At 59.6% G+C, this 57440-nt stretch carries 52 protein-coding genes and 1 pseudogene; 34 read left to right on the forward strand and 19 right to left on the reverse strand.

All coding sequences use genetic code 11. The features are described 5' to 3' along the window. The 6 genes and pseudogenes from AC2FNN_RS08595 to pepN form a co-directional block, all read right to left on the reverse strand. A pseudogene (locus AC2FNN_RS08595) lies at positions 1-171 on the reverse strand (DUF4177 domain-containing protein); the annotation flags it as partial. An 80-nt stretch (positions 172-251) separates the two neighbouring features. Further along, complete coding sequence (pepT, locus tag AC2FNN_RS08600) at positions 252-1508, reverse strand: peptidase T (RefSeq protein ID WP_496757923.1); 1257 nt, start codon at positions 1506-1508, stop codon at positions 252-254. A gap of 147 nt (positions 1509-1655) precedes the next feature. Beyond that, on the reverse strand, positions 1656-3167 hold the full coding sequence (gene gatB / locus AC2FNN_RS08605; RefSeq protein WP_496757925.1) for an Asp-tRNA(Asn)/Glu-tRNA(Gln) amidotransferase subunit GatB: 1512 nt from the start codon (positions 3165-3167) through the stop codon (positions 1656-1658). Between the two features lie 81 nt (positions 3168-3248). Continuing rightward, a complete protein-coding gene (locus AC2FNN_RS08610; RefSeq protein WP_496757927.1) occupies positions 3249-4508 on the reverse strand; it encodes a hypothetical protein in 1260 nt (419 codons plus the stop codon). Between the two features lie 129 nt (positions 4509-4637). Continuing rightward, a complete protein-coding gene (locus AC2FNN_RS08615) occupies positions 4638-5066 on the reverse strand; it encodes a hypothetical protein (protein WP_496757929.1) in 429 nt (142 codons plus the stop codon). Beyond that, positions 5063-7615, reverse strand: a complete 2553-nt coding sequence (gene pepN / locus AC2FNN_RS08620) for an aminopeptidase N (protein WP_496757931.1) — start codon at positions 7613-7615, stop codon at positions 5063-5065. The genes AC2FNN_RS08615 and pepN overlap by 4 nt, the downstream gene beginning before the upstream one ends. 206 nt (positions 7616-7821) lie before the next feature. Here pepN and AC2FNN_RS08625 point away from each other — a divergent pair, with 206 nt between their 5' ends. From AC2FNN_RS08625 to AC2FNN_RS08635, 3 genes are all read left to right on the forward strand, one after another. After that, the gene (locus AC2FNN_RS08625) at positions 7822-9957 is read left to right on the forward strand and encodes a malate synthase G (protein ID WP_496757933.1); all 2136 of its coding nucleotides are present in this window, start codon (positions 7822-7824) and stop codon (positions 9955-9957) included. 71 nt (positions 9958-10028) lie between these two features. After that, positions 10029-10454, forward strand: coding sequence for a GlcG/HbpS family heme-binding protein (locus tag AC2FNN_RS08630; RefSeq protein ID WP_496757934.1), 426 nt, complete (start codon positions 10029-10031; stop codon positions 10452-10454). 218 nt (positions 10455-10672) lie between these two features. After that, positions 10673-11452 carry a gamma-glutamyl-gamma-aminobutyrate hydrolase family protein gene (locus AC2FNN_RS08635; protein WP_171631058.1) on the forward strand — a complete coding sequence of 260 codons (780 nt, stop codon included), beginning with the start codon at positions 10673-10675 and terminating at the stop codon, positions 11450-11452. Positions 11453-11497: 45 nt separating this feature from the next. Here AC2FNN_RS08635 and AC2FNN_RS08640 read toward each other — a convergent pair whose 3' ends face one another. Together AC2FNN_RS08640 and AC2FNN_RS08645 are read right to left on the reverse strand one after the other, a co-directional pair. After that, positions 11498-13738 (reverse strand): xanthine dehydrogenase family protein molybdopterin-binding subunit, encoded by a 2241-nt coding sequence (locus AC2FNN_RS08640; protein WP_496757935.1) that lies wholly within the window; start codon positions 13736-13738, stop codon positions 11498-11500. Positions 13739-13741: 3 nt separating this feature from the next. After that, on the reverse strand, positions 13742-14206 hold the full coding sequence (locus tag AC2FNN_RS08645; protein WP_171114974.1) for a (2Fe-2S)-binding protein: 465 nt from the start codon (positions 14204-14206) through the stop codon (positions 13742-13744). A gap of 99 nt (positions 14207-14305) precedes the next feature. On the opposite strand from AC2FNN_RS08645, the gene AC2FNN_RS08650 reads away from it, so the two are divergent. Further along, a complete protein-coding gene (locus AC2FNN_RS08650; protein ID WP_496757937.1) occupies positions 14306-14884 on the forward strand; it encodes a TetR/AcrR family transcriptional regulator in 579 nt (192 codons plus the stop codon). Here the strand turns inward: AC2FNN_RS08650 and kynU are convergent. Further along, entirely contained in the window at positions 14877-16070 is a 1194-nt protein-coding gene (gene kynU, locus AC2FNN_RS08655) for a kynureninase (RefSeq protein ID WP_496757938.1), read from the reverse strand. The genes AC2FNN_RS08650 and kynU overlap by 8 nt on opposite strands. A gap of 174 nt (positions 16071-16244) precedes the next feature. Between kynU and AC2FNN_RS08660 the strand changes: the two genes are divergently transcribed. From AC2FNN_RS08660 to AC2FNN_RS08685, 6 genes are all read left to right on the forward strand, one after another. Next, a complete protein-coding gene (locus AC2FNN_RS08660) occupies positions 16245-16694 on the forward strand; it encodes a methyltransferase family protein (protein ID WP_496757939.1) in 450 nt (149 codons plus the stop codon). A gap of 129 nt (positions 16695-16823) precedes the next feature. Then, on the forward strand, positions 16824-18395 hold the full coding sequence (locus AC2FNN_RS08665) for a Re/Si-specific NAD(P)(+) transhydrogenase subunit alpha (RefSeq protein WP_496757941.1): 1572 nt from the start codon (positions 16824-16826) through the stop codon (positions 18393-18395). 13 nt (positions 18396-18408) lie between these two features. Continuing rightward, entirely contained in the window at positions 18409-19863 is a 1455-nt protein-coding gene (locus AC2FNN_RS08670; RefSeq protein WP_496757942.1) for an NAD(P)(+) transhydrogenase (Re/Si-specific) subunit beta, read from the forward strand. A gap of 161 nt (positions 19864-20024) precedes the next feature. Beyond that, positions 20025-20381 (forward strand): VOC family protein, encoded by a 357-nt coding sequence (locus tag AC2FNN_RS08675; protein WP_171639134.1) that lies wholly within the window; start codon positions 20025-20027, stop codon positions 20379-20381. Between the two features lie 107 nt (positions 20382-20488). Beyond that, a complete protein-coding gene (locus AC2FNN_RS08680; RefSeq protein ID WP_496757944.1) occupies positions 20489-21766 on the forward strand; it encodes a DUF3422 family protein in 1278 nt (425 codons plus the stop codon). Between the two features lie 68 nt (positions 21767-21834). Beyond that, positions 21835-22971: an MFS transporter gene (locus AC2FNN_RS08685; RefSeq protein WP_496757945.1), complete on the forward strand. Its 1137-nt coding sequence runs from the start codon at positions 21835-21837 to the stop codon at positions 22969-22971. A gap of 7 nt (positions 22972-22978) precedes the next feature. On the opposite strand, the gene AC2FNN_RS08690 is transcribed toward AC2FNN_RS08685, so the two are convergent. The 3 genes from AC2FNN_RS08690 to AC2FNN_RS08700 form a co-directional block, all read right to left on the reverse strand. Beyond that, positions 22979-23959: an ABC transporter permease gene (locus tag AC2FNN_RS08690; RefSeq protein ID WP_496757946.1), complete on the reverse strand. Its 981-nt coding sequence runs from the start codon at positions 23957-23959 to the stop codon at positions 22979-22981. Beyond that, the gene (locus AC2FNN_RS08695; protein ID WP_171114986.1) at positions 23952-24959 is read right to left on the reverse strand and encodes an ABC transporter permease; all 1008 of its coding nucleotides are present in this window, start codon (positions 24957-24959) and stop codon (positions 23952-23954) included. Before AC2FNN_RS08695 ends, AC2FNN_RS08690 begins: the two co-directional genes overlap by 8 nt. A gap of 94 nt (positions 24960-25053) precedes the next feature. Next, positions 25054-26760 carry a peptide ABC transporter substrate-binding protein gene (locus AC2FNN_RS08700; RefSeq protein ID WP_496757949.1) on the reverse strand — a complete coding sequence of 569 codons (1707 nt, stop codon included), beginning with the start codon at positions 26758-26760 and terminating at the stop codon, positions 25054-25056. A gap of 285 nt (positions 26761-27045) precedes the next feature. On the opposite strand from AC2FNN_RS08700, the gene AC2FNN_RS08705 reads away from it, so the two are divergent. From AC2FNN_RS08705 to AC2FNN_RS08725, 5 genes are read left to right on the forward strand one after another with little or no spacing between them, the layout of a single operon-like run. Further along, on the forward strand, positions 27046-28866 hold the full coding sequence (locus AC2FNN_RS08705) for an ABC transporter ATP-binding protein (protein ID WP_496757951.1): 1821 nt from the start codon (positions 27046-27048) through the stop codon (positions 28864-28866). Between the two features lie 5 nt (positions 28867-28871). Next, positions 28872-30041, forward strand: coding sequence for an acetylornithine deacetylase (gene argE / locus AC2FNN_RS08710; protein ID WP_496757953.1), 1170 nt, complete (start codon positions 28872-28874; stop codon positions 30039-30041). Positions 30042-30081: 40 nt separating this feature from the next. Continuing rightward, positions 30082-31248 (forward strand): M20 aminoacylase family protein, encoded by a 1167-nt coding sequence (locus tag AC2FNN_RS08715; protein WP_496757955.1) that lies wholly within the window; start codon positions 30082-30084, stop codon positions 31246-31248. Between the two features lie 15 nt (positions 31249-31263). Further along, positions 31264-32427 carry a M20 aminoacylase family protein gene (locus AC2FNN_RS08720; protein WP_496757956.1) on the forward strand — a complete coding sequence of 388 codons (1164 nt, stop codon included), beginning with the start codon at positions 31264-31266 and terminating at the stop codon, positions 32425-32427. Between the two features lie 23 nt (positions 32428-32450). Next, positions 32451-33614 carry a M20 aminoacylase family protein gene (locus AC2FNN_RS08725; RefSeq protein ID WP_496757957.1) on the forward strand — a complete coding sequence of 388 codons (1164 nt, stop codon included), beginning with the start codon at positions 32451-32453 and terminating at the stop codon, positions 33612-33614. Between the two features lie 71 nt (positions 33615-33685). Here AC2FNN_RS08725 and AC2FNN_RS08730 read toward each other — a convergent pair whose 3' ends face one another. Next, complete coding sequence (locus tag AC2FNN_RS08730; RefSeq protein ID WP_496757959.1) at positions 33686-34984, reverse strand: 3-deoxy-D-manno-octulosonic acid transferase; 1299 nt, start codon at positions 34982-34984, stop codon at positions 33686-33688. Between the two features lies 1 nt (position 34985). Then, the gene (moaA, locus tag AC2FNN_RS08735; protein WP_171231291.1) at positions 34986-35993 is read right to left on the reverse strand and encodes a GTP 3',8-cyclase MoaA; all 1008 of its coding nucleotides are present in this window, start codon (positions 35991-35993) and stop codon (positions 34986-34988) included. A 90-nt stretch (positions 35994-36083) separates the two neighbouring features. Here moaA and AC2FNN_RS08740 point away from each other — a divergent pair, with 90 nt between their 5' ends. Beyond that, entirely contained in the window at positions 36084-36515 is a 432-nt protein-coding gene (locus tag AC2FNN_RS08740; protein WP_496757961.1) for a hypothetical protein, read from the forward strand. On the opposite strand, the gene AC2FNN_RS08745 is transcribed toward AC2FNN_RS08740, so the two are convergent. Genes AC2FNN_RS08745 through glmU form a run of 4 tightly spaced genes read right to left on the reverse strand, consistent with a single transcriptional unit; the run spans position 36503 to position 40920 of the window. Beyond that, entirely contained in the window at positions 36503-37189 is a 687-nt protein-coding gene (locus AC2FNN_RS08745) for a DNA alkylation repair protein (protein WP_496757962.1), read from the reverse strand. The two genes, AC2FNN_RS08740 and AC2FNN_RS08745, sit on opposite strands and share 13 nt — an antisense overlap. Positions 37190-37194: 5 nt before the next feature. Further along, complete coding sequence (locus tag AC2FNN_RS08750; RefSeq protein ID WP_496757964.1) at positions 37195-37737, reverse strand: pyridoxamine 5'-phosphate oxidase family protein; 543 nt, start codon at positions 37735-37737, stop codon at positions 37195-37197. A gap of 3 nt (positions 37738-37740) precedes the next feature. Beyond that, positions 37741-39564, reverse strand: a complete 1824-nt coding sequence (gene glmS / locus AC2FNN_RS08755) for a glutamine--fructose-6-phosphate transaminase (isomerizing) (protein ID WP_496757965.1) — start codon at positions 39562-39564, stop codon at positions 37741-37743. A gap of 3 nt (positions 39565-39567) precedes the next feature. Further along, positions 39568-40920 (reverse strand): bifunctional UDP-N-acetylglucosamine diphosphorylase/glucosamine-1-phosphate N-acetyltransferase GlmU, encoded by a 1353-nt coding sequence (gene glmU / locus AC2FNN_RS08760; protein ID WP_496757967.1) that lies wholly within the window; start codon positions 40918-40920, stop codon positions 39568-39570. 134 nt (positions 40921-41054) lie between these two features. Between glmU and AC2FNN_RS08765 the strand changes: the two genes are divergently transcribed. The 3 genes from AC2FNN_RS08765 to AC2FNN_RS08775 all read left to right on the forward strand — a co-directional run bounded on the left by AC2FNN_RS08765 (position 41055) and on the right by AC2FNN_RS08775 (position 44284). After that, positions 41055-41726, forward strand: coding sequence for an HAD-IA family hydrolase (locus tag AC2FNN_RS08765; protein ID WP_496757968.1), 672 nt, complete (start codon positions 41055-41057; stop codon positions 41724-41726). 39 nt (positions 41727-41765) lie between these two features. After that, positions 41766-42956, forward strand: a complete 1191-nt coding sequence (locus AC2FNN_RS08770) for a DegT/DnrJ/EryC1/StrS family aminotransferase (protein WP_496757969.1) — start codon at positions 41766-41768, stop codon at positions 42954-42956. Between the two features lie 164 nt (positions 42957-43120). Next, a complete protein-coding gene (locus AC2FNN_RS08775) occupies positions 43121-44284 on the forward strand; it encodes an isovaleryl-CoA dehydrogenase (RefSeq protein ID WP_496757971.1) in 1164 nt (387 codons plus the stop codon). A gap of 52 nt (positions 44285-44336) precedes the next feature. Here the strand turns inward: AC2FNN_RS08775 and AC2FNN_RS08780 are convergent, their stop codons facing one another. Beyond that, the gene (locus tag AC2FNN_RS08780; protein WP_496757973.1) at positions 44337-44939 is read right to left on the reverse strand and encodes an OmpW/AlkL family protein; all 603 of its coding nucleotides are present in this window, start codon (positions 44937-44939) and stop codon (positions 44337-44339) included. Positions 44940-45075: 136 nt separating this feature from the next. Between AC2FNN_RS08780 and AC2FNN_RS08785 the strand changes: the two genes are divergently transcribed. The 15 genes from AC2FNN_RS08785 to AC2FNN_RS08855 form a co-directional block, all read left to right on the forward strand. Further along, entirely contained in the window at positions 45076-46602 is a 1527-nt protein-coding gene (locus AC2FNN_RS08785; protein ID WP_496757975.1) for an AMP-binding protein, read from the forward strand. Continuing rightward, on the forward strand, positions 46599-47075 hold the full coding sequence (locus tag AC2FNN_RS08790; protein ID WP_496757977.1) for a hypothetical protein: 477 nt from the start codon (positions 46599-46601) through the stop codon (positions 47073-47075). The genes AC2FNN_RS08785 and AC2FNN_RS08790 overlap by 4 nt, the downstream gene beginning before the upstream one ends. After that, positions 47072-48676, forward strand: a complete 1605-nt coding sequence (locus AC2FNN_RS08795; RefSeq protein WP_496757978.1) for a carboxyl transferase domain-containing protein — start codon at positions 47072-47074, stop codon at positions 48674-48676. The genes AC2FNN_RS08790 and AC2FNN_RS08795 overlap by 4 nt, the downstream gene beginning before the upstream one ends. A gap of 84 nt (positions 48677-48760) precedes the next feature. After that, positions 48761-50695, forward strand: a complete 1935-nt coding sequence (locus AC2FNN_RS08800) for an acetyl/propionyl/methylcrotonyl-CoA carboxylase subunit alpha (RefSeq protein WP_496757979.1) — start codon at positions 48761-48763, stop codon at positions 50693-50695. A gap of 78 nt (positions 50696-50773) precedes the next feature. Beyond that, a complete protein-coding gene (locus tag AC2FNN_RS08805) occupies positions 50774-51625 on the forward strand; it encodes a hydroxymethylglutaryl-CoA lyase (RefSeq protein ID WP_496757980.1) in 852 nt (283 codons plus the stop codon). Position 51626: 1 nt separating this feature from the next. After that, complete coding sequence (locus tag AC2FNN_RS08810) at positions 51627-52409, forward strand: crotonase/enoyl-CoA hydratase family protein (RefSeq protein WP_496757981.1); 783 nt, start codon at positions 51627-51629, stop codon at positions 52407-52409. A 194-nt stretch (positions 52410-52603) separates the two neighbouring features. Beyond that, complete coding sequence (locus AC2FNN_RS08815) at positions 52604-52969, forward strand: NADH-quinone oxidoreductase subunit A (RefSeq protein ID WP_068335558.1); 366 nt, start codon at positions 52604-52606, stop codon at positions 52967-52969. Continuing rightward, complete coding sequence (locus AC2FNN_RS08820) at positions 52960-53493, forward strand: NuoB/complex I 20 kDa subunit family protein (RefSeq protein WP_496757983.1); 534 nt, start codon at positions 52960-52962, stop codon at positions 53491-53493. The genes AC2FNN_RS08815 and AC2FNN_RS08820 overlap by 10 nt, the downstream gene beginning before the upstream one ends. 11 nt (positions 53494-53504) lie before the next feature. Beyond that, on the forward strand, positions 53505-54110 hold the full coding sequence (locus AC2FNN_RS08825) for an NADH-quinone oxidoreductase subunit C (RefSeq protein WP_496757984.1): 606 nt from the start codon (positions 53505-53507) through the stop codon (positions 54108-54110). After that, positions 54110-54283, forward strand: coding sequence for a hypothetical protein (locus AC2FNN_RS08830; RefSeq protein ID WP_496757985.1), 174 nt, complete (start codon positions 54110-54112; stop codon positions 54281-54283). Before AC2FNN_RS08825 ends, AC2FNN_RS08830 begins: the two co-directional genes overlap by 1 nt. Before the next feature lies 1 nt (position 54284). Then, positions 54285-54407 carry a hypothetical protein gene (locus tag AC2FNN_RS08835; RefSeq protein WP_256367742.1) on the forward strand — a complete coding sequence of 41 codons (123 nt, stop codon included), beginning with the start codon at positions 54285-54287 and terminating at the stop codon, positions 54405-54407. Beyond that, positions 54407-55630: an NADH-quinone oxidoreductase subunit D gene (locus tag AC2FNN_RS08840; protein ID WP_496757987.1), complete on the forward strand. Its 1224-nt coding sequence runs from the start codon at positions 54407-54409 to the stop codon at positions 55628-55630. Before AC2FNN_RS08835 ends, AC2FNN_RS08840 begins: the two co-directional genes overlap by 1 nt. Then, on the forward strand, positions 55627-56103 hold the full coding sequence (locus AC2FNN_RS08845; protein ID WP_496757988.1) for a hypothetical protein: 477 nt from the start codon (positions 55627-55629) through the stop codon (positions 56101-56103). The genes AC2FNN_RS08840 and AC2FNN_RS08845 overlap by 4 nt, the downstream gene beginning before the upstream one ends. Further along, the gene (gene nuoE / locus AC2FNN_RS08850) at positions 56103-57215 is read left to right on the forward strand and encodes an NADH-quinone oxidoreductase subunit NuoE (protein WP_496757989.1); all 1113 of its coding nucleotides are present in this window, start codon (positions 56103-56105) and stop codon (positions 57213-57215) included. The genes AC2FNN_RS08845 and nuoE overlap by 1 nt, the downstream gene beginning before the upstream one ends. A 30-nt stretch (positions 57216-57245) precedes the next feature. Continuing rightward, positions 57246-57440: DUF5337 domain-containing protein (locus tag AC2FNN_RS08855; protein WP_496757991.1), on the forward strand; the 195-nt coding region annotated here is incomplete at its 3' end.

A 57440-nucleotide genomic window follows, 5' to 3' on the forward strand; every position in this document is an offset into this window, starting at 1 on the left:
GCGTTCTTCGCTGGGCAGCAGCTCGGCCCGCTGGTATTCCCAGCCATCCTGACCCATCTGATTCAGCAGTTGCTCGACCGAGACGGCAAAGCGGCCCTCGGCCGTTTTCACGCCTTTGGTTTTGACACCTTTTTGCGGGGCGGGGATGACCTTGTATTCGTAGCGCTTCATCTACTGTTCCTAAATGCGTTTGCGCGCCAACTTAACACGCTGCCCCCCGGGTGAAAGGGCTCTTGCCCATCCGGCGGATTTCAGCTCTGACCATTCGCTTCGGCCTGTGCCGCCTTGGCCACAACCGACAGGCACAGTTCCGTCGCCAACGCCATGTCCTGCACTGAAATCCATTCTAACGGGCCGTGAACGCACTGCATCCCGGTGAAGATGTTGGGGCAGGGGGTGCCGAATTCGGTCAGGCGGGATCCGTCCGTGCCGCCCCTGATCGGTACCGACAGCGGTTCAACCCCCAACTCGCGACACGCATCCCGCGCAAGCTCGACCGGAGTCATGTCGTTTTCCAGCCAATACCGCATGTTGCGGTACTGGTGGCTGATGTCGCAGGTGATGGTCGCGCGCGGTTCCGTGGCCTGCACGGCGGCGCAGACCTGCCGCACGATGTCTCGTTGCGCCTCCAGCCCGTCCATCTCGAAATCACGCAGGATCAGCTTGATCTCCATCTCGGATGATCCGCCGTTCATGTCTGTGACATGGATGAAACCTTCGCGCCCGTCCGTGGTTTCCGGCGTCATGGTGGCCTGCGGCAATGTCTGCACGATCTTTGCCGCCAGATGCGTGGCGTTCACCATCTTTTCCTTGGCCAGGCCGGGATGGATCGAAACACCCTCGATCCGGATCACGGCGCGGTCGGCCGAGAAACTTTCATACTCGATCTCACCCACTTGCTGCCCATCCAGCGTATAGGCAAAATCCACGCCCAGATCTGTGGGCAGTTGTTCCGTGACACCCCGGCCAATCTCTTCATCCGGAGTAAACGCGATACGAATCGGGCCATGTGGAATGTCCTGATTTTCGATCAGGTGTCGCGCCATCGTCATCAGGATCGATACACCGGCCTTGTCGTCCGCGCCCAGCAGGGTTGTGCCCGATGCGGTGATCAGGTCGTGGCCGATCTTTTCGGCCAGATAGGGGTTGTCTTCCGGGGAAAGAACCAGATCCGGGCTGTCGGGAAAAGTGATGTCGCCACCGTTATACCCCTTGATCACCCGCGGCTTGACGCCGGTTGCGTTGAACTGAGGGGCCGTATCGACATGGGCCAGAAAGCCCACGGTCGGCCCCGGCGCCGTTCCGGGAATGGTCGCGACGACAACACTGTCACCCGTCATCTCAACATCCTGCGCGCCGATCTGGGTCAACTCGTCGCGCAACAGGTTCAGCATGTCGAACTGGATCTGAGTGCTCGGGGTCGTCGGGGATGTCTCGTCACTTTGACTGTCAATGGCGGCATAGCGCACCAGCCGGTCTTCAAGTTCCTGATCAAATCTGCTTTGCATAATACCTCACCTCTCTGTGGCGGAGGAAAGGGCCCAAACAGCAGGAAGTCAAGCCGATGGCTTGACCACAAGTCTTAAGATTTCGTGAGAAACCGGATTGTACAAACCCGCCAAAGATTGCCGGCAGGCTTGTACAAAACGAAAGGTTTACGAACCCAGCTTTTTGCTGACCAGTTCGTTGACGGCCTTCGGGTTCGCCTTGCCGCCGGTGGCTTTCATGACCTGACCCACGAACCAGCCCGCCAGTTTCGGGTTCACCTGGGCCTTCTCGACCTGCGCAGGATTGGCGGCGATAATCTCGTCCAGTGCAGCCTCGATCGCGCCGGTGTCGGTCACCTGTTTCATGCCGCGATCCTCGACGATCTGCGCCGGGTCACCCCCTTCGGAATAGACGATTTCAAACAGGTCCTTGGCGATCTTGCCCGAGATGGCATCAGACGAAATCAGGTCGATGATCCCACCCAGTTGCGCCGGGGAAACCGGCGAGTCGGTGATGTCGTGGTCTTCTTTTTTCAGACGCCCGAACAGCTCGTTGATCACCCAGTTCGCGGCCAGTTTGCCATTGCGGCCCTGCGCGACCTCTTCGAAATAGGCCGCCGATTCCACTTCGGCGGTCAGCACCGAAGCGTCATAGTCGGTCAAGCCGAACTCATTGATGAAGCGTGCCTTTTTCTCGTCGGGCAGTTCCGGAAGCTTAGCGGCGATGTCATCGATCCACGCTTGTTCGATTTCCAGAGGCAGCAGGTCGGGATCGGGGAAATAGCGGTAATCATGCGCTTCTTCCTTGGACCGCATCGAGCGCGTCTCGCCCTTGTCCGGATCATACAGACGGGTTTCCTGCTCGACCTTGCCACCACCTTCGACAATGGCGATCTGACGGCGGGCTTCGACCTCAATCGCTTGCTGGATAAAGCGCATTGAGTTCATGTTCTTGATCTCGCAGCGGGTACCCAGATGCGAAAAGTCTTGTGTTTCCTGATACTTCTCATAAGCACCCGGCAAACAGATCGAGACGTTCACGTCGGCCCGAAGGTTGCCGTTCTGCATGTTGCCGTCGCAGGTGCCCAGGTAACGCATGATCTGGCGCAGCTTGGCGATATAGGCTGCGGCCTCTTCCGGGCCGCGAATATCAGGGCGGCTGACGATCTCCATTAGGCAGACACCGGTCCGGTTCAGGTCGACAAAGGACATATGCGGGTCCATGTCGTGGATCGACTTGCCCGCGTCCTGCTCCATGTGGATACGCTCGATCCGAACCATGCGCGCAGTGCCGTCTCCCATCTCGACCAGCACTTCGCCTTCACCCACGATCGGGTGGTACAGCTGGGAAATCTGGTACCCTTGCGGCAGGTCGGGGTAGAAATAATTCTTGCGGTCAAAGGCCGATTTCAGATTGATATCAGCCCTCAGGCCCAGCCCCGTCCGCACGGCCTGCTCAACGCAATATTCGTTGATCACCGGCAGCATCCCCGGCATCGCCGCGTCCACAAAGGCCACGTTCGAGTTCGGTTCCGCCCCGAATTGGGTGGATGCACCCGAAAACAGCTTGGCATTGGATGAGACCTGAGCATGCACCTCCATCCCGATGACCAGTTCCCAATCGTGCTTGGCCCCGGCAATGGTTTTGGGTTTGGGCATTTCGTATGTCAGGTCGAGCATGGCGCGCCTCATTTCCGCAGAAGTCTAAGCCTGCGTATTAGGCCCGGCAGGGCCTAGGGGCAAGGGGGAATCCTGACGTGTTCAGTTCTGGGAAAACCGCAGGCCCGAAGGGGTGAATGTCACATCCATGCCGCTGCGCAGTTCTTCCCGGAACAGATCCGAGATGGCGCGCAAGGCATCGCGCTGACCGCGCGCCGCAAATCGTTCGGGCGAGTTTATGCGGACGGAATTGTTGAAACCGTTGGCCGCATGCGCCCAGATCAACGGGTGCAACTCTGTCAGATGATCGCGGATAAGCCGGTTTGCCGTGTCGCGCATCTGCGAACGGACAAGGTCGGCCTGATCGTTCAAGCCAAATCCGTTCTGGACGGTAATCGCGCAGTAGGATGACAGCATGTTGATCATCTGCTGATCGGGCCGCAGACGCACGATATCACGCAGACCTTCAAGGAAATACTCGATATCGACGCGGGCACAGGCCTCTTCGTCCAATGCAATGGCGTCGAACTGAACCCAAGTGTATCCGCCCGCGCCCCAGATATCCTGTGTCCTGGCGGCCGTACGCAAAGCTTGCAGCTCCAGCTCTTCGTAGCTGCCGAACCACCGGGGCAGAAGGTGGCTGCCCATCGCGCGCATGTGGCGCTGATTGCATGGATCCAGCGTAATCAGCCGTTCATATTCTTCGGCCACCCGTGCGTTGGATTTGCGCTGACCAGCCAGCAGCGCACACCCGGTCGCTGCAATCAGGGGGCTGTCGGGGGCATCCTTCCTGCATTTGGGCAGGATTGCTGCGGCCCGGTCGAAATGCGCGGCGCAGCGTGACCGGTGCAAAGGTGGCAGCGTCGCGTCCGAGGCCGTTCCGCGCCATGCCCAAGCCAGATCGATATGGGCAAGGGCAACGACGGTGGCGATCATCGGGTCATCGGGGTTGTCCGCCATCTCGCCTTCAAGTTCCGAGATGCCACCCAACAGGTCGTAATCCGAGATGGCCGCGCCATCCGAGAGCGCATGTTCAGCGGCCAGAACAACGTCCGATCTGGCACCGAACGCCAGCAGATCGGCCACCGGCATACCATCTGCAACGGCGGCGCGATCCTGTTCAGCCACGCGCATTTCCTGCGACAGCTCTGTCCAGCGGTCCTGCCGGGCGAGGTAGCGGCCATGTTCGATCGTGGAATGTCCGATCAGATCATCGCGGTCGGATTTTGCGACGGGAATATTCAGCTGACCCTGCTCGGGCAAGGCGGCCGCAAGCGCGGATTTTGTCGCGCACAGGCCTGCTGAAGCATTTGTAGGAGTAGCTGTGGATGGGGCGAACAGTGCCCTTAGCGACCGAAACATGGCGATACTCAAAACTGTAAAAACGTATAACTGACACCGAAGTCTGGCGGGATATCGGGTTCAAATCAAGTAATTTGCCTATTAATTTCTTCTTTTTGTGTCCAATTCACCCTTCAAGTGTCCAGTGTTTCAGAAAACAGTGAAATGATGCCGTTCTACGCGAAATCCGGCTTGATTCAGAAGGGTTTCCAAATCCCGATGCGCCGGAAGCGACTCATCCGGCAGACGGATTCGTTTGCCGGAATGCAAAACAATCGACACTCGAACCGAGAAATCCCAACGGGTGTCAAACCGGAAATGGTCGATGTTGCGCAGCGCGACCTCTGCCTGCCGGTTTCCCGTGAACCAGCTTAGCGCATTCTGATCCAATTGCATGCCCGCGCTGGTGTTCTGAACCACGTCCCAAAGTGCGGGCAGGGTGGCCAGAGACAGCAGCCCCGCGATCCACCAGGCCGCGTCAAACAGGACAACCAGCGCCAGCAACGCGGCATAAACACCGGCCAGGATGGCCAGCGTTCGCAAATTCCGGTTGCTGCGGGCAAAGCTGTAAGGCGTCATGCGCCGAGGATGCGGGACACCATTTCGGTTGTGTCCCGCGACAGGTTCGGTGTTTCCGCGATGCGGGAAAGCTGCGCACGCATCAGGGTCTGACGATCCGGATCATACCGTTTCCAGGTCTGGAACGCCGAGCACATTCGGGCCGTGGTCTGTGGGTTCACCGGGTCCAGACGGATCAGCCAGTCTGCAAGCAGGGCGTATCCGGCGCCATCCGGCTGGTGGAACCCTGCGTGGTTCATCGCCAAGGCCCCCATGACAGCGCGGAACCTGTTCGGGTTTTTCCAGTTGAAATCGGAATGCTCGGTCAGGGTCGCGGCAATTGCGGGTGTCGCCTCGGGTGCTGCCATCGCGACTTGCAGGCCAAACCATTTGTCCATGACCAGCCGGTCGTGCTGCCATTGTTCGTAGAAGGCATCCAGCTGTGCCTCACCCTTGCGGGCGCGTAAAAGGCAAGACAACGCTGTCAGTTGCAATGTCATGTTGTCGGCTTTGTCATACACCTCAGCCGCCATCGCCCCACCATCCAGGCGAGAGGTCAGCGCCAGCGCGGCGCTGCCAAGTGCCCGTTTGCCGGACTGTTTGGCGTCCGGGCTGTAGGGTTCGTCCACCAAAGCCTCACTGTGCAGGCGGGGCAGTAAATCCTGTACGTTCTGGGCTGTTGCCTGCCGCAGCGTTTCCACTGCAGTCCAGATCGCCATTGGGTCGGGCGTGTGGCCACGGTCGTGCAGGGACGCTGCCAATTCCGATTGTGTCGGCAATCCCAGCATCAACGCACGATAGGCCGGGTCCAGTTCGTCATTGCGCAGCACAGTCAACAATCCGTCAAGGTAATCGGTATCCGGTGCCGCATCCTGAAGGATCATCCGCAACAGGGTGTCCTGCGCCAGATCCCGTCCTGCCTGCCAACGGTTGAACGGGTCCGTATCATGCGCCAGAAGAAATGCGCGTTCCGCGTTCGACTGGTCATGTTCCAGAATAACAGGTGCCGAAAAATCGCGCAGGATCGAGGCTGTGGGTTTCGCCGCCAGGCCAGAGAACGCAAAGCTCTGTTCGGCCTCTGTCAGTTCCAGCACTTCGGTCGCGCGGACCTCATCGCCATTGGCCCCAAGCAGGCCAACTGCAACCGGGATGACCTGAGGCAATTTCTCCTCCTGTCCCGGCGTGGGGTCGGTTCGCTGTTTCAGCGTAAGTGTATAGGTGCCATCGGCCCAGTCTTCCTTAACCCTGACGCGTGGTGTGCCCGACTGGCTGTACCAACGTTTGAATTGTGTCAGATCGCGCCCTGTGGTGTCTTCGAAAACCTTTAGCCAGTCTTCGATCGTGCAGGCCTGACCATCATGGCGTTCAAAATACAGATCAAGCGCCTTGGCATAGGCCTCATCCCCGACCAACCGTTTCAGCATGCCGATGACCTCGGCGCCCTTCTCATAGACGGTGGCGGTGTAGAAGTTGTTGATCTCCTGAAAGCTTTCTGGGCGCACAGGGTGCGACAACGGACCGTTGTCCTCGGGGAACTGCCGGGCACGCAGGTCTATGGCATCGTGGATGCGTTTCACCGGGGCCGAGCGCATGTCCGAGGTAAATTGCGCATCCCGGAATACTGTCAGACCTTCCTTGAGGCACAGCTGGAACCAGTCGCGGCAGGTGATGCGGTTGCCGGTCCAGTTGTGGAAATACTCATGTGCGATGATCGCCTCGATCCGTTCGAAATTGGCGTCGGTCGAGGTTTCAGGACTGGCCAGAACAGCCGACGAGTTGAAGATGTTCAGCCCCTTGTTTTCCATCGCGCCCATGTTGAAGTCATCAACGGCCACGATGTTGAAGACGTCCAGATCGTATTCACGGCCATAGACGTCCTCGTCCCATTTCATCGACTTCTTCAACGCCTCCATGCCAAAGGCGCATTTGCCCTCATCACCGGGTCGAACCCACAGGTTCAATTCCACCTTGCGGCCCGAATTGGTGGTGAACTGACCGGGATGTGCGATCAGGTCGCCTGCAACCAGAGCGAATAGATAGGCGGGTTTGGGCCATGGATCGACCCATTCGGCCCAGCCTTCGCCCTTGCCCGACGGGTTGCCGTTCGACAGCAGAACCGGCAGGTCGCCGTTGATCCGAACGGTGAAGGTGGACATCACGTCCGGCCGGTCGGGATAGAAGGTGATCTTGCGGAATCCCTCGGCCTCGCACTGGGTGCAGTACATGCCGTTCGACATGTACAGACCTTCCAGCGCAGTGTTGTTGCCGGGGTCGATTTCAACCTCGGCTTCCCACGGGAACGGCGCGTCGGGGACATCCGCGGTTAGCCCTTTGTCGGTCACGTCCGGCGTGATCTCGGCCCCGTCAATGGCGGCGCGAATCAATTTCAGTTCTTCCCCGTGCAGAAAAAAGGTGCGGTCAGTGGCATCAGGATTGGGCCGGAACGCAATGCGCGAGGTGACGCGCGTGGCGTGCGCGTCCAGATCAAAGGTCAGGTGCACGCTGTCCACCAGATAGCCAAACGGTGTGTAGTCTTTCAGGTAGATCGTGGTGGGGGCAGCGTCGCGCATCTTGGGCCTCGTATCTGTTCGGGACTGGCGCGACGTTAGGGGCTTCGTTCTGGTGCTGCAACCGGCCCTGCCATTGTCTTGAGGTTTTTGAAACAGCTTCAAGCCGAAGTGAATGCCCCAATTGACGGGATCAAAGTTGCCTATCGGAAACTTTCCGCCTAAGTCACAGTGCATACAATGGCGCACAATCGCAGGAGAGCAGGAATATGACGGACAGACGGACCCTGAGCGGACTGCAAATCGATCCGGTTTTGGCTGAGTTCATCGAGACGCAGGCGCTACCGGGCACGGGCGTCTCTTCGCAGAAGTTCTGGGCCGGCATGGCGCGGATGGTGAACGAACTGGGGCCGAAAAACCGTGAGCTGCTGGCCAAACGGGCCGAGATCCAAAGCCGCATCGATGGGTGGCACATGTCCCGAAAGGGGCAGAACACCAATGCCGCTGAATATGAGGTTTTCCTGAAAGAGATCGGGTATCTGGTCGAAGAAGGCGATGAGTTCGAGATTGAAACGGCCAATGTCGACCCCGAAATCGCCCTGACCCCAGGTCCGCAACTGGTTGTTCCGATTACCAACGCACGCTTTGCCCTGAACGCGGCCAACGCGCGCTGGGGCAGCCTGTATGATGCGCTTTACGGAACGGATGCAATGGGGGATCTGCCGGCAAGCGGTGGTTATGATGCGGCGCGCGGCGCGCGGGTGATCGCATGGGCCAAGGCGTTTCTGGATGATGCTGTGCCTCTGGCGTCGGGATCATGGGCGGATGTCACCGAACTGGGCATCACCAACGGTGCGTTGACCCCTGCGCTGGGCGATTCCGCCCAATTTGCCGGGTTTGGCGGTTCGGCGGACAAGCCTGACTTTGTGCTGTTGAAAAACAACGGTCTGCACATCCAGATCATGATCGACCCCGCAAGCAACATTGGCGCGACCGATCCCGCAGGCATTGCAGATGTCCGACTGGAATCCGCGCTGTCCACCATCATGGATTGCGAAGACTCGGTTGCCTGCGTCGATGCAGCCGACAAGGTCGTGGCCTATGGCAACTGGTTGGGCCTCATGAAAGGCGACCTGACCGAAGAGGTCACCAAGGGCGGTGCCACATTCACTCGAAAACTGGCCGAGGACCTGAGCTTTACCTCTCCGTCGGGTGATCAGGCCAAGCTGAAAGGCCGGTCCTTGATGCTGGTGCGCAACGTGGGTCACCTGATGACCAACCCTGCCGTACTTGACGCAGAAGGGCGCGAGATCGGCGAAGGGTTGATGGATGCTCTGTGCACCACCCTGATTGCCATGCACGACCTGAAGCTAGACGGGGGCAATTCTGTCGAGGGCTCTGTCTATGTGGTGAAGCCCAAGATGCACGGGCCCGAGGAAGTTGCGTTCTCGGTCGAGATTTTCGACATTGTCGAAGACATTCTGGGCCTGCCGCGCAACACTGTGAAGCTGGGCATCATGGATGAGGAACGCCGCACCTCGGTCAACCTCAAAGAGTGCATTCGCGCCGCAAAATCACGCGTCGCCTTTATCAATACGGGTTTCCTGGACCGGACCGGCGATGAAATACACACTTCGATGGAGGCCGGTCCGATGCTGCCCAAGGGCGACATCAAGAATACGCCATGGATTGCGGCCTATGAAGATCGCAATGTCGATATTGGTCTGGCTTGTGGTCTGAAGGGCAAGGCACAGATCGGCAAGGGCATGTGGGCCATGCCGGATCGTATGGGCGATATGCTTGAGGCCAAGATCGGCCACCCGATGGCCGGAGCGACATGTGCCTGGGTGCCGTCGCCCACGGCCGCGACCCTGCACGCAACGCATTACCACAAGGTCGATGTGCTGGCCCGTCAGGACGAGCTGGCCGCAGGCGGTGCACGTGGCACGTTGAAGGATCTGTTGACCATCCCCTTGCTGGCTGGGCGCAATCTGAGTGACGAGGAAATTGCGCGTGAACTTGAAAACAATGCGCAGGGTATTCTGGGCTATGTCGTGCGTTGGGTCGATCAGGGTGTGGGCTGCTCCAAGGTGCCCGACATCAACGATGTCGGCCTGATGGAAGACCGAGCGACGTGCCGGATTTCGTCGCAGGCACTGGCCAACTGGCTGCATCACAGCATTGTGGATGAAGCCCAGGTCATGGCCGCACTGCAAAAAATGGCCGCCGTCGTGGATCGCCAGAATGAAGACGATCCGAATTACACCCCGGTGACGCCGGGATTTGACGGGATCGCCTTTCAGGCCGCATGTGATCTGGTGTTCAAGGGTCGGGTTCAGCCTTCGGGCTATACCGAGCCGGTCCTGCATGCGCGCCGTCTGGAATTGAAAGCCAGCCAAAGATAACACCGACAAAAGCCCACAGAGCAATCGTTTGCGGGCTTTGTCGAACTTCAATCTGACGAGAGGACCTTCAGATGTCAGTTTCCCTACGCAAGGCCCGCACCATCATCCGCAAAACCCTGGAAAAGGGCCAAGAGATGGAGTTGAAGCCGCTCTCAGTCGTGGTTCTGGATGCCGGTGGGCATGTCATTGCGTTCGAGCGCGAAGATGGTGCAGCACCGGGCCGGTTCGGGATCGCACAGGGCAAGGCCTATGGGTCGGTCATGCTGGGAATGGCGGGCACTGCGCAGATGCAGCGCGCTGAAACACAGGCCTATTTCATGGCCTCTGTGAATGGCGTCTATGGTGGTCAGGTCGTGCCTGTTCCGGGTGGCGTGCTGTTGCGTGATCGCAAGGGGGCCGTGATCGGCGCCGTCGGAGTTACCGGCGACACATCAGACAATGATGCGCTGGCCGCAATGGCGGGAATTGAGGCAGCCGGCCTGATCGGTGAGATTTGACAAGAGCGTTGAATTTATGCGTCTTTCCGGCCAAGCGAGGAAATTATCCCTCGCTTGGCTGCTTCTTGGAAAATGTTTCCAATTAATAAGAGCGGATCAGAACGTTCAGTGCGTCTTCGAACACGTCCCTGCGCTTTCATGCAGGGCGTGTATTCTTGCAGGTTAAAACCGCTGCCGCTAGCTTCCTTGACAGGCACAACAACAGCAGGGAAAGCGGAATGTCTCGGCCTGTCGTCGGTATCATCGGCAACTCGTATCTCATGAACGACCAATACCCCACACATGCTGGGGGAACGATGAATTCGGATGCCGTGGCCAACGTGTCAGGATGTCTTCCGTTGTTGATACCCGCAGATCCGCGTTACGTGTCGGTCGATGAGTTGCTGGAAGTCTGCGACGGCTTTCTGCTGACGGGCGGTCGCCCGAACGTGCACCCGGAAGAATACGGGGAACCTGCAACCGATGCGCACGGCGAATTCGACCGGGCACGAGACGCCATAACACTGCCGCTGGTTCGCGCCTGCGTTGAAAGGGGACAGCCGTTTTTGGGCATCTGCCGGGGGTTTCAGGAAGTTAACGTGGCCATGGGCGGAACGCTTTACCCCGAGATACGCGATCTGCCGGGGCGGATGAACCACCGGATGCCGCCCGATGGAACCCTGGAGGAAAAGTTTGCTCTGCGCCATGTGGTGACACTGGAAAACGGCGGTGTTTTCCACAAACTGTTCGGCGCAACCGAGGTCATGACAAACACCTTGCACGGTCAGGGCATCAAAACGATTGGACAGCGCGTGGTCATTGATGGCCATGCACCGGACGGGACGCCCGAGGCGATCTATATCAAGGATGCGCCCGGCTTTACCCTGTCGGTTCAATGGCACCCGGAATGGGACGCGATCAATGACCCGGTCTCGCGCCCCCTGTTCGAAGCCTTCGGCGATGCGGTGCGTGGATGGGCCGCCGGAACGGTTCATCAGGCAGTTCAAAAATCTGCCTGAATGACAGCGGCCCGACGAGGGGGAAATCGGGCCGGTGCCGCGCGGTCAGACCAGCAGGTTGAACTGATTGATCAGCGGAAGGGAACGGGCGCGTTTGCCCGTCAGGTCGAAAAGCGCATTGCCGAGTGCCGGCATCGAAGGCGGTGTTCCGGGCTCGCCCGCACCGCCCATATGCCGATTGGTTTCCAGCACGCGCACCTCGACCTGCGGGGCTGTGTGCATCCGCATCGCGTCATAGTCGGGGAAGTTGAACTGCTCTGCTTCGCCTTCCGCAAAGGTGATCTCGCCGAAACATGCGGCAGACAGGCCGTACATCATGCCGCCGAACATCTGCGCCTTGACGTTTTCCGGGTCCAGCGCCAGCCCCATGTCGCAGGCAATCCAGGCCTTGCTGATGCGGATGGTGCCGTCTTCGTCGACCACTTCGATGACCTGAGCCACCGGGGTGCCGAAGCTGTATGTGAAGGCCACGCCCCGGCCCACACCTTCGATCGTCTGACCCGTCCAGCCTGACATTTCCTTCACGGCTTCCAAACATCCCGCCGACGGCGCGTGTTCGTTCCTCATCAGCTCCAGCCGGAACTCCAGCGGATCACGGCCTGCGGCATGGGCCATCTCATCCATGAATGTCTCATGAAAAAAGCCGTTATGGCTGTTGCCGACCGAGCGCCAGAAGCCCACGGGGACTGCCAAATCAGCAATGTGGCCGCACATGCGGTAATTGGGCACCGCGTAGGGCTGATTGAAGAAACCTTCGACCAGCACTTTGTCGGGTCCTCCGCCGGGGAACCCGGTGTAGCGCTCGACCGCCTGTTGGGTCGGAGATTGGGCCGCGACCTTCCCGTCAAAGAGCACGGCCTTGCCGTCCTGAACCGCGCCGCGCATCCGGGCGATGGCGCCGGGGCGGAAATAGTCGTGACGCATGTCCTCTTCGCGGCTCCAGGTCGTCTGAACCGGTGTGCCGGGCATGGCCATGGCAACCCTGGTTGCGATTTCGCCGAAATCCAGTTCGCCCCGGCGACCAAACCCGCCTCCCAGATAGGTGGTGTGGATTTGGACGGCTTCGGTATCCAGCCCGGCAGTGTTGGCGACGCGGAACTGAATCAGGGTCGGGGCCTGGTTGCCGCACCAAAGTTCCAACGCATTCCCGGTATAGAGCGCAGTGGCATTCATTGGCTCCATCGTTGCATGGGCCAGATAGGGCACGCGATACTCGGCGGTGATTTCAGTGGCGTTTTCCGGGCTTGCGCTGACATCGCCGTCGTCGCGCATGGTCGAGTTCGGTGCGTCTTCAAACGCCTCGGCGATCCTGGCAAAGATGCCTTCGGTTTCCGGCGGATAGGGCGCGTCGCCCCAGTCAACGTCGATGGCCTCGACTGCCTGATTAGCCAACCATGTGTTGCTTGCGATCACGGCCACGCCTGTGCCCAGATCGACAACCTTTTCAACCCCGGGCATGGATCTTGCGGCGCTGTCGTCAAAGCCGTTCATCGCGCCGCCCAGTTTGGGATTCATTCGGACGCTGGCGAATTTCATGCCGGGCAGGCGGACATCGACGCCAAATTCAGCGGTGCCCGTCGCCTTGCCCACCATGTCGAGACGCGGTTGGCTTTGGCCCAGATAGCGCCATTGGGACGGGTCTCGCAACGGCACCTCAACGGGTTCCAGCCCGGCTGCATCCTCGGCAAGCATTGAATAGGCGATCTTGTCGCCGTTGGGGGCAATGACATGGCCTGACGCCGTTTTCAGTTCCGAGGGGTCGACACCCAACCGGTCTGCGGCAGCGCGTTTGAGTGTTTCACGGGCCGAAGCACCGGCTTGCCGCATCCGGTCGAACCCATCTTTCATCGAGGTCGAGCCACCCGTGACTTGCAGGCTGAGCGTCTTGCCCAGAACACCCAGCGCCTCGCCCAGATTGTGCTGGAAATTCGAGATGTCGTACCCCTTGTTCGGCAACCCTTCGCCCACAAGGGCCGAGTTGTAATAGGCCGCCGCAGCGGGACCGTGCAGAACGGTGATCTGATCCAGATCGACATCCAGTTCTTCGGCGATCAGCGCGGCCCATGTGGTTCGGACGCCCTGACCCATTTCCGCGCGGGGCGCGAACAAGGTGACGCCGTTCTGGTCAATCAGCACAAACGGGTTCAGCGCCGCCTCTCCTTCGCGGGGTTTCAAGGGGTTGGCCGCGGGGCGGGTCACGTAATAGGCCCCGAAGGCCACGCCGCCAACGATCGCGGCAGAGCCGATCAGGAACGTACGGCGGAGAATTTTTCCAACGGAAGCCATTGCTTACGCCTCCTTCAGCTTGGATGCCGCGTCATGGATTGCTGCGCGGATAAGGGGATAGGTGCCGCAGCGGCACAGGTTGCCCTGCATCGCTTCGTCGATGTCTGCGTCAGAAGGGTCCGGGTTTTCCGCCAGCAATGCCGCGGCCTGCATGATCTGGCCCGACTGGCAGTATCCGCACTGCGCGACCTGATGATCGATCCAGGCCTGTTGGATCGTGGCCAGCGCGTCCGGCGAGCCGAGCCCTTCGATCGTGGTCACGTCACCCCAGACATCCGAAAGCGCCACCTGGCACGAGCGCACAGCCTCGCCATCGATATGCACGGTGCAGGCCCCGCATGCGGCCACACCGCAGCCGAACTTGGTGCCGGTCAGGCCGACCTCATCCCGCAGAACCCAAAGAAGGGGGACGTCATCAGGCAGATCCACCTGATGTTGCTTGCCGTTGATCTTCAGGGTCGTCGCCATGGCGCACCTCGTGTTGCTGTGGCTGGTTTCTGACATAATTGTAGAAAAGTGTCAGGATGTCAATTGACAAATTGAACAAAAAATGTCAGGGCTTTGAATATGAAAGACAATGGTGACGGCTCAAGGCAACAGGCGATCCTGAACTCGGCGTTTCAGGCCTTTTCCACTTATGGATACCGAAAGACCTCGATGGACGACATCGCGCGCGGCGCGGGGATGTCCCGGCCGGCGGTGTATCTGCACTACAAGAACAAAGAGGCGATCGTCAGCAAGTTGACTGAGCTGTACTATGCCGAAAAAAGCGTTGCGGTGGCCGAAGCGCTGGCGACGCAGGGGGCGGTTCCCGAGGTTCTGACCCGCGCGATCCAAGCGCAGACCGAGGGGATGGCAAAAATTCTGGCCTCGCCCCACGGGCTTGAAATGCTCGACAACACAAAATCCCTGTCTGCGGAAATCATCGCGGCGGGTGAGGCCAAGCTGGCCGCGCTCTATGCGGACTGGCTGACGCAACAGGAAAAGGCGGGCCGGGTTCGCCTGCTGGCTGATGCGGCAGAGACTGGTCGGACGATCACGGCCACGCTCAAGGGGCTGAAGCTGATTGGCGCCGGCGCCGAGGTCTATGAACAGCAGGTCGCACAGGTCGCGGCCCTTTTCGGCGCCGGACTCGAAGTCAGGTAACGCGCTGACGGATCCTGTATTCGGGCGTGTCCCACAGGCGGTTCTGCATGATATCGGCCATTATCCCGACGGCGCGTTCGACATCGCCTTCGTCGATATACAAAGGTGTAAAGCCGAACCGCATTATGTCGGGTGCTCGAAAATCTCCGATCACGCCACGGGCGATCAGGGCCTGCATGGCGGCATACCCGTCCTTGAAACGGAACGAGATCTGGCTGCCACGCTGCTGCGGATCACGGGGGCTGGCCAGTTGCAGATCCGGGCAGGTTGCCTCGACGCGTTCTATGAAAAGCTCGGTCAGTTCAATCGATTTGGCCCGGACGTCGGTCATGTCCGCCAAATCCCAGATGTCCATCGCAGCCGACAAGGCCGTCATCTGGATGATGGGGGGCGTTCCCACCCGCATCCGTTCAATACCGCTGCCGGGGCGGTAGTCGAGATCAAAGGCAAACGGGGCTTCGTGCCCCAGCCATCCGGACAGGGCGGGGCGGGCGTGTTCCGCCAACCTTGGCGCGACATAGATGAAGGCCGGTGCGCCGGGGCCCCCGTTGAGGTATTTGTACGTACACCCGACCGCGAAGTCGGCGTTGCATCCTGAAAGGTCCACAGGGATGGCCCCCGCGGAATGGGCCAGATCCCAGACTGTTACAACGCCGTTGGCATGCGCCAGTTCGGTCAGCGCCTTCATGTTGTGCATCCGGCCCGAGCGGTAATCCACCTCGGTCAACATAAGAACAGCGACCTCTTCGGTGATTGCGCTTGCCACGGCTTCGGGATCAACGACGCGCAACTCATACTCGTCCCCAAGCGAGCGCAGCAAGCCATCCGCCATGTACAGGTCCGAAGGAAAGTTGCCGTTATCAGACAGAACCACTTTGCGATCCGGATTCAGTTCAAGGGCCGAGGCCACGGCCTGATAGACCTTGATCGACAAGGTATCTCCGGTCACCACACTGCCGGGCTCTGCTCCGATCAGGCGGCCAATCCGGTCACCAAGCGCGGTGGGCAGGCCCATCCAACCAGCCTTGTTCCATCCGGTGATCAGCATCTGGCCCCATTCGTCCGTCAGCATCCGTTGCACTCGTGCACCTGCCGATTTCGGCAGGGGGCCCAGAGAATTGCCATCCAGATAGATGACGCCCTCGGGCAGTTCGAACATGGCTTTGGTTGCTGCAAAATCAGTCATGAAGGCTCGCTAACTCGTGTGAACGTCGGTGATTGCTATTGAGGTAGTCGATCCTCGATAATGAGTCCATGCGATGCGACATACTGGTCTTTTGCCATTTTGGCCCAAAAGCGGTAGGACATCGCGCAGAAGCGACATGTGCTTGATCTTGTCGTCATTCAATGAGGGCTTTGCATGCGCTGGATGGACGTGCCGCCGGTTTGGTTGATTGCTTTTGCGGCTCTTGCCTGGTTGCAGGCTAAGTATCTGAAGCTGGGCCTGTCGCTTGAGGGCGGTTTGACGGATCTTCTGAGCGGGGTGTTGATCGGAGGTGGACTCCTGATGGCTGTCCTGGCGGTGGTCGAATTCCGCCGTCACAAAACAACCGTCATCCCGCATGAAACCCCGTCGTCGATGGTGCAGTCCGGCATCTACAAGCGCAGTCGCAATCCGATCTATGTGGGCGACGTTCTGATTCTTGCGGGCCTTGTCCTTCGGTTTGATGCCGTCTTGTCACTGGTTCTTGTGCCGGTCTTCGTCTGGGTGTTGGAGCGTCGGTTCATCCTGCCGGAAGAAGACCGCCTGCGTCGAACCTTTCGCGCTGATTACGCGCGCTACGAACGCAAGACACGGCGCTGGATCTAGTGTGGATTCTGCAATGACATCACGTCAAAAATGCTGCGCTTGCGAAATAATGTTGCGCAGGATACATCTTTGCTTAACAAAGAATACCGATCACCCGCTCAGAACGAGTAAGAATTAGGGGGACTGCCAGTGAAGATAGGCACGCCAAAGGAAATACTGGACGGCGAGAACCGGGTCGCGATGACACCGGACTCGGCCGTGCAACTGCAAAAACTGGGCTATGAGTGCCTGATCGAAAAAGGCGCAGGTGCTGCCGCCGGTTTTTCGGACGCGGCGTACGAGGCCGTGGGCGTTGAAGTTGTCAAGACCGCGGCATCCTTGTGGAAAGCCGCAGATATCATCGCCAAGGTTCGTATCCCGACCGAGACGGAGCTGAAACGTCTGACTAAGGGTAAGACGCTGATTTCCTTCTTCAATCCTGCCGCCAACGAAGAAGGAATGGACCTTGCCAAGTCCAAGGGCGCAAACGTGATCGCCATGGAAATGGTGCCGCGTATTTCTCGCGCGCAGAAGATGGACGCATTGTCGTCGATGGCCAACATTGCCGGCTACCGCGCCGTTATCGAGGCGGGCAACAACTTTGGTCGTTTCTTCACCGGTCAGGTGACGGCGGCTGGCAAGGTGCCGCCTGCAAAGGTTCTGATCGTCGGGGCCGGTGTTGCCGGGCTTGCCGCGATCGGGACGTCGACCTCGCTGGGTGCAATCACCTACGCGTTCGACGTGCGCCCCGAAGTGGCCGAACAGGTCGAATCGATGGGGGCAGAGTTCGTCTATCTGGACTTCGAAGAAGAACAGCAGGATGGTGCGGCCACCGGTGGGTATGCGTCCGTCCAGTCAGAAGAGTTCCGCAATGCGCAGCTGGCCAAGTTTCGAGAGCTGGCGCCGGAAATGGACATCGTCATCACCACGGCGCTGATCCCCAACCGTCCGGCGCCAAAGCTGTGGCTGGATGACATGGTCAAGGCAATGAAGCCGGGCTCGGTCATCGTTGACCTTGCGGCCGAGCGCGGCGGGAACGTCGAAGGTACCGTGCCGGACGAAAAGGTGGTGACCGACAATGGCGTGACCATCATCGGCTATACCGACTTCCCCAGCCGGATGGCGGCGCAGTCTTCGTCTTTGTACGCGACCAATATCCGTCACATGATGACCGATCTGACGCCTGAAAAGGACGGCCAGATCAATCACGACATGGAAGATGACGTGATCCGCGGCGCGACCGTGACCTATGAGGGTGAGATCACCTTCCCGCCGCCGCCACCCAAGGTGCAGGCAATCGCGGCGCAGAAAAAGCCCGAGGTCAAGGAACTGACCCCGGAAGAGAAGAAGGCGCAGGAAATTGCGGCCTTCAAGGCGCAGACCAAGCAGCAGTTCACCCTGCTGGGTGTTGGTGGCGTGCTGATGCTGCTGGTTGGGCTGATCGCTCCGGCCAGTTTCATGCAGCACTTCATCGTCTTTGTGCTGGCCATCTTTGTGGGCTTCCAGGTGATCTGGAACGTCGCACACAGCCTGCACACTCCGTTGATGGCGATCACCAACGCGATCTCGTCGATCATCATTGTCGGGGCCCTGATGCAGATCGGATCGGGGTCGTTCCTGGTTATTCTGCTGGCGGCACTGTCCGTCTTCATGGCCGGGATCAACATCTTCGGCGGTTTCCTCGTAACCCGGCGCATGCTCGCCATGTTCCAGAAATCTTAAGGAGGCCGGGCACATGGATTATGGCTTCACTACTGCCGCCTATGTTGTTGCGGCTGTCCTTTTCATCCTTTCGCTTGGTGGTTTGTCGAACCAGGAAAGCGCCAAGCGCGCGGTCTGGTATGGCATCGTCGGTATGGCGCTGGCGGTTTTTGCCACGCTGGTTGGCCCCGGGTCTGGCCTGTGGCTTCTGTCGATCCTGCTGATCATTGGCGGCGGTTTGATCGGTCAATACGTGGCGCAGCGCGTCCAGATGACCGAGATGCCGCAACTTGTGGCCGCGATGCATTCGCTGGTCGGTCTGGCCGCGGTGTTTGTGGGTTTCAATGCGCATTTTGAGATCGGCAACGTGGCGCAGGTCCTGGCGATTGCGGATACGGCGAAAGAGGCGGATCTGCATGATCTGGGCACCTTTGCCAAACTGATTGCCAAGAAGACGCCGGCCGAGCTGGCAATCCTTCATGTAGAACTGTTCCTGGGCATCTTTATCGGTGCGATCACCTTTACCGGTTCGGTCGTGGCCTATGGCAAGTTGGCGGGCAAAGTGACCTCGGCGGCGACAAAGCTGCCCGGTGGTCATGCGCTGAACGCGGCGGCAGCGGGTCTCTCGCTGATCTGCCTGATCTGGTATACCTCGTCCGGTGGGCTGCTGCCGCTGATCCTGATGACCCTGGCCGCGCTGTTCATTGGTTATCACCTGATCATGGGCATCGGTGGCGCGGACATGCCGGTGGTTGTGTCGATGCTGAACAGCTATTCGGGCTGGGCCGCGGCGGCGATTGGCTTCTCGCTGGGCAACGACCTGCTGATCGTGGTCGGTGCGCTGGTGGGCTCGTCCGGTGCGATCCTGTCCTACATCATGTGTAAGGCGATGAACCGTCACTTTGTCAGCGTGATCCTGGGCGGCTTTGGTGGCCCGCAGGGTGAACAGATGGCCGTTGAAGGTGAACAGATCGCCATCGAGGCCGATGGCGTTGCTGCGGCTTTGAACGACGCGGACAGCGTGATCATCATTCCGGGCTATGGCATGGCCGTGGCGCAGGCGCAGCAATCGGTTTCCGAACTGGTTCGCAAGCTGCGGGCCAAGGGCAAGAACGTTCGTTTCGCAATCCACCCTGTGGCGGGCCGCTTGCCGGGCCACATGAACGTTTTGCTGGCCGAAGCGAAGGTGCCGTATGATATCGTTCTGGAAATGGACGAGATCAACGACGACTTTCCGGACACGGATGTGGCCATCGTCATCGGCTCGAACGATATCGTGAACCCTGCGGCTCAGGAAGATCCCAACAGCCCAATCGCCGGCATGCCGGTTCTGGAATGCTGGAAGGCCAAGCAGGTCTTTGTCTCGAAACGTGGTCAGGGCACCGGGTATTCCGGCATCGAAAACCCGCTGTTCTTCAAAGAGAACACCCGGATGTTCTATGGCGACGCCAAGGCATCGCTGGACAAGCTGCTGCCGATGATCGATTGATCGTCGCGTTGGATCCGATTGCAAAGGGCGCCTTTGGGCGCCCTTTTCTTTTTGAGTGTGTATGGGGGCGTTGCCCCCAAACCCCCAGGATATTTCCAGCCAGATGAAGCAGGCGGAGTGTGGTAGCCTGGGGTGGCGGCAAAGATGGCAGGAGGTCGAAGATGGAGAAGGTGAACGGTATTGGCGGTGTGTTCTTTCGCGCCCGCGACCCAAAAGCGCTGAGCGCCTGGTATGAGAAGCATCTGGGCGTCAATCATTATGACCCCGTGCCCTGGAAGCAGCGTGAAGGCTATACGGTCTTTGCACCATTCGCGGAGGACACCGAATATTTCGGACGGGCCGATCAGCAGTGGATGATCAATTTTCGTGTCGATGATCTGGGCGCGCTGACGGCGCAGCTTGAGCAGGCTGGAATCACGGTGGAAACCAATCCTGACTGGGACAGCGAAGTTGGAAAATTTGCCCGCATCCATGATCCCGAAGGCAACCCCATCGAGCTGTGGCAGCCAAATCAATGAGATAGCAGGGTTGTATACTGTAGTATCCATGTAAGTATATGAAATAAAAAGAGAATTGATGTATCTTTTTTGTGCCGTATAGTGCGCGAGACGAGGCGGAGCCACACATGAAACCGATAGATGACCATCCCCTTCGCTATGCGCTGGCCAACGAACTGCATGCTCGACCGTTCCCGGTCGCGTCAATGCCCTGTACGGTGGTTTTTCTTGCGATCAAAAAGCCCGAGGCCGCCGTGGCGCGTGATCGACGTGAGGATTTGGCTCATTTGATCGACCTGCTGGATCGCCACGGTGCGCAGCACCCTCGGCCGGACGCCACGCATTACGCGGGCCAGATTGGACGCCACTGGTTGAAGTGGGAGCAGCATACCGAATTCGTGACCTATACAGCGATCGCTCAGAATGTGAGTGAACGCGCCTTTGACCCGGCTGACTTTGAGGTCTTTCCGCCCGATTGGCTGATGGCCAGTCCGGGTCAAAGGGTAACGTCGGTCCTGGTGCGCGTGGTTGAACGCGAAAGTGACGACGTGGTGAAATCGAAACTGCTGGATTGGTTCGAGCCGGAAAGCCTGGCCGTGTCCAGGGTATTGGACGATGCAGCGGTTTGCGCCAGTGATTTTCGGATCGATCCGGCAGGTCACATGCGCTTTGCCTTGTTCGTGGCCGAGGGCACCGGACGGCGCCGGACGGGACGCATTATCCAGCGTCTTTGCGAAATTGAAACGTATAAGGCGATGTCGATGCTGGGTTTTGCGCGCGTCAAGCAGTTGATGCCGCGTATCGGAGAGCTGGATGGGCAACTCACCCGATTGATGGGGCAGATGACCGGCAACTCGGCGCAGCCTGACGCGCTGTTGCAGGATTTGCTGGCAACGTCGATCGAGCTCGAAACACTGTCGGCCCGGTGTTCTTTCCGGTTCGGAGCCACCGGGGCGTATGAGGCCATCGTCAACCAGCGGATCGAAGTTTTGCGAGAAGAACGTTTCGAGGGTGGTCAGAATTTCGCCGATTTCATGATGCGCCGATATGACCCTGCAATTCGCACCGTGAAATCCACGGAACGCCGCCTTCAGGCCTTGTCGGACCGGGCGATCCGCGCCGGTGAGTTGCTGCGGACAAGAGTGGATGTGGAACGCAGCGCGCAAAATCAGGCGTTGCTGGAAAGCATGGACCGTCGGGCCGATCTGGCACTGCGCTTGCAACACACGGTCGAGGGGCTTTCCGTGGTTGCCATCAGCTATTACGCGGTTTCGCTGGTCAGTTATCTTTTGTATCCGCTGACGGCCTCTGGCATCAGCAAGGGTATGCTGACGGCGGCGGTAACGATCCCGGTTGTCGTCGCGGTGTGGTACTCGGTGAGACGCATTCGCAAACGGCTCGGTTGAGCAGCAATTGCCAAGTTTTTTCTGACCTGTAGAACAGGGGCATTGGGCAAGCAGAGCGAGGGCATGGGATGGCAAGCATAGTTGCAGCATGGCGCGCTGTCGCCGCCATGTTCATTCTGAATGGTGCCCTGTTCGGAATCTGGGCGTCGCGCATTCCCGCCATACGTGACCGCTTGGAACTGTCCCATGAGGCGCTCGGATACGGCCTGTTGTTCATGGCTGCGGGGGCTGTCTGTTCTTTCCCGATAACCGGGCGGCTTACGGATCGTTTCGGCGCTGTTGCAATCACCCGGATCATTGCGGTTCTGTACACGGCGTCGCTGATCTTGCTTGCTCTGGCTGATGGGCTTGGGGGGCTGGCTGTGTTCCTGTTTGTCTTTGGCGCCTTCCACGGGTCGATGGATGTTGCGATGAATGCATGGGCCGCCGAGGTAGAGCAGGCATATGACAAACCTGTTATGTCCTCGTTCCACGCAATGTGGAGCCTTGGCGCCGGTCTTGGCGCGCTCAGCGGTTATGCCGCGGTTCAGATGGGGCTGACGGTTCTTGTGCACTTCTTATTGGCGGGTGGCGTGGTTGTTGGCCTTGCGCTTGCGTCATCCTGGGTAAGCTGGACCTCGCGCCAATCCAAAGGGCCTCAGAGTACGGTCTTCGCTTTGCCATCCGGGGCGTTGATATTGGTTGGCATAGCCGCCTTGTGCGGAGCGTTGGGCGAAGGGGCCGTCGCGGACTGGAGCGCGATATATCTGCGTGACATCACGGGGGCGTCCGAAAGCGTCGCTGCCTTGGGCTATGCGGTGTTTTCAGTGACCATGGTGGCGTTTCGACTTGCAGGCGCGCTTGTCATCACCCGGTTCGGTCCGGTCGTTTCCGCGCGGTTCGGTGGTATTTGCGCGGCGTTTGGGGTTTTCACGGTGGTTTCAACAGCAACGATCCTGCCCGTGCTGGCTGGCTTTGCCTTGATGGGAATAGGCTATGCCGTGATTATGCCGCTGGCATTCAGCCGGGCGGCCAGCGATCCGAATGTGCCGCCGGGGCAAGCCATCGCAAGCGTTGCGACATTGGGGTATGGGGGGCTGTTGATCGGTCCGCCGTTGATCGGCTTTTTGGCGGAAGTGTTCGGCCTGCGTCTGGCGTTCGCTGTGCTGTTGCCATTGGCCGTTCTGATCGTGCTGTTGGCCGGCGCGCTGAGGCGCGCCGACTGAACTTGTTTCAGCGTCCGCGAATGCGGGGATCCAGCGCATCGCGCAGACCGTCACCCAGATAGTTGACGCTCAGGACGGTCAGCGAGATTGCCAGACCAGGCCAGAATACACGCTCGGGGTATTGCTGTAGGTAATCGACTCCGTCGAACAGCAGGCGTCCCCATGTCGGGAAGTCGGGCGGAAAGCCCAGGCCCAGGAAGGACAGCGCGCTTTCGGTAATGATCGCCGTCGCAATCCCCAGCGTTGCCGACACCATGATTGGTGACAGAACGTTCGGCAGAATGTGCCGCGTGATGATCTGGCTGTTGCTGGTGCCGATGGAGCGGGCCGCCAGAACGAATTCGCGCTCCTTGATGGCCAGCACATCACCGCGCACGATCCGCGCCGTAGGCATCCACGAAGTGATGCCGATGGCGCAGACGATCAGGATGAAGATCCCGCGCTCCAGCCCGAACGCGGCCGACAGGGGCTCGCGGAACAGCAGCATCATGACCAGCAGCAAGGGCAGCAGGGGCAGGGCCAGAAACAGGTCTGTCAGACGCATAAGCGGTCCATCCAGCCGTTTGAAGAACCCGGCCAGAACGCCGATGAACGATCCCAGGAACAGTGCCAGCAGCATTGCGGTAATGCCCACCGATACCGAGGTTTGACCGCCCGACATCATGCGCGCCAGAATATCCCGGCCCAGTTGGTCGGTGCCGAAGGGATGCGCCCAGCTTGGCCCCTGATTGCGGGCCCGGATATCGATCTGCGTTGGATCGATGCTCCAGAGATAGGGGCCCAGATAGACGCCTGCCACGATCAGGAAGAACAGCACTGCCCCCACCATGGCGCCCTTGTGCGTCTTGAACTGATCCCACACGTCGCGCCATTGGCTGCGCGGCGGGGTCGTGAGCTCCTCCATCACATCAGCGGTTGGCAGTGCGGTGGATGCGGGGGCCAGACCTTCGTCGGGGATCAGCGTGTCTGATTTGTCGTGATCAGTCATAGCGAATCCTCGGGTCCAGAATGCCATACAGGACGTCGGCGATCAGGTTGAACAACACGATCAGCACGGCGAAGATGAAGGTCAGGGTTTGCACCATCGGCAGGTCGTTGGCCTGAATGGCCCCGATCAGCAATTGACCGATACCATTCACCTTGAACACCTGTTCGGTGATGATGGCGCCGCCGAAGATGGCCGGAATACCCAGTGCAATGACCGTGACCACAGGGATCATCGAGTTGCGCAGGACGTGGACCATGACCACGGTGTATTCGCTGAGCCCCTTGGCGCGGGCGGTGCGGACGTAATCCTGGTTGAGGTTATCCAGCATTGAGGCGCGCATGAAGCGGCTGAGCTGCGCAGTGATCTGCAACGCCAGCACCATGACGGGCATGATCATCTGTTTCAGCTGAACAACAAAGCTGTCCCAGCTGTTGACCACATGGGTCGTGTCATAGATCGACGGGAACCAGCCCAGCTGGACCGAGAAGATCACGATCACCAGAACGCCCGAGAAGAACGGAGGGACCGAGAAGCCGACCATCGATACAAAGGTGCCCATCTGGTCGAACCAGGAATACTGGCGATAAGCCGAATAGATGCCGATGGGCAGGGCGATCAGGATGGCGACCACATAGGCGGTGCCGACAACCCATAGGGTCTGCGGGATGCGCTGAACGACGATGTCCATAACGGGCGAGCGGGTCTGCCAGGATATCACGCGCAGGTCGCCTGCGGAAAAACTGGTGCCGAAGATGTGGTCGATCAGAACCTGCGGTTCGATCCAGAAGAATTGCACGATCCATTTCCAGAACCGGATATGCATCGGCTGGCCAAGGCCAAGCGCCTCGCGCATCTTTTCCTTGACTTCGGGGGGAACGGTGAGCGGAACCTGCGCCATCGGATCGCCGGGTGCGAGCTCGAGAAGCAGGAAGATGACGAGGCTGATGAACAGCAGCGTTGGAACGGCCAGCACCAGTCGTCTGATTGTGAAATTAAGCATTAAGAGGCGCCTTTATATGCGTCTTCTTGTTGGGGTGGGATGCAATTGACCGCGCCCCGATAACGATCGGGGCGCGGTTTTGCAAGGTCAGTGCTTAGGAACCGGTCTTGCGGTACCAGTCCGCAATGTTCCACAGCTCGCTGTCCCAAACGTTCAGGACAACGCCACCCAGGGTGTTTGCATGTGCCGACAGACGACCACGGTGAACTAGCGGGATCATACCACCATTCTGAACCATGATGTCATTCAGCTGCTTGGCGATTTCCGCACGCGCTTCCAGACCAGCGGTTTCGGCCAACTGAGCGTGCAGCTTGTCGAACTCTTCGTTGCAGAAGCGGCTGATGTTCTCACCCTGCCACTGGGAGTCAGGACGCGGAGCTTTGTCGCACAGGCCGTTGCCCAGATAGGACTGCGGGTCGGTGCCGTTGAAGGTGTTGGCGTACATTTCAACGTCGGCATAGAACTTCTGGAACGTGTCCGGCGAACCCGGGTCACCACCAAAGAAGACCGATGCGTTGATGTTGCGCAGCTCGGATTCGATACCAATCTGGCTCCACCATTCCTTGATCAGCGCCTGGAAGTCCTGACGAACAGCGTTGGTCGAGGTCTGGTAGACAATTTTCAGCGGAACGCCGTCCTTCTCGCGAACGCCGTCGCCATCGGAATCAACGATGCCTGCATCATCCAGGAGTTTCTTCGCGCCTTCGATATCCTGCGTGTCACAGGTCATCGAGGTCGAGTTGAACGCAGCAGGGGCCGGAACCCAGTTACAGGTGACTTTACCAGCCTGACCGTAACCGATTTCGACCAGCAGCGGGCGGTCGATCGCCAGCGACATCGCTTTGTAGACCGCCGGATCCGTCAGGAACGGATGCGGATGCTTGGCTGTCGAACGCTCGCCTTCAGGCAGCTCGGGCGACGGGTTGGTCTGGTTCAGCATGATGCGCTCGACCAGCGGGCCGAAGCCTGCAACCGGCGTACCTTTGCCACCTTCCTGCATCTGAGCGATCACTTCCGGAGCCAGTTGCAGGTTCCAGGCATAGTCAAACTCACCGGTTTCCATGACGGCACGACCAGCAGCCGTCGCGTCACCGCCGCCTTTGAAGGTCACGGTCGCAAAGGCAGGTTTTGCCGGATCACGATAGTTGTCGTTGGCCTTGAAGGTGATCACGTCGTTCGGCTTGAACTCGGTGACGACAAAGGGACCGGTGCCGATCGGGTTGAAGTTCTGTTCTGTACATTCGGGGGCCTTGGCGCCCATGCAGTTTTCGAACTGGGCCTTTTGCAGGATCGGGCTTTCACCGCCGACGAACGGGCCATAGGGGAAGGGGGTCGGTGCGTCGAAAGTGACCTTGACGGTCAGGTCATCAACAGCTTCGACCGAGGTGACGCCTTCGAACTTGGTGACCTGTGCGCAGCCACCTTCCGGGTGCATGCAGTAATCAGCGGTGAACTTCACGTCAGCAGCGGTGAACGGAGAGCCGTCCGACCATGTGATTCCCGGCGCGATTTTCCATGTGATCGACGTCAGGTCTTCGCTGACACCGCCATTTTCCACGGTCGGGATTTCAGACGCCAGAAATGGCACCATGTTGCCGTCCTGGTCGTAGCGGGCAAGAGGCTCGATCACCAGCGATGCTGATTCCACGTCTTTCGTACCGCCGGACAGGAACGGGTTCAGGATCGACGGAGCCTGCCAATAGATGATGCTGACATTGCCGTCCGAACCGCGCTCGGCAAAGGCCATCGGGGCCATTGCCGTGCTTGCGATCGCACCAAGCAAAAGGGTTTTGATTTTCATAAGTCACTCCCGAATTGGACACGTTCGTGTCTCGATTATCTCCGCAAGGCCTGCGGGTTTGGCGTTGCCGCTTCGGGGTAAGGTTTTGATCATTCACAATAATAGCGCTAACGGATTCCGTCGGCGCTGCTTCCCCAAGGCGGTTACGTTGGGTATCGAAACAGAACTTGAGAAAAATGCAAGTGGTGCCGTCGCGAAAATGTGTAATGGGTTTGACTTTTCCCGGTGGCCCGCCGTAGCGTTCGGCACTCAGAACAAGAATAACCTCGTCAAGGGAGCGCGCACGTGCTGGATCAGCCTATTGCTCAAATCAAAAAACTGCGGGTGGAGTTTCAGACAAAGGACGGTCCCGTTGTTGGTGTTGAGGACGTCTCGTTCGAGGTCAAACCAGGCGAAACCGTTTGTATCGTTGGCGAATCGGGCTCGGGGAAGTCGGTTTCATCTTTGTCTTTGATGCGTCTGGTCGAGTTTGGTGGCGGCGAAATCGCGGGCGGCGAACTGCTGTTTGATCGTCGCGATGGCGAAAAAATGAACCTGGCCAAGGCCGATCAGGATCTGATGAAACAGATTCGCGGCAACGAGATCGGGATGATCTTTCAAGAGCCGATGACCGCGCTGAACCCCGTTTTCACCGTGGGCCGCCAGTTGACCGAAGGTCTGCGCATCCACAAGGACATGACGAAGGCGCAGGCCGAGAAACGGGCGCTGGAATTGCTGCGTCAGGTCCGTATCCCAGAGCCCGAGCGCCGTCTGAAACAATACCCTCACGAGTTGTCGGGCGGGATGCGCCAACGCGTTGTGATTGCGATGGCGATGGCCTGTGAACCGCGCCTGTTGATCGCCGACGAACCCACCACGGCGCTGGATGTGACCATTCAGGCCGAGATCCTGGCCTTGATGGACCGCCTCAAGCGGGAAACCGGAACTGCGGTGATGTTCATCACCCACGACATGGCCGTGGTTGCCCAGATGGCTGACCGCGTGGTGGTGATGTTCCGCGGCAACAAGGTCGAAGAAGGCACGGTCAAGGAAATCTTTGAAAACCCGCAGCACGATTATACCAAAGCATTGCTGGCTGCGGTGCCGAAACTGGGCGAGATGCAGGGTAAATCTGCGCCCGAGCCGATGAAGCTGCTGGGGGTCGAAGGGCAGAATATTGCGCCAATTCCGGGTACGGAAGAGGTTCTGCTGACCGTGAAGAACCTGACAACACGGTTCCCGGTCAAGGGCGGGCTTTTGCGACGCACAATCTCGAACGTTCATGCGGTCGAAGATGTCTCGTTTACTCTGAACAAAGGTCAAACGCTCAGTCTTGTCGGGGAATCCGGTTGCGGCAAGTCTTCGGCAGGGCGTTCGATTCTGCGGCTGGTTGAGCCGTTGGCGGGCGAGATTGATCTGGACGGTGTCGATATCATGAAGCTTGATCCGTCTGGTTTGCGCAAGGCGCGGCTGGACATGCAGATGATTTTCCAGGACCCGTTCGCCTCGTTGAACCCGCAGATGCAGCTGGTCGACCAGGTGGCCGAGCCGATGCGCAACTATGGCGTGGCGTCGGGGTCCGAGTTGCAGGACCGCGTGGCACAATTGTTCGACAAGGTGCAATTGCCGCGCAGCTTCATGCGTCGTTTCCCGCACGAAATGTCGGGCGGTCAGCGTCAACGGATTGCAATTGCCCGCGCATTGGCCCTGAACCCCAAGCTGATTATCGCGGATGAGGCGGTCTCGGCCCTTGACGTGTCGGTGCAGGCGCAGGTTTTGAACCTGATGATGGAATTGCAGTCCGAGCTGGGCCTGTCATACCTGTTCATCAGTCACGACATGGCCGTGGTCGAACGGGTCAGCCACTATGTCGGGGTCATGTATCTGGGCCGCATTGTCGAACTCGGGCCCCGGGCGCGGGTGTTCGAGAACCCGCAGCATCCCTATACACAGGCTCTGATGAAGGCGGTTCCGATCGCGGACCCGAACAAGCGGAAATCGGAAAAGGATCTGAATTTCAAACCGATCCCTTCTCCTATTCACCCCACCAACTACACGCCGGAACCTTCGCAATATCAAGAGGTTGAGGCAGGGCACTTCATCCTGACCACGGACAGCGGGTATTGACCCCAATGGCGAAACGCCTGACCCCGCTTGAGATCATGACACAGCTGATCTCATTTCCGACCGTAAGCCGTGACACCAATCTGCCGCTGGTGGATTGGGTTCAGGACTACTTGCAGGGCCACGGAATCGAAAGCCACCGCTGGCCAGATCCGGACCAACCGCACAAGGCCGCGATCTTTGCGCATGTTGGTCCACAGGAAGAAGGCGCGGTGGTTTTGTCTGGCCACACGGATGTCGTGCCGGTGGACGGTCAGCCGTGGGACACTGATCCTTTCACGGTGACCGAGAAAGACGGCAGATACTTCGGTCGCGGCACCTGCGACATGAAGGGGTTTGACGCCCTGGCCATCTGGGCTCTGGTCGAAGCACACTATGCCAATATCAGCCGGCCGCTTCAGCTGGCGCTCAGCTTTGACGAAGAGGTCGGATGCACCGGTGCGCCGCCCATGATTGAAGCTATGCAACAGGTTCTGCCCAAGGGATCGGCAGTGATAGTGGGTGAGCCGTCGATGATGCAGGCGGTGACGGGGCACAAGGGCGGGTTCGGCATTGATACACATATCGTCGGGTTCGAAGTCCACAGCTCGATCATGCACACTGGCGTGAACGCGATCATGGCGGCAGCGCCTTTGATCGAATGGGCAAGTCACAGAAATGCCGAAAGCATGGCTGCTGAGCCGAGCGAAATCGCGGCCGTATTTGACCCGCCGTGGACAACCTGTCATGTCGGCATGATTGAAGGTGGGACAGCCCACAATATCACCGCCAAAGACTGCACTTTCATGATGGATTTCCGCACGGTGCCGGACGAAACGCAGGCTGAATGGCGCGATGCCTATATCGAACAGGTCCGCCAGGTCGAAACACGGATGCAGGCCGTTCACCCCGATGCGCGTATCGAACTGACTGAACATTTCGCGATCCCGGGGCTGGTGCCCGAACAGGACGGAGAAGCCGAAGCTTTGGTGCGGGCCCTGACCGGGGACAACGCAAGCCACGTCGTCAGCTATGGGACCGAGGCAGGGCAGTTTCAGGCGGCCGGGTATTCAGCCGTGATTTGCGGCCCCGGCGATATCGCGCAGGCTCATCAGCCAAACGAGTTCATATCGATCGCGCAGTTCGAAGCTGGGCACAGGTTCATGCAGCGATTGGTTGAAAAGCTGAGCGCGGCGTAACATTCAACGTGGCCTCAGTGGTTCAGGGGAGGGTCTTGAGATGCCTGTCAAAAACAGACTTGCAGAGATGCACGGCGATATTACCAAGTGGCGGCGACACCTGCACGCACATCCTGAACTGATGTATGACGTGCATGAAACGGCTGCTTTCGTAGTCGAGCGTCTAAAGGAATTTGGTGTGGATGAGATCACGCCGGGAATTGGCAGGACGGGTGTCGTGGCTGTGATCCGGGGAAGGCAGGATACGACCGGGCGCGTGATTGGATTGCGCGCTGACATGGATGCATTGCCGATCGAAGAAGCGACGGGGTTGGACTATGCCTCGACCGTAAAGGGCAAGATGCACGCCTGCGGGCATGACGGGCATACCTCGATGCTGCTTGGGGCCGCCCAGTACCTGGCTGAAACCCGAAACTTCGATGGCACCGTTGTTCTGATTTTTCAGCCCGCCGAAGAAGGTGGCGCAGGTGGTCTGGCCATGTGTCAGGACGGCCTGATGGATCGCTGGGGCATTGATGAGGTCTATGGCATGCACAATATGCCGGGGTTGCCGGTGGGCGAATTCGCGATCCGACCCGGCGCCTTGCTGGCCTCATCTGATGAATTCGAAATTACGATCACCGGCAAGGGCGGACACGCCGCTGCACCGCATGATGCGATAGACACCACGCTGGTGGCCTCGCATATCGTCGTCTCGTTGCAATCCGTCGTGGCGCGCACCGTCGATCCGATCAAACGCGTGGTGCTGACCGTGGGTACGTTTGAAACGGACAGTGTCGCGTCAAACGTGATCGCGCATACTGTCCGCTTGCAGGGGACCGTACGGACACTCGACCCCGAATACCGCACAATTGCAGAAGAGCGCGTGCGCAGGATCGCCGAGAATACGGCCTCGGCCTTCGGCGCAAAGGCGGATGTCGTCTGGACGCCCGGCTATCCGGTAACGGTCAACTCCGAGGCTGAGACGTCGTATGCTGCCGAGGCGGCCGAGGCCGTGGCGGGCAAGGTCAATGACAGCACTGATCCGATCATGCCGTCGGAAGATTTTGCCTACATGCTTGAAGAACGGCCCGGAGCTTACATCTTTATCGGGAACGGGGACACGGCCATGTGCCATCACCCGGAATACAATTTTGACGACAATGCGATTCCCGCCGGTTGCAGTTGGTTTGCCGAGATCGTGGAACGACGATTGCCCGTGGCATAATTGAGGGAGAGTGACATGCCGATCAAGAACCGCCTCGCAGAGATGCACGAAGAGATCACAGGCTGGCGGCGTGACATTCATCAACACCCGGAAATTCTGTACGACACGCACCGCACCAGCGCGCTGGTGGCGGAAAAGCTGAAGGAATTCGGCTGTGACGAGGTCGTTACAGGCATCGGTCGCACCGGCGTGGTCGGGGTCATTCGGGGAAAGAGCGATACGCAGGGCCGTGTGATTGGCCTGCGCGCCGACATGGATGCCCTGCCGATGCAGGAACAGACCGGGCTGGACTATGCCTCGAAGACTTCAGGCGCGATGCATGCCTGCGGGCATGACGGGCATACCGCCATGGTTTTGGGGGCGGCAAAGTATCTCTCTGAGACGCGCAATTTCGACGGCACTGCAATCGTGATCTTTCAGCCCGCCGAAGAGGGCGGGAATGGCGCCGAGGCCATGTGCAAGGACGGTCTGATGGACCGGTTCGGCATTCAGGAAGTCTATGCGATGCACAACGTACCGGGCCTGCCGACCGGGCAGTTCGCGATCCGTTCGGGCCCTTTGCTGGCCGCGGCGGACGAATTTGATATTCATCTTGAAGGGCGCGGCGGTCACGCCGCAAAACCCCATGAGACGGTCGATACGACGGTGATGCTGTCGCAACTGATCGTGGCATTGCAGACGATCGTGTCGCGCAATGCCGATCCGATCCTGCAAGCCGTGCTGTCGGTGACGTCCGTCGAGTCGTCGTCGAAAGCGTTCAACGTGATCCCGCAATCGGCGCAGATACGCGGCACTGTCCGGACCCACTCCAACCAGATGCGTGATCTGATCGAACAGCGCCTCAAAGAGGTCGCCGAAGGGATTGCAGCAACATTCGGTGGTTCCGTGAACGTCAAGTACTCGCGCGGCGTTCCGGTGACGATCAATGCCGAAACCCAGACGGGATATGCGGCCGAAGCCGCAGTCTCGGTCGGGGGCAGCTGCATCGAGGCGCCGATGGTGATGGGGGGCGAGGATTTCTCGTTCATGCTGGAGGAACGGCCCGGAGCCTTCATCGTTCTGGGCAACGGTGACAGCGCCGGGTTGCATCACCCTGAATACGACTTCAACGACGAGATCATCCCGATCGGATGTTCGTGGTTCGCAGAAATGGTCGAGCGCCGAATGCCGGCGGCTTGAACTGAATTAGGAGAGATAAAGACATGCCAGTCAAAAACCGCTTTGCCGAATTGCAGAAAGAAATCACGGAATGGCGACGGGATCTGCACGAAAATCCAGAGATCCTGTTTGAGACCCACCGCACCAGCGCGAAGGTGGCCGAGAAGCTGAAGGAGTTCGGCTGCGATGAGGTGGTGACCGGTATCGGACGTACCGGTGTCGTGGGGGTGATCAAAGGCAAGTCGGACAGCAAGGGAAAGGTGATCGGTCTGCGCGCAGATATGGATGCGCTGCCCATCCATGAGGCGACGGGGTTGGACTATGCCTCGAAAACGCCGGGCGCCATGCATGCCTGCGGCCACGATGGCCACACGGCGATGCTTTTGGGTGCGGCGAAGTACCTGTCTGAAACCCGAAATTTCGATGGCACGGTTGTTGTGATCTTCCAGCCTGCCGAAGAGGGCGGCGGCGGTGGTCGTGAAATGTGTAAAGATGGCATGATGGACCGCTGGAATATTCAGGAAGTCTACGGCATGCACAATTGGCCGGGACAACCTGTGGGCAAGTTTGCCATCCGCCCCGGTTCTTTCTTTGCCGCAACCGATCAGTTCGACATCACTTTCGAAGGGCGCGGCGGTCATGCGGCCAAGCCGCATGAAACAGTAGATACCACGGTTCTGGCCGCCCAGGCGGTGTTGGCGCTTCAGACCATTTCCTCGCGCAATGCCGATCCGATCGATCAGGTCGTGGTGTCGGTGACGTCGTTCGAGACCTCGTCGAAAGCGTTCAACGTGATCCCGCAGACTGTTCAGATCAAAGGTACCGTGCGCACCATGAGCAAGGATATGCGGGATCTGGCAGAAAAGCGGATCAATGAGATCTGCAACGGTGTGGCGGCGACGTTCGGAGGCACCGCAAATGTGACCTACATCCGCGGGTACCCGGTGATGGTGAACAGTGAAGAGCAGACAGAGTTTGCCGCAGCTGTTGCCCGGTCGGTTTCCGGTGATTGCGAGGATGCGCCTTTGGTCATGGGCGGCGAGGATTTTGCCTTCATGCTGGAGGAGCGCCCTGGCGCCTATATTCTAGTAGGCAACGGCGATACGGCCATGGTTCACCATCCGGAATACAACTTCAACGATGAGGCGATTCCCGCCGGGTGCAGCTGGTGGGCAGAGATCGTCGAGCAGCGGATGCCGGCGGCCTGATGGGGCGGGTGGGGGCTCTGCCCCCACACCCCCGGGATATTTTTGGCCAGATGAAGAGGGATCCCGCCCGCTCACGTCAGGTCGAGCGAACAGCACAGCGTTTCCACGACGGAGTCCAGTGCGTTGCTTTGCGTCTTGACACAGGATTGGGCGGCGCTGCGGGCCTGTGTCAGGGCTTGATCGTCTGAAAGCCAATGTTGGACCGCCGCAGAGAGATCTGTTTCGGTTCGAACCTCGATGGCGCCACCGGTTTTGATCAACGGTGCGAATGTTTCAGCAAAATTGAAGTATCCGGGGCCGGTTATCACGGCGGCTCCGGCCTGGGCCGGTTCGAAAGGGTTGTGGCCGCCGATGTTTTTCAGGGAACCGCCCAGGAACACGATGGGAGACACAGCGTACCATGTGCCGGTCTCACCCAATGTATCAGCAACATATACTTGGGTTTCGGTTTTGATCGGGGAATTTTCTGATCGAAACGCGGCGTTGAGACCGGAGGCGTCCAGTAGTTTGGCGATATCGCCGCGGCGCTCTGGGTGGCGGGGGATCAGCAGCAGCAGCAGATCGGGCCAGCGTTCCTGAAGTAACTTATGCGCGGCCAGAACGATTTCCTCTTCACCGGCATGGGTTGAACTGGCGATCCACACAGGTCTGCCGGAAATCTGAGAACCGATGTCATCCAGCGTGCCGTGATCTACGGGAAGAGGGTCTGACATGGCCTTGAGATTGGTGCCGGGCCGGACGCGGCCCGCAGGGGCGCCGATGGCTGTCAGGTTGGCTGCGGTTTTGTCGTTCTGCGTCAGGAACAGGTTGAACTTGTTCAACACGAACCGCGCTGTTTTAGGGCGTTTTTTCCAACCGGCAACGGACTTGTCCGACAGTCGTGCATTCAGAAGGGCCAGCGGAACGCCGTGTCTGGCGCTTTCGATGATCAAACGCGGCCAAATCTCACTTTCGACGAAAACTCCGCCCTCTGGTTGCCAATGGTTCAGAAAGCGCCGGACCGGGCCTGCCGTGTCCAGCGGCGGGAATTGATGCCGTGTGCGGGGCGGTAGGCGTTTTTCGATCAGAGCCGCTGAGGTCGGGGTGCCCGAGGTGATCAGAAACTCGGCCTCGGGCAGGCGGTCTGCCAGCCGTTTGATCAGGCTGAGGACCGAAAGGCTTTCGCCGACGCTGGCGGCGTGGAACCAGATCAAACGCCCATTTGGTCGGGGCAGGCTGGCATGGCCAAGGCGTTCTTGTTGCCGCTTATCAGATACGTTTGCGGCCCGCAGCTTGTTCCGAACGACCCGCCATATCAGAGGCGCGGCCAGAGACGTGAGGGCGCAGTACACATGGTACAACGCCGTGGGGCGGCCGTCGTGATCCGGCATATCAGCCGCCTGTATGGCTCATGTGACGGCTCATCCGGCCATCGACGGCTTGGCGGGAATAGTCGAAGTCATGCCCTTTGGGCTTGAGATTGATGGCTGATCGGATCGCGTCTTCAAGTGGCTGTTCGGTATCGGGATGATCGCGCAGGGCGCCGCGCAGGTCGGCCATGTCTTCCTGACCCAGGCACATGTAAAGCTCGCCCGTGCAGGTCAGGCGGACCCTGTTGCAGCTTTCACAGAAATTGTGCGACAGCGGCGTTATGAAGCCGATTTTCTGGCCGGTTTCCTCGAGCCGCACGTAACGGGCCGGGCCGCCGCTGCGTTCGGCCAGATCGGTGACCGAATAGTGGTTTTCGTATTCTTTCCGGACGTCCTTGAGCGACCAGTACTGATCCAGGCGGTCTTCGTTGCCGATATCACCCATTGGCATGACTTCAATCCAGGTCAGATCCATATCCCGCTGGGCGCACCATTCCGTGATTTTAGGAAGTTCGGGCTCGTTGAACCCTTTCAGGGCAACGGCGTTTATCTTGATTCGCAGGCCAGCTTTTTGCGCGGCGTCGATTCCGTTCAAAACCTGTTTCAGGCGACCCCAGCGCGTCACCTTGGCAAACTTGTCATCATCCAGAGTGTCCAGCGAGACATTCACCCGACGCACACCGGCCGCATACAGGTCTTCGGAAAATCGGTGCAGTTGCGAACCGTTGGTTGTCAGCGTCAACTCCTTCAATGCACCGCTGTCCAGATGACGTGTCATCGAATTGAAGAACGTCATGATGTTGCGACGCACCAAAGGCTCACCACCCGTAATGCGCAGCTTTTCGACCCCCATTCTGACGAAGGTCGAACACATCCGGTCCAGTTCCTCCAATGTCAGCAGGTCTTTCTTGGGCAGAAAGGTCATGTTCTCGGACATGCAGTACACGCAGCGGAAGTCGCAGCGATCCGTGACGGAGACGCGGAGATACGTGATGGCGCGGGCAAACGGGTCGATTAGCGGAGCTGTCATGCCATATAGGTAAAGCTGGAACAGGGCCGCGACAAGTGCGAACTGCGCTTTGCGCTGGAACAGGTGGGCGCAGGGTTGTAGGTTTCCGGCATGAAGAAAATACTTGTTTTGACATGCGCAATGACGGCTGGATGCGACGCCGTGCAGTCAACGACTGACCGAGTGTTCGGCGGGGGCGACGCGCCCGCCCAGACGGTGCCTGACACGGAAACGGGCACCGCCGTTGCCGAAGAGGTGTTGCAACCCGAACCGGTTTCCGCGCGCCCGAACTGGGTTGGGGCGAAAACCACCATCGCCGGGCTTGGGGATCCGACCACTCCGGGGCGCTGGATGCAGACGCCGCTGGTGGACAGCGAAGTTACCGCGCGTGTCGTCGTGCCACGGACCGGGGCGCAGGCCTATATCACGTTGGTCCCGGTTTCCGGTCCGGACAGCGGCGGCAGCCGCTTGTCACTGGACGCCATGAGGGCCCTGTTGGTGCCCTTCGACGAACTTGTCGAGCTTGAGGTCTATGTGAACTGATTTTTCAGGTATTTGCCTGCTTCGCGGCGGGCAAACGGCTTCATGGCGTCACCGTGCTGTTTCAGAAAGGCGATCACGCGTTCCGGGTCATGTTTGGACAGTTCGCGCAGCCACCAGGCGATGGATTTCTGGATGAACCAGTCGCGGTCCGAAACATATCCCGCAGCCCAGCCAAGGATGCGGTCACGGCGGTGCAGATCGTCAGGCTTGGGGTGGTTCTGTTTGGTCCAGGGCAGGGTTGCGACCAAGGCCGCGCGCCGGGTCCACATGTGATCGGACCGGGTCCACAGTTCAACCTCGTCCAACCGTCCGGGATCTGCTGAAAGCCGTTTTTGCATCGCCATGCACGCGTGGTCCGCAACGGCCCAGGCATCGAAATCCGGCAGCCAGCTTTGAAGCAAATTCCAAACCGCCGCATCCGGTCGGATGCGTGCCTGAGTCAAAAGCTTGGATGCGGCAAGTCGCCCTTCGTGGATGTTGCTTTGCCATAGCCCGTCCGCCAATGCGACCCGCGCCGGTACGTCCAGTTCTTTCCGCCACGCCTTGGTCAGGTCGTTGAGAACCGGGTTCGCGACGCCCAGATAGATGCGATCCGCCTTGTGGTAACTGGCCATCTGGGTTGCCCGATCCGGGTCGCCATGCGCTTTGATCTGATCGAGATATCCACTCAGCATCGGGCTCACGTCGGTACGCCGGTTGGCTTTCCATCAATCGTATGGCTGTTCCTTTCCACCCAATACGAGCGGATGTCCTCGTCTGATTTTCCATCCACCCATTTCTGCATCGTATCGCGGTCGGATTGGAATTCCATGAAAGGCACGGCATAGCCGCAAGAGGTCTGTACCATGTCGATCGACTGGTCATAGATCTGCCGTGCGCTTCGGTGATTTGGGAATAGGCCGGCAAGGTCGTCCCATCCATCATCCCCGACATGCAGGCAACGTGCCGTGCCGTAGGTGCGCAGGATCATCGGACGTGTGGTGAAGGAACACCACATCAGCGTCATCCTGTTGACCTGCAATAGATGCCCCGCCGTTTCATTGCCACTGCCGGTCAGGTTCATCCAGACGATGCGGTTCGGCCCCAGTACCCGCAGCGAATCCATTCCCTTGGGGGAAATATTGACCCGACCTTCGGCCCCGGCGGTTCCGACGAAGAACATATGCTGATCTTCGATGAACTTTTGATGTGCCTCATCAAGCTGCGGAAACTGCTTGGCCATAATTCACTCCACCGTGACCGACTTGGCCAGATTGCGCGGCTGATCCACATCCGTGCCCTTGGCAACCGCCGTGTGATAGGCCAGCAATTGCGCAGGAACCGAATACAGGATCGGCGCAAGGCTGGTGTGAATATGCGGCATGCGGATGGTGCTCCAAACACCGTCGCCGGCCTCGTCAATTCCATCATCATCAGACACAAGGATCACTTTGCCCTTGCGCGCCATTACCTCCTGCATGTTCGACACGGTCTTGTCGAACACGGTGTCACGGGGTGCCATGACAACCACGGGCATATGTTTGTCGATCAGGGCGATGGGGCCGTGTTTCAACTCGCCCGATGCATAACCTTCGGCGTGGATATAGCTGATTTCCTTCAGTTTCAGTGCGCCTTCCATTGCCAGCGGATACATCAGGCCTCGGCCCAGAAACAGGACGTCGCGCGCCTCGGACAGGCGTTGGGCCGCCTTGCGGATCGCCCGGTTCTGATCGAGTGCGGTGTTCAACACGGTCGGCAACCCGCGCAGCGCGGCGGCATGATCGGCGATGTCCTCATCCGTCATCGTACCCCGGTCTGCCGCGGCCTTGAGCGCCAGCATCAGCAGTACGCTCAATTGGCAGGTGAAGGCTTTGGTCGAAGCCACTCCGATTTCGACACCTGCATGGATCGGCAAGGCGATATCGCTTTCGCGAGCAATCGAACTTTCGGGGACATTGACGACCGAAACGATCTTGTCTGCCTTGCCCTCACAATACCGCAGCGCGGCCAGCGTGTCGGCGGTTTCGCCCGACTGGCTGACGAAAAGCGCCAGTGTTCGATCCGTGATCGGAGGTTCGCGATAGCGGAACTCGCTGGCGATATCGACCTCGACCGGCATCTTGGCCAGTTGCTCGAACCAGTATTTCGCGGTCAGGCAGGCGTAAAACGCGGTGCCGCAGGCCACCATGGTCAGACGTTCCAGCTTGCTGAAATCCAGATCGGCATCGGGCAGTGCCACACGGTCACCGCCCGTGGGCAGGTAGGACCGGATCGCTTCCGCCACAACAATGGGCTGTTCAGCGATTTCCTTGGCCATGAAATGCTTGTGCTCGCCCTTGTCCGCGCGCGTGTGATCCAGCTTGATCTTGCGCTTTTCCCGGTTGGCCAGCTCACCGGCTTCGTTGCGGATTTCAAGCGACGTTCGGGTCAGAACCGCGCGGTCGCCTTCTTCCAGGTACGTGATCTGATTGGTCAGCGGGGCCAGGGCAATGGCATCGGAGCCCACATACATCTCGCCATCCCCGTGACCGATGGCCAGTGGTGATCCCTTGCGGGCCGCCACGATCAGGTCGTCCTCTCCGTCGAACAGAAAGGCCAGCGCAAAGGCGCCTTCCAACTGGTCGATCGTCTTGAACGCGGCCTCAACCGGGGACAGGCCCGAGTTCAGGTGGTGTTCCGTCATGAGGGCGACCGTTTCCGTGTCGGTTTCGGTTTGGAAATCAACACCATGTTCGGCCAGCTCGGCCCTCAGGTCGCGATAGTTTTCGACGATGCCGTTGTGAACGACGGCCACCGGACCCGCCTGGTGCGGATGCGCATTGTTGACCGACGGGGCGCCATGCGTGGCCCAGCGGGTATGGCCTATGCCGGATTTTCCGGGAAGAGGATCATGCACCAATAGGTCGCTGAGGTTGACCAGCTTGCCAACCGCGCGCCGCCGGCCCAATGCGCCGTCGTTGACGGTTGCAATCCCGGCGCTGTCATAGCCGCGATATTCCAGCCGTTTCAGGGCTTCTACCAGAATGGGGGCGGCCTCGTGCTGCCCCAAAACACCTACTATTCCACACATATCTCAGGCCTTTTTATCGCGGCGAGCCTTTTTCGCCTTCAACATATCAAACAATTTACGCGCATATCCGGGCTTGTTTTCCTGCTTGGCGCGGGCAACGGCCAATGCCTCGGGGTCTACATCCCTGGTCACGACAGTGCCCGTCGCGGTCATCGCGCCGTCGCCTACAGTGACCGGCGCCACCAGCATGGTGTTCGAGCCGATAAAGACATTCTCACCAATCGTGGTCTTGTGCTTCATCACGCCGTCATAGTTGCAGGTGATTGTCCCCGCTCCGATGTTGGTCGCAGCGCCAACGGAAGCGTCCCCAATATAGCTGAGGTGATTGACCTTCGCGCCTTCGGCGATTTCGGCATTCTTGATCTCGACAAAATTGCCGACCCGCGTGTTTTCGGCAAGCTCGGCACCGGGGCGCAGGCGAGCGTAGGGGCCGACGACCGCGCCCCGGCTGACATGGCAGCCCTCAAGATGCGAAAAGGCCCGGATCGTTGCGCCGCTTTCGACCGTGACGCCCGGTCCGAACACCACATTCGGTTCGATCACCGTATCGCGCCCGACCACCGTATCCGCGGCCAGAAACACCGTATCAGGCGCCATCAACGTGACACCCAGGTCAAGAAGCTCGGCGCGGGCGCGGTTTTGAAATACGGCATCGGCGGCCGCCAGATCGGCGCGAGAGTTCACGCCCAGCGTCTGCGCCTCGTCGCAGGCGACTGCGGTCACGTTCAGCCCACGGCGGCGCGCATTTTCAACCACGTCGGTCAGATAGTATTCGCCCGAAGCGTTGTCGTTTCCGACCTCGTCGATCAACGAAAACAGAAGCTGCGCATTGCAGGCCAAAAGCCCTGAATTGCAGAATGTTATGGATCGTTCCTCATCTGATGCATCTTTGAACTCGACAATGCGTTCCAGCACGTCGCCATTCATGACCAGCCGGCCATAACGGGCAGGGTCGGCTGCTTCAAAGCCAAGAATGACAAGATCATTCCCGGACCGTGCCTCGATCATCCTCTCCAGCGTGTCGGGCTGCAAGAACGGGGTGTCGCCGTAAAGAACAACCACATCACCTTCGAAGCCGCTCAATGCGCTTCGGGCCTGGGCGACCGCATGGGCCGTACCCAACTGGTCTTCCTGCACAGCGATCTGCGCCGCTTCATCCTCGGCCCGTGCAACCTTTGCCACAGCTTCGGACCCGTGGCCGGTGACGATCACAGTATGTTCGGGCGACAGGACAGATCCGGCGCGCATCGCATGGATCAGCATCGGAACCTGAGCGATGGGATGCAGAACTTTGGGAAGGTCCGAATTCATCCTGGTGCCTTTTCCGGCGGCAAGGATGACAAGGGCAGTGGTCATGAATTCGTTTTCTCTTTGTGTTTTGTTGCCGTCCGTTTTATCCGCTGAGGTCAAAGGCGCAAGCCGTTCGGCCATCAAACAAGATTGCCGATTGAAACAGGACACGGCGAAAACCTGCCGAGCAAGGGGGCGAAATGCGCACCGTCATCTTCGATCTGGACGGCACTTTGGCGGATACATCCGGCGATTTGCTGGCGGCCGCGAACCATTGTTTCCGCAAGATGGGGCACGGGGATGTACTGATCCACGGGCCGGATTCCGGTGTGGCGCTGCGAGGTGGACGCATGATGCTGACCCACGGGCTGAAACGTGTCGGGGCCTATGACGAGGATACGGTGCAGGCCTATTATCCGGTTCTTCTTGAGGCTTACGCGCAGGACATCGACACCCACACCAGTTTCTACCCCGGTGCGCTACAGGCGGTCGAGATGCTGAGTGATGCGGGTTACGGTGTGGGCATTTGCACGAACAAACCGGAACATCTGGCCGATTTGTTGCTGACACGCATGGGGGTGCGGGACCGTTTTGCATCTTTGGTCGGGGCCGATACGCTGCCGGTCCGCAAACCGGACCCGGCGCCGTTGCGTGAAGCCGCGCGCCGTGCCGGGGGCGATCCGGACTTGTGCGTGCTGGTCGGAGACTCGGATACCGACCGCAATACCGCCAGAGCGGCGGGCGTTCCTTCGGTGCTGGTTACCTTCGGGCCATCGGGGGATGACATGGCGGCACTGGAACCCGAAGCCCTTCTGCATCATTTTGACGACTTGCCCGGCCTCGTGCCTGATCTGATCGGTGCGGCAGCCTGAAACCTTGACCGGACCCTTTCGGAGCCTCAGAACAAGACCATGACCGACGTATTCTCTGGCAGCTTTACGCAGCAGGAACCCCTTCCGGAAGATGCAATCGAAGCGGCACTGGCCGTTCTGCGCCATGGGCGTCTGCATCGTTACAATGTCGTCCCCGGAGAGCTGGGGGAAACGGCCCTGCTGGAGCAGGAATTTGCCGCGCAGATGGGGGCCAAATATTGTCTGGCGGTTTCGTCTGGTGGCTACGCTCTGGCCACGGCCCTGCGTGCGGTTGGCGTGCAGCCCGGCGACCCGGTTTTGACCAATGCGTTTACGCTGGCACCGGTTCCGGGGTCGATTGCCTCGGTCGGCGGGCGGGCAATTTTTGTCGGAGTGACGGAAGACCTGACCATTGATCTGGATGATCTTGAGGGCAAGCTGGATCAAGCGCGCGTTCTGATGCTCAGCCATATGCGCGGGCATCTGTGTGATATGGACCGGCTGATGCAGATGTGTGACGCGGCCGGGGTGATCGTGATCGAGGATTGCGCACACACGATGGGCGCGGCTTGGCGCGGTCAGTTGTCAGGACGGCAGGGCGCGATCGGGTGTTATTCCTGTCAGACCTACAAGCATGTCAATTCGGGCGAAGGGGGCTTGCTGGTCACCGATGACGAGGAACTGGCGGCCAAGGCCACGATGTTGTCGGGGTCCTACATGTTGTACGAACGCCATCTGGCAGCGCCGGGGCCGGACGTGTTCGAGCGGATCAAATACACCACGCCCAACGTCTCGGGCCGGATGGACAATTTGCGCGCGGCGATCCTGCGCCCGCAACTGCGGGATCTGGACCGGCAGGTGGCCCGGTGGAACGAACGTTATCGCGAGATCGAAACCGGGTTGCGGGGTACGCCGGGTTTGACGATCGTCGAACGGCCCGAAGAGGAAACCTATGTCGGATCTTCGATTCAGTTCCTGTTGCTGGATTGGGCGCCTGAACGGATAGCCGAAGTCATCAGCCGTTGCGCCGCGCGCGGGGTTGAGCTGAAGTGGTTCGGCGGTGCCGAGCCGACAGGTTTCACGTCGCGCTATGACAGTTGGCGGTATTTCGATAGCGAGCGGATGCCGGAAAGTGACCGCGTTCTGGCCGGCGTTATGGATATGCGCGTGCCTTTGACGTTTTCCCTGGAGGATTGTCGATTGATCGCCCGGATCATCCGGGCTGAAGTGAGCGCGGTTTATCAGTCTTGACTAAGCGGAGTGCGCCTGCGGCGCACGCTCGATCTTTTGAAACGCCGCCCTTTATGGGGCGGCGTTTTCCGTTTCGGACACGCTGTTACAAAGATTGACCGGAGACAGATTCGCTGCTAGAGATTTATTGAACACTTGTTCATTAATGCGGAGGGAGGACACTGATGTTCATGGCCACGATGAAGTTTGATCTGGGTGAGGATGTGAACGCCCTGCGCGAGATGGTGCATCGGTGGGCGCAGGAGCGCGTGAAACCGATGGCGGCTGAGATTGATGCCAAGAACAGCTTTCCGAATGAACTGTGGAAAGAAATGGGCGAGCTTGGTCTTTTGGGTGTCACCGTGCCTGAAGAATACGGCGGTGCAGGCATGTCTTATCTGGCGCATACAATTGCTGTCGAAGAGGTCGCGCGCGCCTCGGCTTCGGTTTCGCTGTCTTATGGGGCGCATTCCAACCTGTGTGTGAACCAGATCAAGCTGAACGGCAATGAAGAACAGAAGCAAAAGTACCTGCCGCGGCTGATCTCGGGCGAGCATGTGGGGGCGCTGGCCATGTCGGAACCTTCTGCCGGGTCGGATGTGGTGTCGATGAAGCTGCGTGCGGAAAAGCGGAACGATCATTACCGTCTGAACGGCAACAAATACTGGATCACCAACGGCCCGGATGCGGATACTCTGGTGGTTTATGCCAAGACGGACCCCGATGCCGGATCGAAGGGTATTACCGCATTTCTGATCGAAAAAGAGATGAAGGGTTTTTCAACCTCGCCCCATTTCGACAAGCTGGGTATGCGCGGATCGAACACGGCTGAGCTGATCTTTGAAGACGTCGAGGTTCCGTTCGAGAACGTGTTGGGCGAAGAGGGCAAGGGTGTTGCCGTGCTCATGTCGGGGCTGGATTATGAACGGGTCGTGCTGGCAGGCATCGGGACCGGCATCATGGCCGCCTGTCTGGACGAAGTGATGCCTTATCTGGCCGAGCGCAAGCAGTTCGGCAAACCCATCGGCAGCTTTCAGTTGATGCAGGGCAAGATTGCCGACATGTACACCGCGATGAACTCGGCGCGGGCCTATGTCTATGAAGTCGCCAAGGCGTGTGACCGCGGTGACGTGACACGGCAGGATGCGGCAGCGTGCTGCCTTTACGCGTCGGAACAGGCGATGGTTCAGGCGCACCAGGCGGTTCAGGCGCTGGGCGGGGCGGGCTTCCTTTCGGATGCGCCGGTCAGCCGGATTTTCCGGGATGCCAAGCTGATGGAAATCGGCGCAGGCACCAGCGAGATTCGCCGGATGCTGATCGGCCGCGAAATGATGAATGAAATGCTCTGACAGAAAAAACGCCCTGCGGACGAGGTAACCGCAGGGCGCTTAGGAAACGGGATCAGAACCGATGGACGTAGGAAACACCGACCAGCCAGGGATCTATTTCTGCGGTGCCGATGGGGGCGCCGTTGAGCGAGACGTCCGAGTCAATGTCGAACCAGCGCACGTTCAGGCGGATCGCCCCGTTGTCGGTGACCATGTAATCCAGACCGGCCTGCAACGAGACGCCGAAGGAGTCATCGACCTTGATGTTGCCCAGGGGCGATTGCTCGTCGAAGAAGATCGTGTAGTTGAGACCGGCGCCGACATAGGGTTTCCAGGCGCTGTTGGTCGGGAAGTGATAGTTCAGCGACAGGGTGGGCGGCAGGTGCTTGACCGTGGCCGCGTCCGTACCGCCAAGGGCCACGGTGTGTTTGAACGGGGTCGCAGCCAGAAGCTCGATACCCAGATTGTCGCGAATAAAGTACTCTGCGGTGAAAATCGGGCGGGTGTCCGCGTCGATCTTAGCTGCCGCACCGGCCAGCGTGCCGTTGTCGGATTTCGGGTCCAGATAGCCAACACCGATACCCAGCGTCCAGTCCCCTTGCGATTGGGCCAAAGCCGGAGCCGCCAGGGCGACCAGTGCGGTAGACAGTGTCAAAGCGGCGAGTTTCTTTGTCATATTCTTGCCTTTGGTTATGTTGATGCTCTTGGTTTCGCAAAGGCGGTGTCCGGCCACTCTGATCTGCATCAAGTTTGCGTGATGCGTTCGCCCAGGGTCGGGTCGCGAAGCGTCAGGAAAACAAGGGGAATTCGCCTTGCTGCACGCTGAGCGCATACCGGGTTTGCGCTCAGGAGGAGGCTGGGACATACCGGACCGGCTGAACATGGCGCAGCAATGTCTGAACCATCCGGGTGATCAGGTGGCGCTTATCGATCTGACCGGAACAGGGCAGAGGCAGATAACCTATGGGCAACTGGCGCAAATGGCTGATGGGATCGCCCGCGCCCTGCTGGCCCGCGTCCGGCCCGGTGATCGGGTCGGAGTGCTGCTGAGCCAGTCACCCTGGTGTGCGGCAGCTCATTTGGCGATCTGGAAGATCGCCGCGATTTCGGTGCCCTTGTTCAAGTTGTTCAAGCAGGATGCGCTGCGGTCGCGGGCGGGCGATGCGGGCGTTCAGATCGTGCTGACCGATGCCGATGGGGCAGATTTGCTGGGCGATTTGGCTGAACCTCTGATCGCATCCGAAATTGGCGTGACCGGTCCTGCGCTGCCCTATGCCGCGACCGGGCCCGAGGATCCTGCCCTATTGATCTACACCTCTGGTACAACCGGCAGCCCGAAAGGCGCACTGCACGGGCACCGGGTTCTGACCGGGCATTTGCCGGGTGTCTCGATCAGCCACAATCACCTGCGCGAAGGAGACTGCCTGTGGACCCCGGCGGATTGGGCGTGGATCGGCGGGTTGTTCGATGTGCTGATGCCGGGCCTTGCGCTGGGGATCCCGGTTGTCGCAGCACGGCTTGAGAAGTTCACCCCCGAAGCCTGCGCCGAGATCATTGCGCGGGGCGGGGTGCGGAACGTGTTCTTTCCTCCGACCGCCCTGCGGATGCTCAAGGCGGCGGATCAGGCGATCCCCGGTCTGCGCTCGGTCGCATCCGGGGGTGAGCCGCTGGGGGCCGAAATGCTGGCATGGGGTCAGAAGGCGTTCGGCCTGACGATCAACGAATTTTACGGCCAGACCGAATGCAACATGGTCGTATCATCCTGCGCCGACGATTTCCCTGTGCGCCCCGGCTGTATCGGTAAACCGGTGCCGGGGCATGAGGTTGCGGTGATTGATGAGGACGGCAACCCGACCGGCGAAGAGGGCGACGTGGCCATCCGGCGCGGTTCGGCCTCGATGCTGCTGGAATACTGGAACAATCCGCAAGCGACGGCCGAGAAGTTCCGGGGTGATTGGCTGACCACCGGCGACCGCGGCGTGTGGGAAGGCGACTACCTGCGCTTTGTGGGCCGCGATGATGATGTGATTACATCCGCCGGTTACCGCATTGGCCCGGCCGAGATCGAAGATTGCATGCTGACCCACCCGGCGGTTGCAACGGTTGGGGTGGTCGGCAAGCCCGACCCGCTGCGGACCGAGATCGTCAAGGCCTATGTGGTGTTGAAACCGGGGGCCGAGGCCACGGGTGCCGAGTTGCAGGATTGGGTCAAGGACCGTCTGGCGCATTATTCCTATCCGCGCGAGGTGGCATTTCTGGAGGAACTGCCGATGACCGTGACGGGTAAGGTGATCCGCAAGGAGTTGAAGGCGCGGGCGGCGGGGGAGGTTCATGAATGAAACGACTTCTGACACTTTGTGTTGTGGCCTTTGGTGCTGTCCCTCTGGTTGCCGCTCAGGAAACGCAAGAAAGACTGGATGTCCCGACTTGGTTTGATAAATGCACGGCGCTTTCTAGCACCCCCATAGCAAACGAAATGGATACTCGGTGTATGTCTTCGGCATATGATTACTGCGAACTTGGACATCCGCCCGTGGAAAGGCGCGTTTGTATTGAGAAATTGAACGCTCATCTTCTGGCAAAAACCAAAGAAATTGCGGAGGGCTTGCCTGATCAAGTGGTGGGTTTGAGCGGCTTTAGGAAATGGTCTTACCCGCGTCGTTTGGAGGAATTCAGAAACGATGAATTTGATCCGGACTGCTCTCAGATGACAGAGTTTATGTGTGAGACTTTTAATATCGTAGTGCGATGGAGCGCAGCCAGAGAACTTGAACGATTGTCAGATGCGCCAGAAGGATCAGAAGCAGAATGAAACTCACATCCAAAGCCATGCCCGCCTCTGAAGGCTTCAAGGCCAACCGCACAGCCCATCTTGATGCGCTGGCGCAAATCTCTGCCGCAGCCGAAGCAGCCCGCATGGGCGGCGGTGAGAAATCCCGCGCGCGGCATGAATCCCGCGGCAAGATGCTCCCCCGACGACGGGTGGCGAACCTGCTGGACCCGGGGTCTCCGTTCCTCGAAATCGGGGCGACGGCGGCGCATGGGATGTATGGCGATGCCGCACCCTGTGCCGGCGTCATCGCGGGCATTGGCCTTGTGCAGGGGCAGCAGGTCATGGTGGTCTGCAACGACGCCACCGTGAAGGGCGGAACCTATTACCCGATGACGGTCAAAAAACACCTGCGAGCGCAGGAGATTGCCGAGGAAAACCATCTGCCCTGCGTCTATCTGGTCGATAGCGGTGGCGCGAACCTGCCCAATCAGGATGAGGTGTTCCCCGACCGCGATCACTTTGGCCGCATTTTCTACAACCAGGCGCGGATGAGCGCGAAGGGGATCGCTCAGATCGCCGTGGTCATGGGGTCATGCACGGCGGGTGGGGCCTATGTGCCGGCCATGTCGGATGTGACGATCATCGTCAAGGAACAGGGCACGATCTTTCTGGCCGGTCCGCCTCTGGTCAAGGCGGCGACGGGCGAGGTCGTCAGCGCCGAAGATTTGGGCGGCGGCGATGTGCACACGCGCCTGTCCGGTGTGGCCGACTATCTGGCCGAGGATGATGCCCACGCGCTGGCCCTGGCCCGCCGTGCGGTTGGGTCGCTGAACCGCCACAAGCCGCAGACGGTGGATTGGGCCAGCCCCGAAGACCCGGCCTATGACCCCGAGGAAATTCTCGGCGTTGTCCCTGCTGATCTGCGCACCCCCTATGACATTCGCGAGGTGATTGCGCGGTTGGTCGACGGGTCTCGGTTCGACGAGTTCAAACCTCGGTTCGGGGAAACGCTGGTCACGGGGTTTGCCCATGTCAAAGGCTGCCCGGTTGGGATCATCGCCAATAACGGCGTGCTGTTTTCCGAGGCGGCGCAGAAGGGCGCGCACTTTGTCGAGCTGTGTTCGCAACGCAATATCCCGCTTGTGTTCCTGCAAAACATCACCGGCTTCATGGTGGGTCGCAAATACGAGAATGAGGGCATCGCGCGCCAAGGCGCCAAGATGGTGACCGCCGTGGCCTCCACCAGTGTTCCCAAGATCACTATGCTGGTCGGCGGCTCGTTCGGGGCCGGAAACTATGGCATGGCCGGTCGTGCCTATCAGCCGCGCTTTCTGTGGACCTGGCCGAACTCGCGGATTTCAGTGATGGGTGGCGAGCAGGCCGCTGACGTGCTGGCCACCGTCAAACGCGACGGGATAGAACGGCAAGGTGGCACGTGGTCCGCCGAAGAAGAGGCTGAATTCAAACGCCCGACGCTGGATATGTTCGAGGAACAGTCGCATCCGCTCTACGCCTCGGCGCGGCTGTGGGATGACGGCATCATCGACCCGCGCAAAAGCCGCGACGTACTGGCCCTGTCGCTCAGCGCCGCGCTGAATGCCCCGATCGAGGAGACACGTTTCGGCGTGTTCAGGATGTAGGCCCGTGATTCATCTTTTGAAAAATACTCCGGGGGTCCGGGGGCAGAGCCCCCGGTCCGACGTCTGAAACAAAGGACCAACCCCATGTTCGACAAGATCCTGATTGCAAACCGCGGCGAAATCGCCTGCCGTGTCATGGAAACGGCCCAGTCCATGGGCGTGTCCTGCGTTGCTGTCTATTCCGTTGCGGATGCGGCCGCAAAACATGTTCAGATGGCGGATGAGGCGGTTCGTATTGGCGGCTCCGCCCCGGCGGACAGCTATTTGAAGGGTGATGTGATCATTCAGGCCGCGCTGGACACCGGCGCGCAGGCGATCCATCCGGGGTATGGCTTTCTGTCCGAGAATCCCGATTTCGTGGATGCCGTGCAGGCGGCGGGGCTGACGTTCATAGGCCCCTCGGCGAATGCGATCCGCAAGATGGGCCTGAAGGACGCGGCCAAGGTTCTGATGGAGAAGGCCGGCGTTCCGGTCGTGCCCGGCTATCACGGCGACAATCAGGACCCCGAGCATCTGGCAGGTGCGGCGGATGCCATCGGCTATCCGGTTCTGATCAAGGCCGTTGCGGGCGGCGGCGGCAAGGGGATGCGCCTTGTCGAACGCCCCGAGGATTTCGCGACCGCGCTCGACAGCGCGCGGGGCGAGGCCCGGACCGCCTTCGGCAATGATGCCGTGCTGGTCGAAAAATTCGTGGCCAAACCCCGCCATATCGAAGTGCAGGTGTTCGGCGATGGTACCCATGCCGTGCATCTGTTCGAAAGGGACTGCTCGTTGCAGCGCCGGCATCAGAAGGTGATCGAAGAAGCCCCCGCCCCGGGCATGACGCCTGAAATGCGCGAGGCTATGGGTCAGGCCGGCGTGCGCGCCGCCGAGGCGATCGGCTATAAAGGCGCGGGCACGGTCGAATTCATCGTCGATGCCTCGGACGGGCTGCGTCCTGACAGGTTCTGGTTCATGGAGATGAACACGCGCCTTCAGGTGGAGCACCCGGTGACAGAGGCCATCACGGGGATCGATCTGGTCGAGTGGCAGCTTCGCGTGGCCGCAGGCGAGAGCCTTCCCAAGAAACAGGATGATCTGGCGATCTCTGGCCATGCCTTCGAGGCCCGTCTTTATGCCGAGGATGTGCCGAAAGGGTTCCTGCCTGCGACGGGAACGCTGACTCATCTGGTTTTCCCCGGCAATTGTCGCGCCGATAGCGGCGTTCGCGCCGGGGACACGATCAGCCCGTGGTATGACCCGATGATCGCCAAGGTGGTGGTGCATGGATCGACGCGTGCCGTTGCGCTCGAGACGTTGAACCGGGTGCTGCAACAGACCGAAGTTGCGGGTACCGTTACCAATCTGGCCTTTCTGGGCGCGTTGACGTGTCACGAAGGATTTGCCTCGGGCGATGTCGATACGGGTCTGATCGGGCGGGACCTTGAAACGTTGGTGCAGGAACCTGAGCCGTCGGATATTACGGCGGTCGCGGCTGCGATGACGGCATTGGATCTGGTGGATGTCGACCCGGAAACCGGGTTTTCGCTGTGGGCGCCGCTGCATCGCGCCGTGCAATTGTCCCGTTGCGACGACGTGCTGGATCTGGACGTGCAGGTCGATGGGCCGGATCGCCAGATTTGGCAGATTGGCGAAAACCGCGTCGTTGCAGAACGCACCGCAGGGCGCTGGATGTTGAACGGCGCGCCGATGCCTCGCGTTGCAGCACATAACGGGACCCTCACGGTTTTCACCGCTTACGGTCAGAGCTTCGACGTCATCGATCCGCTGGACCGGGATTCCAGCGCGACCGGCGACACCAATGTGATCGAGGCGCCTATGCCCGGTCTGGTCAAAGCCGTCTTTGCCACAGCGGGACAAACCGTACAGAAAGGCGATCGTCTGGCCATTTTGGAAGCGATGAAGATGGAGCATTCGCTGCTTGCGGCGCGGGACGGGATCGTTGCCGAAGTGCTGGTCGAGGACGGTTCGCAGGTCGAAGCCGGGGCTGCCCTGGTGAGGTTGGAGGAAGAAGCTTGATCTGTACCCGCGCAACGCGGCGTGCCAAGGTCAGACGATATTTGCTTGAAACGACGACAATCCAGAAGGGGGGCGGACATGGGTGAGCTGGTCGAAATCTATGAGGTCGGGCCGCGCGACGGGCTGCAAAACGAAAAGCGTGAAATACCGGTCGCGGACAAGATCGCCTTGATCGATTGTCTCAGCCGCGCGGGGTTTCGCCGGATCGAAGTTGCAAGCTTCGTGTCCCCGAAATGGGTGCCGCAGATGGCGGGTTCCGCGCAGGTGCTGGGAGGGATCACGCGTGCGAATGGGGTGCGCTATGCCGCGCTGACGCCGAACATGCATGGCTATGGCGACGCGCTGGCGGCCAGGGCGGACGAGATTGCCGTGTTTGCCTCGGCCTCCGAAGGATTCTCGAAGGCCAATATCAATGCCTCCATCGCCGAGTCGATTGAGCGGTTTACGCCGATTCTGGAGGCGGCGCGTCATATCGACCTGCCTGTTCGAGGCTATGTCTCATGCGTGACGGATTGCCCATATGACGGTCCGACGCCGCCCGAAAAAGTGGCTGAGGTTGCTGATCGGCTTTTCGCGCTGGGCTGTTACGAGGTTTCGCTGGGCGACACGATTGGGCAGGGAACTCCGGACAAGGTCGCACATATGCTTCTGGCAGTGCGTGAGAGGGTTCCGGTGACGCGGCTGGCGGGACATTTCCATGACACCAACGGGCGCGCGATCGACAACATCGATGCGGCATTGGCGCTGGGCGTGCGGGTGTTTGATGCCGCCGTGGGTGGGTTGGGCGGTTGCCCCTACGCCCCGGGTGCCGCAGGAAACGTAGCCACCGAGGACGTTGCGGCGCATTTGCAGCGGCTGGGATACGAAACTGGCCTGGATATCGACGTTATTAAAGAGGCCGCGCAGATGGCCAGGGCTTTGAGGGGCTGACATGTTTGAAACGATCACGATCTCGACGGATATGCGTGGTGTCGCGACGCTTACCCTGAACCGGCCGGACAAACACAATGCCATGTCGGGGCAGATGATCACGGAATTGACCGAGGCCGCATCGCAACTTGGTCAGGATGACGCGGTCCGGGCGGTCGTTCTGGCCGCGGCGGGCAAGACGTTTTGTGCAGGCGGTGATCTGGGGTGGATGCAGGACCAGATGGCGGCTGACAAACAGACGCGTTTTGTCGAGGCGCGCAAGCTGGCCGAGATGTTGCAGGCTCTGAACACGATGCCAAAGCCTCTGATCGGGGCGTTGCAGGGCAATGCCTTTGGGGGCGGGGTGGGCATGGCGGCCGTGTGCGATGTCGCGATCGGGGTCGACAGTCTGAAGATGGGGTTGACCGAAACGCGCCTGGGGCTGATCCCCGCAACAATTGGCCCCTATGTCATCGCCCGCATGGGCGAAGCCCGCGCGCGCCGGGTATTCATGTCGGCCCGTTTGTTCGATGCGTCCGAGGCCGTAGATCTGGGCCTGCTGGCGAAAACCGTGTCGGCAGATCGGCTTTCGGAGGCCGTTGAGGACGAAATTCGCCCCTATTTGTCTTGCGCGCCCGGGGCAGTTGCCTCTGCCAAGGCGCTGGTGCGCGCTCTGGGTCCGCGCATCGACGATGCAGTGATCGATCAGACCATAGGCGAGTTGGTCGAACGCTGGGAAACACACGAGGCACGCGAAGGGATCGCGGCGTTTTTTGAAAAACGAAAACCTGCATGGAATAAGTAGGTTTTACCAGGTTCCGCCGCGCCAAAGCCAAACGCTGGTACTGCGATTCTATGCCGCGCTGTCAAGCGCAGGTTTGATCGCGAAGGGGGCTGTGTTCGGTTGACCCTCTGACCCCGCAGGGATAGAGAATGTCCAGTCAACACGCCAATTGACGGCGCACCCGACAAGATATGTGCGCAGGAAAGGAGCTATTCGTGGAAGACCTGCTGCGGGAGTACCTCCCGATTCTGGTGTTTCTGGCCGTTGCCGTGGGTCTTGGGATCGTCTTGATTCTGGCCGCCGTCGTACTGGCCGTCCGCAATCCCGACCCCGAAAAGGTCAGCGCATATGAATGTGGTTTCAATGCCTTCGACGATGCGCGGATGAAATTCGACGTCCGATTCTATCTGGTCTCGATTCTGTTCATCATCTTCGATCTTGAAATTGCCTTCCTGTTTCCTTGGGCCGTGGGCTTCAGAGACATCAGCGATGTCGGGTTCTGGTCCATGATGGTGTTCCTGGGCGTTCTGACCATCGGCTTTGCCTATGAATGGAAGAAAGGGGCGCTGGAATGGGAGTGATGACAGGTTCCAACACTGCCGGTGTCGACAAGGAAGTCGCCACCCAGGCCCTGAACGCCGAGTTGCAGGACAAAGGTTTCCTGCTGACCTCGACCGAGGACATCATCAACTGGGCCCGGACCGGATCGCTGCACTGGATGACCTTTGGTTTGGCCTGCTGCGCGGTTGAGATGATGCATACCTCGATGCCACGTTATGATGCGGAACGGTTCGGCATCGCCCCCAGGGCCTCTCCGCGTCAGTCTGATGTTATGATCGTGGCGGGAACACTGACCAACAAGATGGCGCCCGCGCTGCGCAAGGTCTATGACCAGATGCCCGAGCCGCGCTATGTGATCTCGATGGGATCCTGCGCGAATGGTGGCGGCTATTACCACTATTCCTATTCCGTCGTGCGTGGCTGTGACCGGGTTGTTCCGGTGGACATCTATGTGCCCGGCTGCCCTCCGACTGCTGAGGCACTGCTTTACGGTCTGATGCAGTTGCAACGCAAAATCCGCCGTACCGGCACAATTGTCCGCTGAGGAGAGAGCTGATGAGCGAAGCACTCAAGGAACTCGGCACGCAGCTGGAAATCAAACGGTCTGATTGCGTTCTGTCATGGGACGTGACCCACGGCGAACTGAACGTGGATGTGGCACCCTCGAATCTTGTGGAATTCGTCGAATTCCTGAAATCCGACCAGAGCTGCAAATTTTCGTCGCTGGTGGATATCACCGGCGTGGATTACCCCGAACGCGCGAAGCGGTTCGATGTGGTCTATCATTTCCTGTCGATGTACCAGAACCAGCGCATCCGCCTGCGGGTTTCGATCCGTGAAGAAGACATGGTGCCGTCCATCGTTGACGTGCACCCCTCGGCAAACTGGTTCGAGCGTGAGGTGTTCGACATGTTCGGCATCCTGTTTTCGGGTCACCCGGATCTGCGGCGCATCCTGACCGACTATGGGTTTCGCGGCTATCCGCTGCGCAAGGATTTCCCGACCACCGGCTATACCGAGGTCCGCTATGACGAAGCGCAAAAGCGCGTGGTCTACGAGCCGGTCAGCCTGGTGCAGGAATACCGTCAGTTCGATTTCATGTCCCCTTGGGAGGGTGCGAACTACATTCTGCCGGGGGATGAGAAACAGGAGACCGAATAATGAGTGGCATCTGGTGGCTGATCCTGTCTGCACTGACCATCATTCCGATGGTAAAGATTTTACCTTTCTTCGGGATCAACAAGTACTGGTGCCTGCTGTGTCTGGTTCCCTTTGGCACGATCGCCCTGCTGTGGTGGGTCGGGCTGAAACTGCAAGAGTTGGAGCGCCGCTGAGATGATGGGTGAGTTGATCATTCTGGGCGCGTTGGGGGTTCTTCTGGCCGGGGCCGCAGCCAAAGCGGCCGAGGCGGAAAAGGTTCGGGTTCGGGCCGATGCGAAAAAGAAACGAGGGCGTTGATGGACGGCTCAAGATACGATGACGGCAGCACGGACGCGCTGAGCGGCGAGCAGAAGATCCGCAATTTCAACATTAACTTCGGCCCGCAACACCCTGCGGCGCACGGGGTTCTGCGCCTTGTGCTCGAATTGGACGGCGAGATCGTCGAACGGTGCGATCCGCATATCGGCCTGCTGCACCGCGGTACCGAAAAGCTGATGGAAAGCCGGACCTATCTGCAAAACCTGCCGTATTTCGACCGTCTGGATTACGTTGCGCCGATGAATCAGGAACACGCCTGGTGTCTGGCCATAGAAAAGCTGACCGGGGTCGAGGTGCCGCGTCGGGGTTCGTTGATCCGGGTTCTGTATTCCGAAATCGGGCGCATCCTGAACCACCTGCTGAACGTGACCACGCAGGCGATGGATGTGGGCGCGCTGACCCCGCCGCTTTGGGGTTTTGAAGAGCGTGAAAAGCTGATGGTCTTCTACGAGCGTGCCTGCGGCGCCCGCCTGCACGCGGCCTATTTCCGCCCCGGTGGTGTGCATCAGGACCTGCCGCCGGAACTGCTGGACGATATCGAGGCGTGGAGCCACGAATTCCCCGCCGTTCTGGACGACATTGACGGGTTGCTGACCGAAAACCGTATCTTCAAACAGCGCAACGCCGATATCGGCGTGGTGACCGAGGATGACATCCAGAAATATGGCTTTTCGGGCGTGATGGTGCGCGGATCGGGTCTGGCCTGGGACCTGCGCCGCGCGCAGCCCTATGAGTGCTATGACGAGTTCGATTTCCAGATCCCCGTCGGCAAGAACGGCGACTGCTATGACCGCTACCTCGTGCGGATGGAAGAAATGCGCCAGTCGCTGCTGATCATCCGTCAGGCCATCGCCAAAATCCGCGACTGCCCCGGAGACGTTCTGGCGCGTGGCAAGATCACCCCGCCGAAACGGTCCGACATGAAGACCTCGATGGAAAGCCTGATCCACCACTTCAAGCTGTATACCGAAGGTTTCCACGTCCCCGCTGGCGAAGTCTATGCCGCGGTCGAAGCCCCCAAGGGCGAGTTCGGCGTCTATCTGGTCGCCGACGGCACCAACAAACCCTACCGCGCCAAGCTGCGCGCGCCCGGTTTCCTGCACCTGCAAGCCATGGACCACGTTGCCAAAGGTCACCAACTGGCGGATGTGGCTGCCATCATCGGCACCATGGACGTTGTGTTTGGGGAGATTGATCGGTGAGATGCTTTGCCCTGATTCTGGCCCTCGTGGCTGCCCTGCCGGCGCAGGCCGCATCGACCCACCCTACGGCAAAAGTGCTGGAGGTTTTGCGGGAAAACGGCTGTCGGCTGGATATTTCGCAAACTGAGGAGGCTTTTTCTGCGCGTGACCTGCGCCCCGAGGATGTCAGTGCCGTGATCAATTTCTGGGCCGAACGGGGGTTGGCCGGTCTGGACGGTCCCGTATTCGAGATTGCGCCTGCGATTTGCGGCGCGCATGGACTTGCGCCCGAGGATACGGCAAGGCGTGCCGACGCCTTATTTGACTTCGTGCGTTTGAATGGGTGCCGTATGGTCGAAGAAGAAGCCGAGATAAAATTGCGCCCCGCCGGTTTTACACAGGCCGAAACGCCTGATCTGATTGCCTTCCTTGTTCAACAAGGTCGCGCGCATCAGGACGCCCCCTATATCATCGTGATCGGAGATGCCTGCTAATGCTGCGCCGTCTGCACCCCGAACAACCCGAAAGCTTTGCCTTCACTGCTGCCAACCAGCAATGGGCCGAAGCGCAGATCACCAAATACCCTGAGGGCCGTCAGGCCAGTGCGGTCATCCCGCTGCTGTGGCGCGCGCAAGAGCAGGAGGGCTGGTTGAGCCGCCCGGCGATTGAATCCGTCGCCGACATGCTGGGCATGGCCTATATCCGCGTGCTTGAGGTTGCTTCTTTCTACTTCATGTTCCAGCTGCAACCGGTGGGCTCGGTGGCGCATATTCAGGTGTGCGGCACGACGTCCTGCATGATCTGCGGGGCCGAAGATCTGATCGCGGTCTGCAAGGAAAAGATCGCGGCGAAACCGCATGAACTTTCTGCCGATGGCAAGCTGAGCTGGGAAGAGGTCGAATGCCTCGGGTCCTGCACCAACGCGCCGATGGCGCAGATCGGCAAGGATTACTACGAGGATCTGACCGCCGAGAGCTTCGGCAGGATCCTCGACGATCTGGTGGCGGGCAAGGTGCCGACGCCCGGTCCTCAGAACGGGCGTTACGCGGCCGAGCCGTTGAAAGGGCTTTCCAGCCTGTCCGAATATGAAGCGGGCAAGCCGAAATACAACGCAAGCGTCGAGCTGGCGACAGAGCTTGGGGACACAGTCAAGCGTATCGACGGAACCGAAGTTCCGATCCTGACACCGTGGCTTGGTAAGGATGGCACGCAGGCCGGGGCGTCGGCTGCTGCGAAACCTCCGAAGGCGCCCGAGGCCCCGAAACCGGCTGTGAAACAAGCGGCCGAGGCGAAAGCCAAACCCGCCGACGTAAAGGAAGACCAGCCGGAGACCCTGACCGCTGCACGCGGCGGCAAGGCGGATGACCTGAAGTTGTTGAAAGGCGTCGGCCCCAAGCTGGAGGAAACGCTGAACGAGCTGGGTTTCTATCACTACGACCAGATCGCGGCCTGGACGCCCGAACACGTGGCCTGGGTTGATGCGCGGTTAAAGTTCAAGGGCCGGATCGAACGCGATGGCTGGATCGAGCAGGCCGCCAAGCTTGCTGCCGGTGAGGAAACCGAATTCGCCAAACGTGCCAAATCCGAGGGCACATACGAAGACTAGACGGATGCCCGTTCCGGGCTTCGGGGGAAAATGGACAAGGACAAGGAACAGGCCATAGCCCGCAAGGGCAGACATATCGGGGTGGTCATCGCCGTGACCATGCTGATCTGGCTTGCGATGAACCTGTTCATTGGCCCCGCGCTGGGTTTGACAACCCGGCATGCGCTGCTGTTTGATTTCGCCGCTCTGGCGGGTTTCATCTATGCGGGCGTCAACATTTTTCAA

The sequence above is a fragment of the Ruegeria sp. BHSA118 genome (genome assembly GCF_059613405.1).

Coding starts and splice junctions, on each gene's coding strand:
- AC2FNN_RS08610 (WP_496757927.1), bottom strand. CDS start 4,508: ATGTTTCGGTCGCTAAGGGCACTGTTCGCCCCATCCACAGCTACTCCT.
- AC2FNN_RS08820 (WP_496757983.1), top strand. CDS start 52,960: ATGGGAGTGATGACAGGTTCCAACACTGCCGGTGTCGACAAGGAAGTC.
- AC2FNN_RS08670 (WP_496757942.1), top strand. CDS start 18,409: ATGGATTATGGCTTCACTACTGCCGCCTATGTTGTTGCGGCTGTCCTT.
- AC2FNN_RS08615 (WP_496757929.1), bottom strand. CDS start 5,066: ATGACGCCTTACAGCTTTGCCCGCAGCAACCGGAATTTGCGAACGCTG.
- AC2FNN_RS08720 (WP_496757956.1), top strand. CDS start 31,264: ATGCCGATCAAGAACCGCCTCGCAGAGATGCACGAAGAGATCACAGGC.
- nuoE (WP_496757989.1), top strand. CDS start 56,103: ATGCTGCGCCGTCTGCACCCCGAACAACCCGAAAGCTTTGCCTTCACT.
- AC2FNN_RS08780 (WP_496757973.1), bottom strand. CDS start 44,939: ATGACAAAGAAACTCGCCGCTTTGACACTGTCTACCGCACTGGTCGCC.
- AC2FNN_RS08795 (WP_496757978.1), top strand. CDS start 47,072: ATGAAACTCACATCCAAAGCCATGCCCGCCTCTGAAGGCTTCAAGGCC.
- AC2FNN_RS08635 (WP_171631058.1), top strand. CDS start 10,673: ATGTCTCGGCCTGTCGTCGGTATCATCGGCAACTCGTATCTCATGAAC.
- pepN (WP_496757931.1), bottom strand. CDS start 7,615: ATGCGCGACGCTGCCCCCACCACGATCTACCTGAAAGACTACACACCG.
- AC2FNN_RS08830 (WP_496757985.1), top strand. CDS start 54,110: ATGAGTGGCATCTGGTGGCTGATCCTGTCTGCACTGACCATCATTCCG.
- AC2FNN_RS08745 (WP_496757962.1), bottom strand. CDS start 37,189: ATGCTGAGTGGATATCTCGATCAGATCAAAGCGCATGGCGACCCGGAT.
- moaA (WP_171231291.1), bottom strand. CDS start 35,993: ATGACAGCTCCGCTAATCGACCCGTTTGCCCGCGCCATCACGTATCTC.
- kynU (WP_496757938.1), bottom strand. CDS start 16,070: ATGACTGATTTTGCAGCAACCAAAGCCATGTTCGAACTGCCCGAGGGC.
- AC2FNN_RS08660 (WP_496757939.1), top strand. CDS start 16,245: ATGCGCTGGATGGACGTGCCGCCGGTTTGGTTGATTGCTTTTGCGGCT.
- glmU (WP_496757967.1), bottom strand. CDS start 40,920: ATGACCACTGCCCTTGTCATCCTTGCCGCCGGAAAAGGCACCAGGATG.
- glmS (WP_496757965.1), bottom strand. CDS start 39,564: ATGTGTGGAATAGTAGGTGTTTTGGGGCAGCACGAGGCCGCCCCCATT.
- AC2FNN_RS08825 (WP_496757984.1), top strand. CDS start 53,505: ATGAGCGAAGCACTCAAGGAACTCGGCACGCAGCTGGAAATCAAACGG.
- AC2FNN_RS08810 (WP_496757981.1), top strand. CDS start 51,627: ATGTTTGAAACGATCACGATCTCGACGGATATGCGTGGTGTCGCGACG.
- AC2FNN_RS08715 (WP_496757955.1), top strand. CDS start 30,082: ATGCCTGTCAAAAACAGACTTGCAGAGATGCACGGCGATATTACCAAG.
- AC2FNN_RS08750 (WP_496757964.1), bottom strand. CDS start 37,737: ATGGCCAAGCAGTTTCCGCAGCTTGATGAGGCACATCAAAAGTTCATC.
- AC2FNN_RS08835 (WP_256367742.1), top strand. CDS start 54,285: ATGATGGGTGAGTTGATCATTCTGGGCGCGTTGGGGGTTCTTCTGGCC.
- AC2FNN_RS08650 (WP_496757937.1), top strand. CDS start 14,306: ATGAAAGACAATGGTGACGGCTCAAGGCAACAGGCGATCCTGAACTCG.
- AC2FNN_RS08790 (WP_496757977.1), top strand. CDS start 46,599: ATGAAACGACTTCTGACACTTTGTGTTGTGGCCTTTGGTGCTGTCCCT.
- AC2FNN_RS08625 (WP_496757933.1), top strand. CDS start 7,822: ATGACGGACAGACGGACCCTGAGCGGACTGCAAATCGATCCGGTTTTG.
- gatB (WP_496757925.1), bottom strand. CDS start 3,167: ATGCTCGACCTGACATACGAAATGCCCAAACCCAAAACCATTGCCGGG.
- AC2FNN_RS08695 (WP_171114986.1), bottom strand. CDS start 24,959: ATGCTTAATTTCACAATCAGACGACTGGTGCTGGCCGTTCCAACGCTG.
- AC2FNN_RS08680 (WP_496757944.1), top strand. CDS start 20,489: ATGAAACCGATAGATGACCATCCCCTTCGCTATGCGCTGGCCAACGAA.
- AC2FNN_RS08690 (WP_496757946.1), bottom strand. CDS start 23,959: ATGACTGATCACGACAAATCAGACACGCTGATCCCCGACGAAGGTCTG.
- AC2FNN_RS08700 (WP_496757949.1), bottom strand. CDS start 26,760: ATGAAAATCAAAACCCTTTTGCTTGGTGCGATCGCAAGCACGGCAATG.
- AC2FNN_RS08740 (WP_496757961.1), top strand. CDS start 36,084: ATGAAGAAAATACTTGTTTTGACATGCGCAATGACGGCTGGATGCGAC.
- AC2FNN_RS08770 (WP_496757969.1), top strand. CDS start 41,766: ATGACCGACGTATTCTCTGGCAGCTTTACGCAGCAGGAACCCCTTCCG.
- AC2FNN_RS08805 (WP_496757980.1), top strand. CDS start 50,774: ATGGGTGAGCTGGTCGAAATCTATGAGGTCGGGCCGCGCGACGGGCTG.
- AC2FNN_RS08640 (WP_496757935.1), bottom strand. CDS start 13,738: ATGGCTTCCGTTGGAAAAATTCTCCGCCGTACGTTCCTGATCGGCTCT.
- argE (WP_496757953.1), top strand. CDS start 28,872: ATGGCGAAACGCCTGACCCCGCTTGAGATCATGACACAGCTGATCTCA.
- AC2FNN_RS08765 (WP_496757968.1), top strand. CDS start 41,055: ATGCGCACCGTCATCTTCGATCTGGACGGCACTTTGGCGGATACATCC.
- AC2FNN_RS08800 (WP_496757979.1), top strand. CDS start 48,761: ATGTTCGACAAGATCCTGATTGCAAACCGCGGCGAAATCGCCTGCCGT.
- AC2FNN_RS08775 (WP_496757971.1), top strand. CDS start 43,121: ATGTTCATGGCCACGATGAAGTTTGATCTGGGTGAGGATGTGAACGCC.
- AC2FNN_RS08630 (WP_496757934.1), top strand. CDS start 10,029: ATGTCAGTTTCCCTACGCAAGGCCCGCACCATCATCCGCAAAACCCTG.
- AC2FNN_RS08725 (WP_496757957.1), top strand. CDS start 32,451: ATGCCAGTCAAAAACCGCTTTGCCGAATTGCAGAAAGAAATCACGGAA.
- pepT (WP_496757923.1), bottom strand. CDS start 1,508: ATGCAAAGCAGATTTGATCAGGAACTTGAAGACCGGCTGGTGCGCTAT.
- AC2FNN_RS08675 (WP_171639134.1), top strand. CDS start 20,025: ATGGAGAAGGTGAACGGTATTGGCGGTGTGTTCTTTCGCGCCCGCGAC.
- AC2FNN_RS08685 (WP_496757945.1), top strand. CDS start 21,835: ATGGCAAGCATAGTTGCAGCATGGCGCGCTGTCGCCGCCATGTTCATT.
- AC2FNN_RS08645 (WP_171114974.1), bottom strand. CDS start 14,206: ATGGCGACGACCCTGAAGATCAACGGCAAGCAACATCAGGTGGATCTG.
- AC2FNN_RS08840 (WP_496757987.1), top strand. CDS start 54,407: ATGGACGGCTCAAGATACGATGACGGCAGCACGGACGCGCTGAGCGGC.
- AC2FNN_RS08730 (WP_496757959.1), bottom strand. CDS start 34,984: ATGCCGGATCACGACGGCCGCCCCACGGCGTTGTACCATGTGTACTGC.